Origin of the sequence: Pseudoxanthomonas koreensis, from assembly GCF_010093225.1 — a bacterium.
GTDB lineage: Bacteria > Pseudomonadota > Gammaproteobacteria > Xanthomonadales > Xanthomonadaceae > Pseudoxanthomonas > Pseudoxanthomonas koreensis.
This window is the reverse complement of record NZ_PDWM01000015.1, coordinates 1-57,224: the sequence shown is the minus strand read 5'-3', so window position 1 is coordinate 57,224 and position 57,224 is coordinate 1. Positions and strand designations below refer to the sequence as shown.

The 57,224-nt window shown below is 70.5% G+C and carries 47 protein-coding genes and 2 tRNA genes (1 of these 49 running past the window's edge); 20 read left to right on the top strand and 29 right to left on the bottom strand.

Annotated features, from left to right (window positions below):
• The 4 genes from yajC to CSC64_RS06550 all read right to left on the bottom strand — a co-directional run.
• Positions 1 to 233, bottom strand: the 5' portion of a protein-coding gene (gene yajC / locus CSC64_RS06565; RefSeq protein WP_162434524.1) for a preprotein translocase subunit YajC. It extends 100 nt beyond the left edge of the window; only the first 233 of its 333 coding nucleotides appear in the window; its start codon is at positions 231 to 233; its stop codon lies beyond the left edge, outside the window.
• Positions 234 to 1,051: 818 nt separating this feature from the next.
• On the bottom strand, positions 1,052 to 2,167 hold the full coding sequence (gene tgt / locus CSC64_RS06560; RefSeq protein WP_162434523.1) for a tRNA guanosine(34) transglycosylase Tgt: 1,116 nt from the start codon (positions 2,165 to 2,167) through the stop codon (positions 1,052 to 1,054).
• A 66-nt stretch (positions 2,168 to 2,233) separates the two neighbouring features.
• On the bottom strand, positions 2,234 to 3,283 hold the full coding sequence (queA, locus tag CSC64_RS06555) for a tRNA preQ1(34) S-adenosylmethionine ribosyltransferase-isomerase QueA (RefSeq protein WP_162434522.1): 1,050 nt from the start codon (positions 3,281 to 3,283) through the stop codon (positions 2,234 to 2,236).
• 54 nt (positions 3,284 to 3,337) lie between these two features.
• Positions 3,338 to 3,769 (bottom strand): Lrp/AsnC family transcriptional regulator, encoded by a 432-nt coding sequence (locus CSC64_RS06550; protein ID WP_162434521.1) that lies wholly within the window; start codon positions 3,767 to 3,769, stop codon positions 3,338 to 3,340.
• 132 nt (positions 3,770 to 3,901) lie between these two features.
• On the opposite strand from CSC64_RS06550, the gene CSC64_RS06545 reads away from it, so the two are divergent.
• Positions 3,902 to 5,398, top strand: a complete 1,497-nt coding sequence (locus CSC64_RS06545) for an aminotransferase class III-fold pyridoxal phosphate-dependent enzyme (protein ID WP_162434520.1) — start codon at positions 3,902 to 3,904, stop codon at positions 5,396 to 5,398.
• A gap of 285 nt (positions 5,399 to 5,683) precedes the next feature.
• Positions 5,684 to 7,672 carry an alpha/beta hydrolase family protein gene (locus CSC64_RS06540; RefSeq protein WP_162434519.1) on the top strand — a complete coding sequence of 663 codons (1,989 nt, stop codon included), beginning with the start codon at positions 5,684 to 5,686 and terminating at the stop codon, positions 7,670 to 7,672.
• A gap of 152 nt (positions 7,673 to 7,824) precedes the next feature.
• Here the strand turns inward: CSC64_RS06540 and CSC64_RS06535 are convergent, their stop codons facing one another.
• From CSC64_RS06535 to CSC64_RS06520, 4 genes are all read right to left on the bottom strand, one after another.
• A complete protein-coding gene (locus CSC64_RS06535; RefSeq protein WP_238389791.1) occupies positions 7,825 to 9,237 on the bottom strand; it encodes a purple acid phosphatase family protein in 1,413 nt (470 codons plus the stop codon).
• A gap of 134 nt (positions 9,238 to 9,371) precedes the next feature.
• A complete protein-coding gene (locus CSC64_RS06530) occupies positions 9,372 to 9,989 on the bottom strand; it encodes an inorganic diphosphatase (protein ID WP_162434535.1) in 618 nt (205 codons plus the stop codon).
• A gap of 26 nt (positions 9,990 to 10,015) precedes the next feature.
• Positions 10,016 to 11,155: an NHL repeat-containing protein gene (locus CSC64_RS06525; RefSeq protein WP_162434518.1), complete on the bottom strand. Its 1,140-nt coding sequence runs from the start codon at positions 11,153 to 11,155 to the stop codon at positions 10,016 to 10,018.
• 62 nt (positions 11,156 to 11,217) lie between these two features.
• Complete coding sequence (locus CSC64_RS06520; RefSeq protein WP_162434517.1) at positions 11,218 to 13,785, bottom strand: TonB-dependent receptor; 2,568 nt, start codon at positions 13,783 to 13,785, stop codon at positions 11,218 to 11,220.
• A 178-nt stretch (positions 13,786 to 13,963) separates the two neighbouring features.
• Between CSC64_RS06520 and upp the strand changes: the two genes are divergently transcribed.
• Complete coding sequence (upp, locus tag CSC64_RS06515; protein ID WP_162434516.1) at positions 13,964 to 14,593, top strand: uracil phosphoribosyltransferase; 630 nt, start codon at positions 13,964 to 13,966, stop codon at positions 14,591 to 14,593.
• A gap of 159 nt (positions 14,594 to 14,752) precedes the next feature.
• Here the strand turns inward: upp and CSC64_RS06510 are convergent, their stop codons facing one another.
• The 7 genes from CSC64_RS06510 to rsmD form a co-directional block, all read right to left on the bottom strand.
• Positions 14,753 to 15,160 (bottom strand): MAPEG family protein, encoded by a 408-nt coding sequence (locus CSC64_RS06510; protein WP_162434515.1) that lies wholly within the window; start codon positions 15,158 to 15,160, stop codon positions 14,753 to 14,755.
• A 58-nt stretch (positions 15,161 to 15,218) separates the two neighbouring features.
• Positions 15,219 to 16,109, bottom strand: a complete 891-nt coding sequence (locus tag CSC64_RS06505) for an MBL fold metallo-hydrolase (RefSeq protein ID WP_162434514.1) — start codon at positions 16,107 to 16,109, stop codon at positions 15,219 to 15,221.
• Positions 16,110 to 16,152: 43 nt separating this feature from the next.
• Positions 16,153 to 17,934, bottom strand: a complete 1,782-nt coding sequence (ggt, locus tag CSC64_RS06500; RefSeq protein WP_425501684.1) for a gamma-glutamyltransferase — start codon at positions 17,932 to 17,934, stop codon at positions 16,153 to 16,155.
• On the bottom strand, positions 17,931 to 18,209 hold the full coding sequence (locus CSC64_RS06495) for a YfhL family 4Fe-4S dicluster ferredoxin (protein ID WP_162434513.1): 279 nt from the start codon (positions 18,207 to 18,209) through the stop codon (positions 17,931 to 17,933). Before CSC64_RS06495 ends, ggt begins: the two co-directional genes overlap by 4 nt.
• 79 nt (positions 18,210 to 18,288) lie before the next feature.
• Positions 18,289 to 18,789: a hypothetical protein gene (locus CSC64_RS06490; protein ID WP_162434512.1), complete on the bottom strand. Its 501-nt coding sequence runs from the start codon at positions 18,787 to 18,789 to the stop codon at positions 18,289 to 18,291.
• Between the two features lie 61 nt (positions 18,790 to 18,850).
• Positions 18,851 to 19,351 (bottom strand): pantetheine-phosphate adenylyltransferase, encoded by a 501-nt coding sequence (gene coaD / locus CSC64_RS06485; RefSeq protein WP_162434511.1) that lies wholly within the window; start codon positions 19,349 to 19,351, stop codon positions 18,851 to 18,853.
• 12 nt (positions 19,352 to 19,363) lie between these two features.
• Entirely contained in the window at positions 19,364 to 20,014 is a 651-nt protein-coding gene (gene rsmD / locus CSC64_RS06480; protein WP_162434510.1) for a 16S rRNA (guanine(966)-N(2))-methyltransferase RsmD, read from the bottom strand.
• 57 nt (positions 20,015 to 20,071) lie between these two features.
• Between rsmD and ftsY the strand changes: the two genes are divergently transcribed.
• From ftsY to CSC64_RS06465, 3 genes are read left to right on the top strand one after another with little or no spacing between them, the layout of a single operon-like run.
• Positions 20,072 to 21,328, top strand: coding sequence for a signal recognition particle-docking protein FtsY (gene ftsY, locus CSC64_RS06475; RefSeq protein ID WP_162434509.1), 1,257 nt, complete (start codon positions 20,072 to 20,074; stop codon positions 21,326 to 21,328).
• Between the two features lie 37 nt (positions 21,329 to 21,365).
• Positions 21,366 to 22,421 (top strand): A/G-specific adenine glycosylase, encoded by a 1,056-nt coding sequence (gene mutY, locus CSC64_RS06470; RefSeq protein WP_162434508.1) that lies wholly within the window; start codon positions 21,366 to 21,368, stop codon positions 22,419 to 22,421.
• 13 nt (positions 22,422 to 22,434) lie between these two features.
• Positions 22,435 to 22,707, top strand: coding sequence for an oxidative damage protection protein (locus CSC64_RS06465; RefSeq protein ID WP_162434507.1), 273 nt, complete (start codon positions 22,435 to 22,437; stop codon positions 22,705 to 22,707).
• A gap of 66 nt (positions 22,708 to 22,773) precedes the next feature.
• Here CSC64_RS06465 and CSC64_RS06460 read toward each other — a convergent pair whose 3' ends face one another.
• The gene (locus CSC64_RS06460) at positions 22,774 to 23,256 is read right to left on the bottom strand and encodes a DUF6491 family protein (RefSeq protein WP_162434506.1); all 483 of its coding nucleotides are present in this window, start codon (positions 23,254 to 23,256) and stop codon (positions 22,774 to 22,776) included.
• Positions 23,257 to 23,417: 161 nt separating this feature from the next.
• On the opposite strand from CSC64_RS06460, the gene CSC64_RS06455 reads away from it, so the two are divergent.
• The 5 genes from CSC64_RS06455 to dxs all read left to right on the top strand — a co-directional run bounded on the left by CSC64_RS06455 (position 23,418) and on the right by dxs (position 27,460).
• Positions 23,418 to 23,493, top strand: a tRNA-Phe gene (locus CSC64_RS06455).
• A gap of 140 nt (positions 23,494 to 23,633) precedes the next feature.
• Complete coding sequence (locus CSC64_RS06450) at positions 23,634 to 24,185, top strand: lipocalin family protein (protein WP_162434505.1); 552 nt, start codon at positions 23,634 to 23,636, stop codon at positions 24,183 to 24,185.
• A 50-nt stretch (positions 24,186 to 24,235) separates the two neighbouring features.
• A complete protein-coding gene (locus CSC64_RS06445; RefSeq protein ID WP_162434504.1) occupies positions 24,236 to 24,709 on the top strand; it encodes an LEA/WHy family protein in 474 nt (157 codons plus the stop codon).
• A gap of 93 nt (positions 24,710 to 24,802) precedes the next feature.
• Positions 24,803 to 25,450: an HNH endonuclease gene (locus CSC64_RS06440; protein ID WP_162434503.1), complete on the top strand. Its 648-nt coding sequence runs from the start codon at positions 24,803 to 24,805 to the stop codon at positions 25,448 to 25,450.
• Between the two features lie 75 nt (positions 25,451 to 25,525).
• Entirely contained in the window at positions 25,526 to 27,460 is a 1,935-nt protein-coding gene (gene dxs, locus CSC64_RS06435) for a 1-deoxy-D-xylulose-5-phosphate synthase (protein ID WP_162434502.1), read from the top strand.
• Between the two features lie 150 nt (positions 27,461 to 27,610).
• On the opposite strand, the gene CSC64_RS06430 is transcribed toward dxs, so the two are convergent.
• The 10 genes from CSC64_RS06430 to thrS form a co-directional block, all read right to left on the bottom strand.
• A complete protein-coding gene (locus tag CSC64_RS06430; RefSeq protein ID WP_238389790.1) occupies positions 27,611 to 28,777 on the bottom strand; it encodes a TraB/GumN family protein in 1,167 nt (388 codons plus the stop codon).
• 170 nt (positions 28,778 to 28,947) lie between these two features.
• A tRNA-Pro gene (locus CSC64_RS06425) sits at positions 28,948 to 29,024 on the bottom strand.
• A 76-nt stretch (positions 29,025 to 29,100) separates the two neighbouring features.
• Complete coding sequence (locus CSC64_RS06420; protein WP_162434501.1) at positions 29,101 to 29,457, bottom strand: MerR family transcriptional regulator; 357 nt, start codon at positions 29,455 to 29,457, stop codon at positions 29,101 to 29,103.
• Positions 29,450 to 29,755, bottom strand: a complete 306-nt coding sequence (locus CSC64_RS06415) for an integration host factor subunit alpha (protein WP_162434500.1) — start codon at positions 29,753 to 29,755, stop codon at positions 29,450 to 29,452. Before CSC64_RS06415 ends, CSC64_RS06420 begins: the two co-directional genes overlap by 8 nt.
• 16 nt (positions 29,756 to 29,771) lie before the next feature.
• Positions 29,772 to 32,186 (bottom strand): phenylalanine--tRNA ligase subunit beta, encoded by a 2,415-nt coding sequence (pheT, locus tag CSC64_RS06410; protein WP_162434499.1) that lies wholly within the window; start codon positions 32,184 to 32,186, stop codon positions 29,772 to 29,774.
• Positions 32,187 to 32,249: 63 nt separating this feature from the next.
• On the bottom strand, positions 32,250 to 33,275 hold the full coding sequence (pheS, locus tag CSC64_RS06405; RefSeq protein WP_162434498.1) for a phenylalanine--tRNA ligase subunit alpha: 1,026 nt from the start codon (positions 33,273 to 33,275) through the stop codon (positions 32,250 to 32,252).
• 138 nt (positions 33,276 to 33,413) lie between these two features.
• A complete protein-coding gene (gene rplT, locus CSC64_RS06400) occupies positions 33,414 to 33,773 on the bottom strand; it encodes a 50S ribosomal protein L20 (protein ID WP_162434497.1) in 360 nt (119 codons plus the stop codon).
• Positions 33,774 to 33,786: 13 nt separating this feature from the next.
• Positions 33,787 to 33,984 carry a 50S ribosomal protein L35 gene (gene rpmI, locus CSC64_RS06395; RefSeq protein ID WP_010342861.1) on the bottom strand — a complete coding sequence of 66 codons (198 nt, stop codon included), beginning with the start codon at positions 33,982 to 33,984 and terminating at the stop codon, positions 33,787 to 33,789.
• A 289-nt stretch (positions 33,985 to 34,273) separates the two neighbouring features.
• On the bottom strand, positions 34,274 to 34,795 hold the full coding sequence (gene infC, locus CSC64_RS06390; protein ID WP_162434532.1) for a translation initiation factor IF-3: 522 nt from the start codon (positions 34,793 to 34,795) through the stop codon (positions 34,274 to 34,276).
• A gap of 60 nt (positions 34,796 to 34,855) precedes the next feature.
• Positions 34,856 to 36,760, bottom strand: coding sequence for a threonine--tRNA ligase (gene thrS, locus CSC64_RS06385; RefSeq protein WP_162434496.1), 1,905 nt, complete (start codon positions 36,758 to 36,760; stop codon positions 34,856 to 34,858).
• Positions 36,761 to 37,116: 356 nt separating this feature from the next.
• Between thrS and CSC64_RS06380 the strand changes: the two genes are divergently transcribed.
• From CSC64_RS06380 to CSC64_RS06365, 4 genes are all read left to right on the top strand, one after another.
• Positions 37,117 to 38,151: a LacI family DNA-binding transcriptional regulator gene (locus CSC64_RS06380; protein WP_162434495.1), complete on the top strand. Its 1,035-nt coding sequence runs from the start codon at positions 37,117 to 37,119 to the stop codon at positions 38,149 to 38,151.
• A 265-nt stretch (positions 38,152 to 38,416) separates the two neighbouring features.
• The gene (locus CSC64_RS06375; protein WP_162434494.1) at positions 38,417 to 38,719 is read left to right on the top strand and encodes a hypothetical protein; all 303 of its coding nucleotides are present in this window, start codon (positions 38,417 to 38,419) and stop codon (positions 38,717 to 38,719) included.
• Entirely contained in the window at positions 38,719 to 38,982 is a 264-nt protein-coding gene (locus tag CSC64_RS06370) for a hypothetical protein (RefSeq protein WP_162434493.1), read from the top strand. Before CSC64_RS06375 ends, CSC64_RS06370 begins: the two co-directional genes overlap by 1 nt.
• A gap of 13 nt (positions 38,983 to 38,995) precedes the next feature.
• Positions 38,996 to 40,579, top strand: coding sequence for a PepSY-associated TM helix domain-containing protein (locus tag CSC64_RS06365; protein WP_162434492.1), 1,584 nt, complete (start codon positions 38,996 to 38,998; stop codon positions 40,577 to 40,579).
• On the opposite strand, the gene CSC64_RS06360 is transcribed toward CSC64_RS06365, so the two are convergent.
• Complete coding sequence (locus CSC64_RS06360; RefSeq protein WP_162434491.1) at positions 40,522 to 42,255, bottom strand: alpha-amylase family glycosyl hydrolase; 1,734 nt, start codon at positions 42,253 to 42,255, stop codon at positions 40,522 to 40,524. The two genes, CSC64_RS06365 and CSC64_RS06360, sit on opposite strands and share 58 nt — an antisense overlap.
• Positions 42,252 to 43,739: an MFS transporter gene (locus CSC64_RS06355; protein WP_162434490.1), complete on the bottom strand. Its 1,488-nt coding sequence runs from the start codon at positions 43,737 to 43,739 to the stop codon at positions 42,252 to 42,254. Before CSC64_RS06355 ends, CSC64_RS06360 begins: the two co-directional genes overlap by 4 nt.
• A gap of 150 nt (positions 43,740 to 43,889) precedes the next feature.
• On the opposite strand from CSC64_RS06355, the gene CSC64_RS06350 reads away from it, so the two are divergent.
• Together CSC64_RS06350 and CSC64_RS06345 are read left to right on the top strand one after the other, a co-directional pair.
• Positions 43,890 to 46,718 carry an alpha-1,6-glucosidase domain-containing protein gene (locus CSC64_RS06350; RefSeq protein WP_238389789.1) on the top strand — a complete coding sequence of 943 codons (2,829 nt, stop codon included), beginning with the start codon at positions 43,890 to 43,892 and terminating at the stop codon, positions 46,716 to 46,718.
• Between the two features lie 10 nt (positions 46,719 to 46,728).
• Positions 46,729 to 48,840 carry a glycoside hydrolase family 97 protein gene (locus CSC64_RS06345; protein WP_162434489.1) on the top strand — a complete coding sequence of 704 codons (2,112 nt, stop codon included), beginning with the start codon at positions 46,729 to 46,731 and terminating at the stop codon, positions 48,838 to 48,840.
• A 52-nt stretch (positions 48,841 to 48,892) separates the two neighbouring features.
• Here CSC64_RS06345 and CSC64_RS06340 read toward each other — a convergent pair whose 3' ends face one another.
• Positions 48,893 to 51,466 carry an alpha-amylase family glycosyl hydrolase gene (locus CSC64_RS06340; RefSeq protein WP_238389788.1) on the bottom strand — a complete coding sequence of 858 codons (2,574 nt, stop codon included), beginning with the start codon at positions 51,464 to 51,466 and terminating at the stop codon, positions 48,893 to 48,895.
• Positions 51,467 to 51,760: 294 nt separating this feature from the next.
• Between CSC64_RS06340 and CSC64_RS06335 the strand changes: the two genes are divergently transcribed.
• From CSC64_RS06335 to CSC64_RS06325, 3 genes are all read left to right on the top strand, one after another.
• Entirely contained in the window at positions 51,761 to 54,493 is a 2,733-nt protein-coding gene (locus CSC64_RS06335) for a TonB-dependent receptor (RefSeq protein ID WP_162434487.1), read from the top strand.
• Positions 54,494 to 54,627: 134 nt separating this feature from the next.
• Positions 54,628 to 56,238 (top strand): alpha-glucosidase family protein, encoded by a 1,611-nt coding sequence (locus tag CSC64_RS06330; protein WP_162434486.1) that lies wholly within the window; start codon positions 54,628 to 54,630, stop codon positions 56,236 to 56,238.
• Between the two features lie 326 nt (positions 56,239 to 56,564).
• On the top strand, positions 56,565 to 56,969 hold the full coding sequence (locus CSC64_RS06325; protein WP_162434485.1) for an HU family DNA-binding protein: 405 nt from the start codon (positions 56,565 to 56,567) through the stop codon (positions 56,967 to 56,969).
• The last annotated feature ends 255 nt before the right edge of the window (positions 56,970 to 57,224 follow it).

Genomic DNA, 57,224 nt, shown 5'->3' with positions numbered 1-57,224 from the left:
TCGCCGATGTCGGTGACGGTGCCGGCCACGCCGCCGGAAGTGATGACTTCGTCGCCGCGGGAGAGCTTGTCCAGCATCGCCTTGTGCTCCTTCTGCCGCTTCATCTGCGGGCGGATCATCAGGAAGTACATGATCGCGATCAGGATGATCGGGAACAGCAGCATGCCGAAGCCGCCCTGCGGGGCGGGAGCGGCAGCGATGACGGCCGGGACGGCGGTGGCGACAAGGCTCATGGGTCTTCCTGGTTCAGCTGAAAATAGCCGGGGATTATGCCATAGGGGCGGCCCCGGCCCATTGCAAGCCCGGACTGTGACCGATTTCCGGGGGCGGCGGTTCCCGGGAGGAGCCGAGGGACGCCAATTCTGGCTTCCGGCGGGTTGGGGCTGACTCCGGGTGGACTTGGCCACTCTCTGGCTTCGGGCGTCACAAGGTCAAAAGCGCCGGCTTCGGACCGAGTCCGCCGTTGCAGCGGGGTATGGCCCACCCTTCGGGACGACATCCTGTCTTTACGAAGGGCCGTGGCACATCCATGTGCCACTTGGGCCATACCCCGCTGCAACGACGGCCTTCGGGAGCTTTTGGGTCTGCGCCGTGCGGTTCAAATGGAGAGCAAACCGAACAATCGTCCCATCCGGCGTTTGTTTTTTGTAGGAGCTCCCTTCAGGGGCGACCCGAGGACGTTGGAAGGCGCAGTTTCATACCAAGCATGGTCTCCGGAGCGGGTGCGTTGAACGCAGCTGCGTTCCGGCGTCCTCGGGTCGCCCCTGAAGGGAGCTCCTACAGAAGAGCAGGCCCCTGTCGGAAAGGCGACCTGGATGGTCCCAGAGCCGCAGGCGCGAACCCCAACGTGCCCGAAGGCCGTCGGCGCATGGGGGCATGGACCAAGTGGCACATGGATGTGCCACGGCCCTGAGTAAAGACAGGATGTCGTCCCGAGGGGTGGGCCATGCCCCCATGCGACGGCGGACTCCGTCCGGAGCCGACGAAACCCACAGCCCTTGCCCTTGCCCTGCGGTTGCGGTTGCGGTTGCGGTCCGCCCGCCAGCCCCGACTATCCGCCCCGGGCCGCGTAGAACGCCCGGCGGAAGGCCTCGAAACGGCCCTCGGCGATGGCCGCGCGCATGCCGGCCATCAGCTTCTGGTAGTACCAGAGGTTGTGCAGGGTGCCCAGGATCGGCCCGAGCATCTCGTTGCAGCGGTCCAGGTGGCGCAGGTAGGCGCGGGTGTAGCCGCCGGCGCAGGCCACGCAGCCGCAGCCCGGCTCGATCGGGTCCAGGTCGCGCTCGTACTTCGCATTGCGGATGCGGACCGTGCCGAACGAGGTGAAGTAGTGGCCGTTGCGCGCGTTGCGGGTCGGCATCACGCAGTCGAACATGTCCACGCCGCGGGCCACGCCCTCGACCAGGTCCTCCGGCCGGCCCACGCCCATCAGGTAGCGCGGCCGGTCGGCCGGCAGCAGCGGGTGCAGGTGCTCGAGCATGGCGTTGCGCTCGTGCTCCGGCTCGCCCACCGCCAGGCCGCCGATCGCATATCCGTCGAAGCCGATGGCCTGCAGCCCGTCCAGCGAACGGCTGCGCAGGTCGTGGTAGACGCTGCCCTGGACGATGCCGAACAGCGCCGCGTCGTTGCCGAGCTCGTCGTGCGCGTTGCGCGAGCGCCGCGCCCAGCGCAGGCTCAGCTCCATCGAGCGCCGCGCCACGTCCTCGGTGGCCGGGTACGGCGTGCACTCGTCGAAGATCATCACCACGTCCGAATCCAGCACCTGCTGGATCCTCATGCTCTCTTCGGGACCGAGGAACACCTTCGCCCCGTCGGTCGGCGAGGCAAAGGTCACGCCCTGCTCGGTGATCTTGCGCCGGTGCGCCAGCGAGAACACCTGGAAACCGCCGGAGTCGGTCAGGATCGGCCCGTTCCAGCGGGCGAAGCCGTGCAGGCCGCCGTGCGCGCCGATCACGTCCAGTCCGGGTCGCAGGTACAGGTGGAAGGTGTTGCCGAGGATGATCTCCGCGCCGAGGTCGCGGACCTGGTCCGGGAGCACGCCCTTGACCGAGCCATAGGTACCGACCGGCATGAACGCCGGGGTCTGCACCGTGCCGCGCGGAAACGCCAGGCTGCCGCGCCGGGCGGCGCCATCGCTGGCGTGGAGCTTGAACTGCAATCGGGACATGGCCGGCACGGGCGAAAACGGCCGGCATTGTCGCACGGCGCCGCTGCGGCCCCCCACAGCCCGGACTTACGGCGACTGCCCCCACAGCAGCATTGCATCACCGTAGGAGAAGAAGCGGTATCGCTGCTCCACCGCATGCCGGTAGGCCTCGAACCCCCGCTCCCTGCCGGCGAACGCCGACACCAGCATCAGCAGCGTGCTTTCCGGCAGGTGGAAGTTGGTCAGCAGCGCATCGACGCTGCGGATCCGGTAGCCGGGAAAGATGAAGATCCGGGTCTCGCCCGCGAACGGCTGCAGTTCGCCGTCGGGCATGGCCTCGCTTTTACGCCAGGCACTCTCCAGCGCGCGCACGACCGTGGTGCCCACCGCCACCACCCGGCCCCCGGCCTGACGCGTGCGCCGCACCTGCGCCACCAGTTCGGCGCCGACGTTGAGCCACTCGCTGTGCATGGTGTGCTCGCGCACGTCCTCCACCCGCACCGGCTGGAACGTGCCCGCGCCCACGTGCAGGGTGACGTGGCCGAAGCCCACGCCGCGCTCGCGCAGCGCCGCCAGCAGCGGCTCGTCGAAATGCAGGCCCGCGGTCGGCGCGGCGACCGCACCGACCTGCTTCGCGAATACCGTCTGGTAGCGCTCGGCGTCGTCCTGGCCCGGCTCGCGGCGGATGTAGGGCGGCAACGGCAGCCGGCCGACCTTCAGCAGCCAGTGCTCCAGGCCGCCTTCCACCTCGAAGCGCAGCAGGAAGAACTCGCCTTCGCGGCCCAGCACCTCGGCCTGGCCACCGCCGTCGAGCGCGATCCGGCTCCCCGGCTTCGGCGACTTGCTGGCCCGCACCTGCGCCCGCGCCTGCTCCTGCGGCAGCAGCCGCTCGATCAGGATCTCCACGCGCCCGCCGCTGTCCTTCTGCCCGAACAGCCGCGCCGGGATCACCCGGGTGTCGTTGAACACCAGCAGGTCGCCGGGCTGCAACAGCCCGGGCAGGTCGCGCACCTGCAGATCGGAGAACGCGCCCGCGCCCGGCGGCACGACCAGCAGCCGGCTGGCCGAGCGCTCGGCCAGCGGCGCCTGCGCGATCAGTTCCTCGGGCAGTTCGTAATGGAAGTCGGACTTCTTCAAGGGCCGGGCCGGCGCGCGGGAGCCGGCCATTGTACCGGCCCGCCGCCGCCCGGCTCAGCGCTCGAACTTGGTCGACAGCACGATCGCCGAGGAGGTACGTTCGACGCCGTCGACCGCACCGATGCGGTCGGTCAGTTCGTCCATCCGCCGCACGTCGGCGACCACGCCCAGCGCGACCAGGTCGTACGGCCCGCTCACCGAATGCAGGCTGCGCACCTCGGGGATGGCATGCAGTTCCTTCACCACCGCGGCCATCTTCTTCGGGAACACGGTGATCATGATGTGGGCGCGGATCCGCGCCTGCTCGACCGCCTCGTCCACCCGCACCGTGTAGCCGCGGATCACCCCGGCGCGTTCGAGCCGGTCGATCCGGCTCTGCACCGTGGTCCGCGACAGGTCCAGCCGGCGCGCGATCTGGGCGGTGGAGGCGCGCGCGTCCTCGCGCAGCAGGGAGAGGAGCTGCTCGTCGGCCTCGGTGATCTTCATTCCGCCCATCCGCTTTCGTCGATTTGACGAAAATCCCCCGATTCCCGCCCGGATCACAGCTGCCAATCGACGATCCCATCCCGATAATAGGACAAAGCGCCCTCCGGGCACCCGCCGACCGGGAGAACCGTCATGTCCGTCCTCACCCCCCTCGCCCCCCTGCGCGCCCATGCCGGGCAGCGCCTGACCACCGGCCTGGACGACGCCAGCGTCCCCGGCCTGGCCGCCTCGCACCCGGAACTGGTGCAGGCCATCGACGCGGCCGCCGCCGAGTACCGGCGCGTGCAGGCCGGCGCCGCCGACCTGCTCGACCTGGACGAAGCCGCGCAGATCGCCACGCTGCAGGCCGGCTACGTCAACTTCTACGCAGACGACGCGGTGACCCCCTACGTCGCCCTCGCCGCGCGCGGCCCCTGGGTGGTCACGCTCAAGGGCGCGGTGCTGTACGACGCCGGCGGCTACGGCATGCTCGGCTTCGGCCACGCCCCGGCGGCGGTGCTCGAGGCACTGGCGCGGCCGCAGGTGATGGCCAACGTGATGACCCCGAACCTGTCCCAGCGCGTTTTCACCGAGGCCCTGCGCGCGGAGATCGGCCACACCCGCGGCGGCTGCCCGTTCGCGCGCTTCATGTGCCTCAACTCCGGCTCCGAAGCGGTCGGACTGGCGACGCGCATCGTCGACGTCAACGCCAAGCTGCAGACCGACCCGGGCGCGCGCCACGCCGGCGCCACGATCAAGCGCGTGGTGGTCAAGGGCAGCTTCCACGGCCGCACCGACCGGCCCGGCCTGTATTCGGACTCCAGCCGCCGCACCTACATGCAGCACCTGGCCAGCTACCGCGGCGAGGACTCGGTGGTGGCGATCGCGCCGTACGACGTCGCCGCGCTGCGCGCGGTGTTCGCCGAAGCCGAGGCGAACAACAGGTTCATCGAAGCGGTGTTCCTTGAGCCGGTGATGGGCGAAGGCGACCCGGGTCGCGCCCTGCCGGTGGAGTTCTACGCCGCCGCGCGCGAACTGACCCGCGCGCATGGCAGCCTGCTGCTGGTCGATTCGATCCAGGCCGGCCTGCGCGCGCACGGCGTGCTCTCGCTGGTCGACTATCCCGGCTTCCAGGGCGTGGAGCCGCCGGACATGGAAACCTATTCCAAGGCGCTCAACGCCGCGCAGTTCCCGCTGTCGGTGCTGGCCGTCACCGCGCACGCGGCAGGCCTGTACCGCAAGGGCGTGTACGGCAACACCATGACCACCAACCCGCGCGCGCTGGACGTGGCCTGCGCCACGCTCGGCCTGCTCACCCCGCAGGTCCGCGCCAACATCCGCGAGCGCGGCGAACAGGCGATGCGCAAGTTCGAGCAGCTCCGGGTTTCGCTCGGCGGGCTGATCACCAAGGTACAGGGCACCGGCCTGCTGTTCTCGTGCGAGCTGGCGCCGCAGTTCAAGTGCTATGGCTCCGGTTCCACCGAGGAGTGGCTGCGCATGCACGGGGTCAACGTGATCCACGGCGGCGAGAACTCGCTGCGCTTCACCCCGCACTTCCTGATGGACGAGGCCGAACTGGACCTGCTGGTGGCCATGGTCGGGCGCGCGCTGCGCGAAGGGCCGCGGCGGGAGCAGGCCTCGGCGGCCTGATCCGACAGGATCGGCAAGCCGGGACGACGCAACGCGCCTGCCTGTCAGCGGCACCTTCGCATCGATCGATCGCACGGAGAACGGCATGGGATGGTCTCGGCGCAGCTTCCTCGTGGCGACCACGGCACGATCCGAGCCGGCGCGATGCAAGGCCACCGTGACGGACGTCACGCCCGGCGCATCGACTCCGGCAACGACCCGGCCCATCGCGACGACGTCGTTATAGGATCGGCCACAGCGCGGGGCGAGGGGCCCTGTCGCACAGGGGAGCGACGGGAAACCACCATGGGGAAGAAGTTCGTGCGGCGTGGAGCCATGCTGGCTGCCGCGTTTCTGGCCATGCAGGCCATCGTGGCGCATGCCACCGCGGCCACCGCTGCGTCGCCGGGAATGTTCGGGGTCCGCGAGACGGTCGAGCAGGTGGACCTGTCGCCGGACGGCAAGCATGTCGTCTACGTCACCCCCGGCAAGGGGCGCAACAGCTACGCCATGGTGGCCGAGCTGGGCTCTAATGCAGCCCCGCGTACCGTGCTGCACTCCAGCGGCGACCCGGAACGCATTTCATGGTGCCGCTTCGCCGGCAATACCCGACTGGTCTGCAAGATCGGCTGGGTCACCGAACAGGACGGGCTGCTGATCCCGTTCACCCGCCTGCTCACCCTCGGCATCGATGGCAGCGCGCCGGCCAGCCTGGGGCAGAAGCAGAGTACGTACGACGCCCGCCTGCGCCAGTTCGACGGCGCCATCCTCGACTGGCTGCCCGGCGAAGACGGGATGGTGCTGATGGCGCGCAACTACGTTCCCGAGGCCGGCAATATCGGGACCAACATCGTCCGCAACGCCGACGGCCTCGGCATCGACCGCATCGACCTGCACACGCTGCGCACGAAGCGGATCGAGCAGGCGGACGCCCGCGCCGACTTCTTCATCACCGACGGGCGTGGCGAAGTGCGGATCAAGGGCTACCAGACCAGCGACAACGGCCAGCTCACCGGCCGTTGGATCCATCATTTCCGCATGCCCGGCTCGCGCGAGTGGCGGCCTTTCTCGATATGGAACCGCGAAAGCGAAGGCATGTGGCCGCTGGACGTGGACACGGCCAGCAACTCGGCTTACGTGCTCAGGAAACTCGACGGCCGCCTTGCACTCTACCGGGTGAAGCTGGACAACACCCTCGCCACCGAACTGGTCTACAGCAACCCGAGAGTGGACGTCGACGGCGTCGTGCGCGCGGGCCACGGCTCCGGCGTCATCGGCGTGACCTACGCCGAAGAGAAGCGCCACGTGGCGTATTTCGATTCCAGCTACCAGGCGCTGGCCACCAGCCTGGGCCAGGCCCTCCCGGACCTGCCGATGATCGATTTCGTGGCCGCGGACGCGGACGCGGGGAAGCTGCTGATCCATGCCGGCAGCGATGCGGACCCGGGGCGTTACTACGTCTTCGACCGCAACCGGCGCAAGCTCGACGAGATCCTGCTGGCGCGGCCGGCGCTGGAACACGCGCCGCTGGCCGCGGTGCGCCCGGTCGCCTATCCGGCACGGGACGGCACCAGGGTGCCCGGATACCTGACCCTGCCGCCGGGCAAGCAAGACGCACGCGGACTGCCAGGCATCGTCCTGCCGCACGGCGGGCCGTCGGCGCGCGACGAATGGGGCTTCGACTGGCTCGCCCAGTTCCTCGCGCACCGGGGCTATGCCGTGCTGCAGCCGAACTACCGCGGCTCGGCCGGCTTCGGCGACGATTGGCAGCAGGAGAACGGCTTCCGCGGCTGGCGCACTTCGGTGGGCGACATCAACGATGGCGGGCGCTGGCTGCGGGACCAGGGCGTTGCACCCGATCGCCTGGCGATCCTGGGCTGGTCGTACGGCGGCTATGCCGCGCTGCAGTCCGGCAGCATCGAGCCTGGCCTGTTCAAGGCGATCGTGGCGATCGCGCCTGTGACCGACCTGGCGCTGCTCAAGCGCGACGCGTCCGGCTATACCAGCCAGCAACTGGTCGCCAGCATGGTCGGCAGCGGTGCGCACGTCGTCGAGGGATCGCCGTTGCGCAATGCGGGCCGGATCGAGGCACCGGTGCTGCTGTTCCACGGCACCCGCGACCTCAACGTCAGCGTGCAGCATTCCCACAGGATGGACAGGGAACTGCGCGCGGCCGGCAAGTCCAGCGAGCTGGTCGTGTTCGAGGGTCTGGAGCACTCGCTCGCCGACTCCGAAGCACGGACCCGGATGCTCGAACGCATCGACGCGTTCCTGGGCGCCCACACCGGCTCATGAAAACCGCGGGGCGCCCAGGGGCGCCCCGAAGCGGCGCGGCGATTCACCGGCCAGCGCCCTCGCCTCCGCGCATCGGCCCTTCCAGTGGACATGCCGACGATGCTCTCGTCGTGCCCCCTGGGCGATCGGCGGCGGCCATGCTGCCACCACGCCTATTCCCAGCAACGGTCGGCACGGCCCTTGAGGGTCCGCTCGCGGCCGCAGTTGCGCTCCTCGATGCGTCCTTCGGCGAGCTCGACCAGCCGCGTCGCATCGCCCTCGCGGACGAGTTCGAAGGCGTCGTACAGCCGGCCGGTCGCGGTGCGCGCCTCGTAGCGCAGCACCGGCCCATCGATGCGCAGCACCTGGAACAGCTGGGTGTCCTCCGCCACCGGGCGCATGGTCACGCGGGCCGCGTCCGAGAACCGGTACTGCTTGGCGCCGGCGACGGAAACCACGAACACCGGCGTCGCCGCCCCGTCCGCCTGGCGCCGGCCGTAGACGTGGTCGTGCCCCTGCAGCACGAGGTCGACCCGGTGCCTGCCGATCACCGGCAGCAGGTGTCTGCGCAGCAGCGTGTTGTCGCGCCCTTCGCGCGGCGAATGGAACGGCTGGTGGACCAGCACGATGTTCCAGCGCGCCTGGCTGGCGGCGAGCACGCCGTCCAGCCAGCGCGCCTGCGCCCGGGCCGTGCCCAGGTCCAGCGCCGAGGTGCCGTCGAGCACCGCCACGCGCAGGTCCTGGTAGTCGAACCAGTAGCTGGTGGCCGGCGCCGCGGCGATGCCATTGCCCGGCAGCGCGAACTGCAGCGACCAGTGCGCGCCCAGCACGCGCCGTTCCTGCGGGGTGTCCTCGAACTCCTCGAAGTACTCGTGGTTGCCCGCCGCCGGCGCCACCACCATCGAGGTCGGCAGCGGTCCGTTGGCCTCGAACCACTCGCCCCACTCGGTGTCGTCCTCGCCGTCGCCACCGCTGACCAGGTCGCCGGCGAACAGCGCCAGCCGCGCATCGGGCGCGTGCCGCATCGCCTCGCGCAGCACCCGGGTGCCCAGGCTGACGTTCTTGTTCTGGGTGTCGCCGAAATACAGCAGGGTCAAAGGTGTACCCGCCGCCGCCGCGGTGCGGGTGTGGTGCCAGGCGCTCCAGGTGCCGCCGCCCTGCACGCGCCAGGCGTACAGGGTGTCGGGCTGCAGCCCGTCGATGTCGGCGCGGTGGTGGAGGGCCAGGCCATTCTCCGTGCGTAGTTCGCGGGAGACCGCCTCGATCCGCTTCGGCGTGCCCATGTCGGGCGAATCGCCGGCGGGCACGACTTCCAGCACCGGTGCGGCGATGCCCGCAGCCGTGCGCCAGGCCACCGAGAAGCCGGTGGCCGCATCCTGCGCCGGCGAGGCGACGATGCGGTCGGGGAACACGGTTGGCGCATAGCGGACGACGCCGGCGGGCACGCGGGTGTTCGGCTCCGGTCGCGGGCCTTCTTCGCGCGCCGACGCGGACAGGCAGGCGAACGAGAGCAGGATCGCCAGCAGCGCACGCGCGGGCGTCGCGGCTGCGGCCGGTGCGTGCATGTGGCGGGAATGGAATCGCATGCGGGTAGTCCTGGTGGTGCGGATGGCGTTGGTGATGCGGGCCGTGGAGCGTGGCTGGCGCGGAGTCGCGCGCACGAAACGGGACGGGTGCGCGGCGGCTGCGGGGTTCGAGGGGTCGCCCCTGGAGGGGCCTCCTACAGGGAGGGGGCGTCGCGGAAGCGGGCCAACGACTGCCGCACCAGCGTTTTCGCTTCGGTGGCGTCGCCCCAGCCGGACAGTTCGACCGGGTTGCGGCCGGCGGGCAGGTCCTTGTAGACGCGGAAGAACGCCTCGATCCGCTCGCACTCGATCGGCGGCAGGTCGGCCAGGTCGCGGATCGCGGCATAGGTCGGATCGACCTTGTCGGTGGGCACGCCGATGATCTTCTCGTCGCGCTCGCCCTTGTCGGTCATGCGCAGCACGCCGATCGGGCGGAAGCGGAGCAGCACGCCTGGGTGCAGCGGTTCGCGGGTCAGCACCAGCGCGTCCAGCGGGTCGCCGTCCCCGGCCAGGGTGCGCGGCAGCGAGCCGTAATTGGCCGGATACACCACCGGCATCGACTGGAAGCGGTCGACGTAGACCAGCCCTTCCTCGTTGATCTCGTACTTGGTGAAGCTGCCGGCGGGGATCTCCACCGCCAGCAGCACCTCCTCCGGCGCGTCCTTCGGCTGCCCGGCATGGAGCGGATGGACCACGCCCGGCGTGGCCGCTGTCGCGGCGCCTGCCCAGGCAAGGCACGCCAGCAAGGCCACGCACGGGAAGCGCACGCCCACCGCCTGCCCTGCCCGCCCAGCCCGGCTCAGGAACGCGGGCACGCGGGCAGCTCCAAGGCCCCGGCAACAGCGCTCCAGTCCAGCGCGACCACGCCCTGGTCGTCGTGCACCGCGTACAGCACGCCCTCGGGGAAGCGCGCCGAAGCCACGTCGTGCATCCAGATGCCGTCGGTGTTGGCCACCTTCGCGCCGGCCACGGCACCCACGTGCGCCAGGCTGCGGCGGTCGAACAGGTGGAACACGGTGCGGCCCTTGCCCTGCTCGGTGGTGATCCACCAGCCGCTGCCGTCGGCGCAGGCCTTGAGCATGATGCCCTCGGCCTGGGCCTGGAACACGTCGCGGCCGACGGTGGTGCCGGTGAAGCGTCCGGCCAGGTCGTAGACCTTGAGTTCGTTGGCGTAGGTCTCGTCCTCTTCGGCGACCAGCAGGCGGTCGTTGGCCGCATCGCCCCACAGCGACTCCACCACGCGCAGCGCACCCTCGGGCGTGGTGTCGCCGAACGGTCCCAGCGGCCGCGCCTGCCATGTTCCGTCGCGCTGCTCCAGCGCATAGCGGTGGATGCGGCGGTCCAGCTCGGCGAGCGGCGGCAGGATGTCGTTGCCCTGCGCGTCCTCGCCCTTGTCGTAGGAATCGGTCACGTACAGCTCGTAGCCCTCGCCGGCCCGCTTCACCCACAGGCCATAAGGCTTCACCAGGTCCTCGCCGGCGAAGGTCACCACGTGGCCGAAGTCCGGCAGGCGCAGCACCTGCACGCGGCGGTTGTCGCGCTCGACCACGAACAGCAGGTCGTCGATGACGGCGATGCCGTTGGGGCGGTCGAACTGCCCCGGACCGGTGCCCAGGGTGCCGAACGTGCGCAGCGTTTCCCCGGTTGCGCCGTCGTACACGACCAGCTTGTCGGTCGCCTTGGCGGTGGCGATCAGCCAGGTGCTGCCGTCGGGCGCGGTCCAGGCGGCCGGGGAATCGATGTTGTCTTCCGGAGTCATCGCAGTGATGAAAGCCTCTTCCACCACCGGCAGCGCGCGCGCGTCGGCGGCGGGCGCATCGGCGCCGGTGGCCGCCGGCGGCGACGCATCGGCGGCAGCAGGCGCATCGGTGCCGCGGCAGCCGGCGAGCGCCAGGCCGAGCGCGAGGACGAGGACATGGGATCGATGGATGTGCGACATGGGTGCTCCGGGCGGGGCGCCGCCCCCGGCGGCGCCCGCGTGCATGAAGGTGGCGTGGCGGATCAGAAGTTGAGCTTCACCCCGACCGCAAAGGTGCGGCCGTAGAGCTCGTTCTGCAGGGTATTGGCCGGCGAGCCCTGGTACAGCTCCAGCGGCTCGTCCAGCAGGTTCGACGCCTCCAGGTAGAAGCCCCAGTGGTCGGCCACCTTGTAGTCCAGGCTGAAGTCGAGCTGGGTATTCTCGGCGACCCAGATGTCGAAGTCGGGCGTGTCGCCGATCTCGTCCAGGTACTCGCTGCGGTACACCGCCGCCAGGCGCGTGCTCAGCCGGCCCTTCTCGTAGCCGACGTGGGCGCTGTACAGGTTCTCGGACGAGCGCGGCAGCGGGAAGACCTCGCCGGCGCGGTCCTCGATCAGCGCGTCGGCCGGCAGGCGGAACTCGGTGTCCAGCCAGGTAGCGCTCAGGCCCAGCAGCAGGCCGCTGGCGAAGTGCTGCTGCCAGTTCAGCTCGACGCCGGTGACCCGCGCCTCGTCGCCGTTCACCGGCATCGACACGTCGAAGTCCGGCCAGTCCGGATGGTCCTGCGTCCACACCTGGGCGATGTAGCCGTCGATGCGCTTGTCGAACACGGCCAGCGAAAGCAGGCAGCTGTCGCCGAAGTAGCGCTCGACCGACAGGTCCAGGTTGCGCGAACGGTACGGGTCGAGTTCCGGGTTGCCCATGTCGACCTCCTCGTCCTCGCGGTTGATGCGGATCCGGGGCGAGATGTCGCCGAACGAAGGCCGCGCCAGGGTCTCGGTCCAGGCGCCGCGCAGGACCCAGTCCTGGCCCAGGTCGTAGCGCAGGTGCAGACCCGGCAGCACGTCGCTGTAGCTCTCCGAAACGCTGCGCGGCGCCCAGCTGAGGTTGCCGTCTTCGTCGATGTCGACCAGGTTGCCGGTGGCGTCGAAATCGGTGCTCTCCAGACGCACGCCGCCGATCACCCGCAGCGCGCCGAAGTCGACCGTACCCATCAGGTAGCCGGCCAGCACGTCCTCGCTGGCGGTGTAGTCCTCGACCAGCGAGGTCTCCAGGTTGCCGGCCACGTCCTGTGGGCGCTCGCTGTACAGGCCCAGGTTCCCGGCCAGGTAGCGGCGCATCGCCCAGGAGCTGATGCCGTCGCCCATGTCGCCATGGGTGTAGCGCGGCGGGTCCAGGGTCCACTCGCCCAGGTTGATCCCCGGGCCGCGGCGCAGTTCCTTCTCGTCCACGTCCACCGCGCGCTCGCGCCAGCGGCCCAGGGCGCCGGCCTTGACGCTCCAGGTGCCGCCTTCGAAGCGGAGGTTCATCGCCGCGCTGTTTTCCTCGTCCTCGACCCACTTCGGCCCGAGCACGAAGCGGTTGAAGTCGTAGTTCGAGTTGCGCAGCCAGCCGCCGGCCGGGGAATCGCTGATCGTGTAGCGCGGGATCGATCCGCTCTGGTCGAGCAGGATGGAAACGTCGTCGTCGCCCTCGTAGCTGAAGCGCGCCTCGACCTCGTCGGCCACGTCCTCGCGGGTGCGGGTGTGGCCCACCCTGTAATCCAGCACCGCATGGCCGAAGCGGTTCTCGCCGCCGGCGCTGGCGGTGAAGGTGTCTTCCTGCTTGGTGCGCCAGCGCAGGCGCCGGCTGAAGTCACCCGGGTCGATGCCTTCGATCTGGAACACCCTGCCGTCCACCGAGGCGATGTCGCCCTCGCCCAGCGGGATGATGCTGTTCTGGCGGGTCTCCGCGTCGGTGAAGTCGGTGTACAGGGTACGCAGGTAGTAGCGGTTGTCGCCGTCCGGGCGCCAGTCCAGGTTGAGGTTCAGGCCCGTGCGCTCACGATTGATGGAGTACTTGCGCTGCTGCACCTCCACCGCCATCAGGTCGGTGGAATCGTCGTCGTAGTAGTCGTACTCGGCCTCGATGTTGTCCGACTCGAAGCTGCGCTGCTGGTAACTGGCGCCGAAGCCGACGGCGAAGGTGTCGTTGTAGATGTCGCTGAAATTGAGCGAAGCCTTCGGGCTGACCTCGCCGCTCAGGCTCTGCCGCCCCAGCTCGCCCTTGATCCGCAGGCTGCGGCCGTCGCGGTCGAAACCGGACGCCGATTCGACCTGGATGGCGCCGCCGATCGAGTCGCCCGGCATGTCCGGGGTCGGCGCCTTGACCACGGTCAGGCGCTCGGTCGCATCGGTCGGAATCACGTCGAGCGGCGCGGCGCGGCTGGAATCCTCGGGCGTGCCCAGGGCGATGCCGTCCACGGTGACGCTGTTGAGCGCCGCGTCCAGGCCGCGGACGACGACGTAGCGGCCCTCGCCCTGGTCGCGGGTAACGCTGATGCCCGGCAGGCGCGACAGCGATTCGCCGACGTTCTTGTCCGGGTACTGGCCCATGGAGTCCGAGGAGATGCCGTCCTGGATCGCATCGGAGGCGCGCTTGAGGTCGATCGCGCGGACCTGCGCTTCGAACTGGGCGCGCACTTCCAGCGTGTCCAGGGTGACCGCATCGGCGACGACGGCGGCGGTGGCGGGCGTGGCGGCGGTGGCGGACTGGGCGCGCAGCGCCGGGCTGGTGGCCACGGCGAGGAGCGCCAGGCCGATGGCGGCGACAAGGGGGCGTTGCGAGGGCACGGGGATTTCCGTCTGGATGAAGGACGGGAGCAAAAGCTATTGCAGCTCTCTTGCATGACGGTGACAGGACGGCTGCGCGACGATGACGGCGCGTGCCGGCCGTCGCACGCCGGTCACACACTCGCCTGCCGGCGGCCACTCGGGCAGACTTCCATCGCCGCAGCAAAGGAGCCCCCCGATGAAAACCGTCGAAGTCCGCCACCCGCTGGTCCAGCACAAGATCGGCCTGCTGCGCGACGCCGGGCTGAGCACCAAGGGCTTCCGCGAACTGGTCACCGAGCTGGGCACCCTGCTCGCCTACGAGGCCACCGCCGACCTGGAGACCGAGGTGGCGACCATGCCCGGCTGGGCCGGCGAGGTGCAGGTACGGCGCATCGCCGGGGCCAAGGTCACGGTGGTGCCGATCCTGCGCGCGGGGCTGGGCATGCTGCCCGGCGTGCTGGCGCTGATCCCGGCCGCCAAGGTCAGCGTGGTGGGCCTGCAGCGCGACGAGGAGACACTGCAGCCAGTGCCCTACTTCGAACGCCTCACCGGCCGCCTGGACGAGCGCGACGCGCTGATCCTGGACCCGATGCTGGCCACCGGCGGCACCCTCATCGCCACCATCGACATGCTCAAGCGCGCCGGCGCGCGGCGGATCAAGGGCATCTTCCTGGTCGCCGCGCCGGAAGGCCTGGCGAACCTGGAGGCCGCGCACCCGGACGTGGAGGTCTATACCGCGGCGATCGACCAGCGCCTCAACGAAAAGGGCTACATCCTGCCCGGCCTGGGCGACGCCGGCGACCGCATCTTCGGCACGCGCCTGTAACCGCGCCGAACACTGCCGCGTCGCCCCCCTTGTAGGAGCCCACTTCAGGGGGCGACCCGAGGCGGCTGGACGCAGCCGCGTTCAAGGCGGCCGATCCGGACATTGCGCGTTGGACGCGGCGCCTTCCGGCGGAATCGGGTCGCCCCCTGAAGTGGGCTCCTACAAGGGGGCCTGGGCCAGGAAGCGCCACAGGCCGAGCAGCGCCATCGCCAGCAGCACCGCGAAGGTCAGCATCGCCCCGCCGAAACGGCCCACCGAGTACCCCGCCGACCGTCCCAGCCCGAGCGCATGCGCCAGCCGCGCCGCCAGCAGCAGCAGGCCGCAGGTCCACAGCACGCCTGCGCCGGCCCCGGACAGTTCCAGCAACGCCAGCATCAGCAGCGCCAGCGGCACGTACTCGGCGAAGTTGGCGTGGACCCGCACCTTGCGGGTCATGGCCTCGTCGCCGCCGGTGCCCACGCCGATCCGGTGCGCCTTGCGGTGCAGGGCCACCCGCACCGACAGCAACAGGTAGAACAGCACGTGCAGCGAAGCGACCAGCAGGGTGATGCGCGGCATCGGCGCCATGTGCAGCTCCTGGAAGGGATGCCCCGCAAGGGAGGCCAGTGTGGCAACTGTGCCAGCCTCAGGCGGCCAGCGGGCGCGCCCTCAGTTCGGCCACCTCGTGCGTGGTGCCGAAGCGGCCCCTGTCGTCGCGCACCACCTGCGCCAGGGCGCAGCCCGGGTCGTGGGTGAAGAACAGGTGCACGTTGCGCGCCAGCTTGTCCTCGAGGAAGGCGCGCTTCTCGTCGATCAGCAGCTCGGCGTTGCGGTCGTAACCCATGGTGATCGGCAGGTGCACCCAGGAGCGGCCCGGGATCAGGTCGGCGCAGAACACCACCCCACCGTGCCGCTGCCCGTCCACCGTTTCCGGGCCGGCGATCTCGGCCAGCATCAGCCCCGGCGTATGCCCGTCGCTGAAGGAGAACCGCACCGACTCGCCAAGCGCGCGCGAATGCGCGCCCTCGACGATCTCCAGCCGGCCGCTGGCCTCGAGCAGGCCCGGCAGTTCCGGGATGAAACTGGCGCGGTCGCGCGGATGCGGATGCCTGGCCCGCTCCCAGTGCGCGGCGCCGACCACGTAGGTGGCATTGGGGAACAGCAGCTCCGGCGCGCGCCCTTCGGCCCACGGCGCCAGCAGGCCGCCGGCATGGTCGAAGTGCAGGTGGCTGAGCACCACCACGTCGATGTCCTCGTGCTCGAAGCCGGCCGCGCGCAGCGAATCGACCAGCACGTGGCGGTCTTCCTGCACGCCGTAGCGCTCGCGCAGCTTCGGCTCGAAGAACGCGCCGATGCCGGTCTCGAACAGCACCGTGCGGCCGTTGAGCGGACTGGCCAGCAGCGCGCGGCAGGCCAGGTCGATGCGGTTCTGCGCGTCGGGCGGCGCCCACTTCTCCCACATCGCCTTCGGCGCGTTGCCGAACATGGAGCCGCCGTCGAGCTTCTGTGTGTTGCCGCGGATGGACCAGAGTTTCATGCGTGAATGCTAGCCAGCGCCCGGTTAAGAATCCGGAACCCGTTCAGGGCGCGGTCGCCGCCGCGCGCACCTGCGCGCTGCCCACGTCGTTGCGCGGGTCGGTCCCGCCCTCGAGCACGTTGCCGCGGCGATCCCACACCACCGTCTGCATGTTGCCCCAGGTGTGGCTGGAGGCGCGCCCGCTGACGCTGTCTTCGGGCAGCCGCAACGTGTGGCCCTTGGCCCGCAGCTTCGCCGCCAGGTCCGCGTCGAAGGCGCCGCTTTCGGCCGAGACCACGTCCGGCATCCACTGCTGGTGGTAACGCGGCAGCGCGGCCACCGCCTGCGCGTCCAGGCCATCGGCCACGCCCAGCGCACCGAGCAGGACCATGGTGATGATGCGGCTGCCGCCCGGCGTGCCCAGCACCGCAATCCGGTCCGGCGAAACCATGAAGGTCGGGGTCATCGAACTGAGCGGGCGCTTGCCCGGCTCCGGCGCATTGGCCTCGAAGCCCATCACCCCGAACGCGTTGGGCTGGCCCGGCTGCAGCGCGAAGTCGTCCATCTCGTTGTTGAGCAGCACCCCGGTGCCCGGCGGCACCAGGCCCGAACCGAACAGCAGGTTCACCGTCTGGGTGACCGCGGCGCGGTTGCCGTCGGCGTCGATGATCGAGAAATGGGTGGTCTCCTCGTCCTCCAGCGGCGTCGGCAGGCCGGGCAGCATGTCGCTGGGCGTCGCCTTCTCCGGGTTGATCGTGGCGCGCAGGCCGGCGGCGTAGTACGGGCTGGTCAGCACCTCGACCGGCACGTGCACGAAATCCGGGTCGCCGAGGTAGAAGGTGCGGTCGCGGAAGGCGCGGCGCATCGATTCGATGGTCAGGTGCGTGCGCAGCGCCGGGTCGAGCTTCGCAAGGTCCCAGCCGGCGAGGATCTGCAGCATCTGCGCCAGGGCCACGCCACCGGAGGACGGCGGCGGCGCGGTGACCACTTCCCAGCCGCGGTAGTCGAAGCGCAGCGGCTCGCGTTCGCGCACGCGGTAGCCGGCCAGGTCGTCGGTGGTCCAGCGGCCGCCTTCGGCGCGCACGCCGGCGATGAGCTTCTTCGCCAGCGGGCCGCGGTAGAAACCGTCGAAGCCGTCCTTCGCCAGCAGTTCCAGGGTGCGGGCCAGGTCCGGCTGGCGGAACAGCTGCCCCTGCTTCGGCGGCTGGCCACCGGCAAGGAACACCGCGCGCGTGCCGGGGAAGCGTTCCATCACTTCGCGGCGCGCGGCATAGCCGCGTTCCAGCCGCGCGTACACCGGGAAGCCGTCGCGGGCCAGGCGGATCGCCGGCGCCAGGCTCTCGGCCAGCGGCAGGCGGCCGTAGTTCTCCGCCACGTGGACCAGCGCCGCGGGCAGGCCCGGGATCGCCGCCGCCCACGGGCCATCCTCGGCCAGCGCCGAGTCGAGCTTGCCGTCGGCGGTGCGGTAGCGGTCGGCATTGGCCGCCGCAGGCGCGGTCTCGCGCGCGTCGACGAACACGTCGCGGCCGCTGTCCTGCTGGTGCAGCAGGAAGAAACCGCCGCCGCCCAGCCCCGAACTGATCGGCTCGACCACCGACAGCGCGGCGGATACCGCGACCGCCGCATCGAAGGCATTGCCGCCGCGTTCCAGCACCTCGAAGCCGGCGTCGGTGGCCAGGCGGTGGGCGCGGGCGATGGCGGCCTGCCCCGGGCGCTGCGCCGGCGCTTCCCTGCCGGTGCCGCCATCGGCGGCGGGCACGGCAAAGGCCGGCATCGCGAAGGCCGGCAGCAGCAGGAGCGGCAGCAACAGCCGCGCGAACGCGGACCGGGGCAGCAGGCGGGTCATCGGGCCTCCGGCAGGAAGATTTCGGGGGGTTCGCGCGCGAGCCGGCGCAGCTTGGCCAGCAGCGCCTCGTGGCTTTCGGGGAATTCGGGGTCCGGGTCGATGCACTCGACCGGGCAGACGACCACGCACTGCGGCTCGTCGAAATGGCCGACGCATTCGGTGCAGCGCGCCGGGTCGATCACGTAGATCGTCTCGCCCATGGCGATGGCCTGGTTCGGGCAGGCCGGCTCGCAGACGTCGCAGTTGACGCAGAGTTCGTTGATCTTGAGGGACATCGCTACGACTCAGGCGACGGCGCCCGCCGTCGCTCGCGCGAAGGCACGGCCGCCCGTCGGGCGGCCGTGCTCGCGAAGGTCACTTCGCTTCGACGAAGACGTACTCGGCACCGGTCGGCTCCAGCGCGACCTTGACCCGCGGGTTGTCGGCCGCGTCGCCGATGAACAGGATGCGCACGCCCTTCATCGTGTCCGCCGGCACGTCCTTGAACGCCACTTCGATCAGGTCGGCCATCTTCGCCGAGGCCGGCGAACCGAAGGCCAGCAGGTTGCCCTTCTGCACGCCACGGGCCATCGCGGTGGTGGCCGATTCGACCTGGCGCTCGTACTTGGCGGCGAATTCCGGGTCCGTTTCCGGCGGCAGGTAGTACAGGAACGGGTTGTTGGTGACCGTGCCCATGTTCTCCTGCACCACGGCCGGCAGGTACGCCTTCCAGCCTGCGTCGTCGTCCTTGGCCGGCGCGGTCAGCACCTTGGCCGCGGCCGCCTCGTTGGACACCGGCGCCTCCTTCTTGCAGCCGGCCAGCGCCAGCGGAGCCACCAGCAGGGCCAGCAGCAGGGCGCGCATCGTCTTGTTCATCAGGAACCTCCCGTCGTTCTTGGATTGTCGCTTGGTCTGGATACCGCCAGTGCGGATGCCGCTAGGAAACCTCGCCAGCCCGCCGCGCCTCGCGCAGTGCGTCGGCCACCGCCGGCGTCACGAAGCCCGAAACGTCGCCTCCCAGCCGCGCGATCTCGCGCACCAGCGAGGAGGAGATGAAGCTGTACTGCTCGGCCGGGGTCAGGAACAGCGTTTCGACCTCCGGGATCAGGTGGCGGTTCATGCTCGCCATCTGGAATTCGTACTCGAAGTCCGAGACCGCGCGCAGGCCGCGCAGCAGGACCCCGGCGCCGACGTCGCGGACGAAATGGGCCAGCAGCGAGTCGAAGCCCATCACCTCGACGTTGGCGTGCCCGGCCAGCGCCTCGTTGGACAGGCGTACGCGCAGCTCCAGCGGCAGGGTCGGGCCCTTGGCCTGGCTCGACGCCACGCCCACGATCACCTTCTCGAACAGCGGTGCGGCCCGCGCAACCAGGTCGATGTGGCCGTTGGTGATCGGATCGAAGGTGCCGGGGTAGACGGCGATGCGGCGATGGGCCACGGTTTCGGTCGTTCAAGGCGCCGGATTGGCGGGGGCCAGTGTATCAGCGCGCCCTCGCCCGGGGCCACGATGCAGGGCCGCGCGCGCCTGCGCGGTGCGCAGTTCGCGGTGCAGGACCCACTCCGGCGGCGGCGCGGGCAGCTGCTGCGGCGGCGATTCCAGGTAGAGCCAGGCATCGGCCGCCAGCCGCGGCAGCAGAGCCTGCAGCGCCGGTTGCCACAGGCCGGCGGCGAAAGGCGGATCGAGGAAGGCGATGTCGAACGGCCCGGCCGCCGCGCCCGGACCGGCCAGCCAGCGCAGGGCGTCGTCCTCCACCACCTGGACCTGTCCGGCCGCATCCAGCCGCTGCACTGCCGCGCGCAGGTTCGCCGCCTGCACCGGATCGCGTTCCACCAGCACCGCGCGCGCCGCGCCGCGCGAGACCGCCTCCAGCCCCAGCGCGCCGCTGCCGGCGAACAGGTCCAGCACCACCGCGCCGGGCAGCGCCGGCTGCAGCCAGTTGAACAGGGTTTCGCGGACCCGGTCGGAGGTCGGGCGCAGGCCGTCCAGGTCCGGCACCGGCAGTTTCGTGCCGCGCCAGCGGCCACCGACGATGCGCACGCTGCCGGCCACCGCGCGGGCGGGCGCGGGCGCCGGGCGCCGCCGAGGAGGCCGTCCGTTCATCGGGTACGCAGGGGGGGCGGTGCTAGCATTGCCCGCATTCTCCGACATCCGCAGGCAATGGTCAGTTTCTTCCGCCGCAAGAAGCCGCAGGACACCGCGTCCGCCCCGGCCAGCAGCCGTTTCAGCGCCGAGGAACTGGCCGCCGCGTTCCCGCAGGCTCCCTCCGGTGCGGGCATGGAGACGGAAGACGCGACCGCCACCGCGGCGGTCGATCCGGCCGCAGGCGCGATCCTGGTCGAACCAGCCGTCATCGAGCCGGCCGTGATCGACCAGGCCGTGGCCGGACAGGCAATCGCCGGACAGGCACAGGGCAGCGATGGCGCCGCGGAAGTGGTCGCACCCGATGCCGGCAGCGTCGCCGATGCCGGCGCGGCGATCGTCCCCGCCGCCGCGCCCGGCAAGCCCGGCTGGCGCGAGCGCCTGCGCAACAGCGGCTTCGCCCGCAGCGTCGGCGGCCTGTTCTCGCGCAATCCCAAGCTCGACGACGACCTGCTCGACGGGATCGAGACCGCCCTGCTCACCGCCGACGTCGGCGTGGCCGCCACCACCGCGCTGGTCGAATCCCTGCGCAAGCGGATGAAGGCGCGCGAATTCGCCGACGCCCGCGCGCTGCTGGCCGCGCTGCGCGCCGAACTGGTGGCGATACTGGCGCCGGTAGCGAAGCCGCTGGTGATCGACCGCGACGCCAGGCCCTTCTTGCTGCTGACCGTGGGCGTCAACGGCGTCGGCAAGACCACCACCATCGGCAAGCTGGCCCGCCGCTTCAGGGACGAAGGCCGCAGCCTGGTGCTCGCCGCCGGCGACACCTTCCGCGCCGCCGCGGTGGCGCAGCTGCAGGCCTGGGGCGAGCGCAACGGCGTGACCGTGATCGCCCAGGGCCAGAACGCCGACGCCGCGTCGGTCGCGTTCGACGCGCTGCAGGCGGCGAAGGCGCGCGGCATCGAAGTGCTGATCGCCGACACCGCCGGCCGCCTGCACACCCAGGTCGGGCTGATGAACGAACTGGGCAAGATCAAGCGCGTGCTGCAGAAACTCGACCCAGCCGCGCCGCACGAAGTGCTGATGGTGATCGACGGCACCACCGGGCAGAACGCTCTGAGCCAGCTGCGCCAGTTCCATGCCGCGGTCGGCGTCACCGGCCTGGTGGTGACCAAGCTGGACGGTACCGCCAAGGGCGGCGTGGTGTTCGCGCTGGCGCGCGAGTTCGGCATCCCGATCCGCTTCGCCGGCATCGGCGAACAGCCGGAGGACCTGCGCGTGTTCGACGCCGAAGCCTTCGTCGACGCGCTGCTGCCCGAAGCCCTCGGCGCCTGACTGCCTTCTCCTCCCCGGGAGAGGGGCAAGCGCCAGCATGAGCCAGCCCGACACCTTCGCCACCCGCCTGCTCGCCTGGTTCGACCGCCACGGTCGCCACGACCTGCCCTGGCAGCATCCGCGCACGCCGTACCGGGTGTGGCTGTCGGAAGTGATGCTGCAGCAGACCCAGGTCGCCACCGTCATTCCCTACTTCCAGCGGTTCGTCGACCGCTTCCCCACCCTGCCCGACCTTGCAGCCGCCGCCACCGACGACGTCATGGCGCACTGGGCCGGCCTGGGCTACTACGCCCGCGCCCGCAACCTGCACGCGGCGGCGAAACGCTGCGTGGAGCTGCCCGGCGGCGAACTGCCGCGCGACTTCGATGCGCTGCTCGCGCTGCCCGGGATCGGCCGCAGCACCGCCGGCGCGATCCTGGCGCAGGCCTGGGGCGACCGCTTCCCGATCCTGGACGGCAACGTCAGGCGCGTGCTCGCGCGCTGGCACGGCATCCATGGCTGGCCAGGCACGCCGGCGGTGGAGAAGCGGCTGTGGGCGCTGGCCGAAACGCACGTGGCGCAGGTTCAATCGGCGCGCCTGGCCGACTACACCCAGGCGCAGATGGATTTCGGCGCGACCCTGTGTTCGCGCTCGTCGCCGGCCTGCCTCGCATGCCCGGTGCAGGATGGCTGCGTGGCGCTGCGCGAGGGCCTGGTCGACGCGCTGCCGACGCCACGCCCGGGCAAGGTCCTGCCCGAACGCGAGGCACTGGCGCTGCTGCTGGAAAACGCCAGCGGCGAACTGCTGCTGCAGCGCCGCCCGCCGACGGGAATCTGGGCCTCGCTGTGGACCCTGCCGCAGGCGGAAACCGAAGCGCAGCTGCGCGAATGGTTCGCCGGCGAAGTGCACGGCGACTACGACGCCGCCGAACCGCTGCCGCTGATCGTCCATACCTTCAGCCACTACCGCCTGCACCTGCAGCCGCTGCGGCTGCGCAAGGTCGCGCCGCGGCCGGGGGTGCGCGACAATGCCGACCTGCGCTGGGTCGCGCGCGCCGGGCTGGCTTCGCTGGGCCTGCCGGCGCCGATCCGGCGGCTGCTCGACTCCCTCTGAACCGGCGCCCGCCATGTCCCGCACCGTCTTCTGCCAGTACGAACAACGCGAGGCCGAAGGCCTGGATTTCGCCCCGTGGCCGGGCGAACTGGGCCAGCGCATCCTCGCCGGCATCGGCAAGCCCGCCTGGGCCGCCTGGCTGGCGCACCAGACCATGCTGATCAACGAGAACCGGCTGTCGCCGCGCGACCCGAAGCACCGCGCCTTCCTCGCCGCCGAGCTGGAGAAGTTCCTGTTCGGCGGCGGCGCGGAAAAGCCGGCGGGCTATATCCCTCCGGACGCCTGAGTCCCGGCGACCATCCCGGGGCCGGCACGGTCGGGACCGTGCCGGCGCTGCAGGAACCTGGCTGCCTCAGTTGGCCGTCGGCTCGGCCGGCGGCGCATCGCTGCGCTCCTCCGCCTCGCCTTCGTAGCGCTCGTCACTGGTCTGGTTCGACGCGGTGGTGTCGAGCGGACGGATCTGCATGATCCGGCACGGCATCTGCCCGGTGCGACCGGTGCCCGGTCCACGCGGGGTGACGGTGTCGAACCGCGCGGTCACCGTGTTGGAGAAGTGCGAGATCGAGATCGAGGTGGCGAACTGCAGGTCCGGGCATGTGTTCAGGTCGAGCAGCCAGGCCTCGCTGGGCCGCGTCCACACCACCAGCGTGCTGTTGTTCACCCGCGTCCAGCTGTTGATCCGGCCGAACAGGCGGAAACTGCGCACCGGCTCGCCGGCATGCGCCTCGTAGAACGCCAGCCGTTCGGCATCGGTCATCCTCGGCGTGCTGCTGCAGGCACCGAGCACGAGGGTGAGTGCCATCGACAGCAGCATTGCGGAAATCAGCTTCTTCATGGGTATTCCTCCCTGGCAGGTCGAAACGTGCATGGCTGGCCGGCCCGATGATGCGCCAGCCGCCGGCCGGCCGCCAACAACGCCAGCCAGGGCGCATCCGGCTTGTCGGATCCGGAACGTCCCGGTATGATTCCGCCCCTTGCCGCGGTCATGCCGCGCATGGCCGGGTAGCTCAGTTGGTAGAGCAGGGGATTGAAAATCCCCGTGTCGGGGGTTCGATTCCCTCCCCGGCCACCAATACATCAGGTGGTTACGCGAGAAGGGCCCACAAGGCCCTTTTTTCATGGCCGGCGCCAGCATAGCAGGGCCCGGCGGATCCGCCATCCATGGGGCAAATGGCAGGTGCTAGGATCGGCACGCCGTTCCCTGGAGGCTCCATGCGCGCCCTTCCGACGCTGCTCCTGGCCTGCTGGGCCACGCTGTTGCTGTTGACCGCCCGGCCCGCATCCGCCGCCACGCCGGTATCTTCCGTGCCCGAACTGGAACTGTCGCGCTACGCCGGCCAGTGGTACGAGATCGCGCACCTGCCGATGTCCTTCCAGCGCCAGTGCGCCGGCGACATCACCGCTTCCTATGCGCTGCGCGCCGACGGCAGCATCGAGGTGCGCAACGCGTGCCGCACCCGCGATGGCCGGCGCGCCGAGGCCGATGGCGTGGCGCGCACGGTGGAGGGACACCCGGGTCGCCTGCAGGTGAGCTTCGTGCCGCGCTGGCTGTCGTGGGTGCCGCTGGTGTGGGCCGACTACTGGGTGATCGCGCTGGACCCGGACTACCAGTGGGCGATGATCGGCGATCCCGACCGCGAGTACCTGTGGATCCTCTCGCGCGAACCTTCCATGGACGCGGAACTGTTCGAACGCCTCAAGGCCCGCGCCGGGGAGATGGGCTACGACCTGGCGCCACTGGTGGTTGCCGCGCCGCTGCGCTGAGCGCGGCCGCCGGCGTACCATCGCCTGCAATCAAGTTTCCCGGAGCCCGCATGAAGCCCGTCCACAAGCTGTCCCTCGCCGTGCTTGCGCTGGCCCTGCTCGTTTCCTGCGGCACCTCGCCGCGCGTGTCACCGCCTGCCGCCGCGATCCAGCAGTTGACCGTACAGGCCAACGGCGACTGGAAGGTGGACCTGCGCCTGCACAACTACAGCAGCGTGTCGATGCGCTTCGAAACGGTGCGGCTGGAACTGAGCGTGGACGAGCACGTCGCCGGCACGCTGCAGGCCACACCGGCGATCATGATCGGCCCGACCTCGGCCGACGTGGTCCAGGTCGCGCTCAAGCCCGACGGCATGGCCCGGATCGCGGTGGCCGATGCGCTCGCCGGCCGCCGCTCGCTGTCCTACCGGCTGCAGGGCACGGTCAACGCCACGCCCGACCAGACCACCAAGTCGCGCGAGTTCAACGTCGACGACCGCAGTTCGCTCAACCCCGCGCCCGGGCTGGACGGCGTGCTGCGCTGATCCGCGCCGCGCCGCGCCGCGCCAGGCCACCGACGCACCGGGGCCCGGCCGCGTACACAAAGCGTCACCATTCGGGTATAAGCTGTTTTCCCGATGGAGACGGACACAGCAACATCAGGTCTGGTCTGTACCGGTGCCCAGGCCCCGGTCGCCTCCCCGCCCCCGCGCGAACACGCGCCGGCGGTCAGGGTTCTTTCGCTCGATGCCCATGGCCGGGCGATGGACTGGATCGGCTGGCAGGACGCCACCTGCCTCTACGCCCGCGACGCGATCGCCTGGACCCTCGGCGATCCCTGCCTGAGCGTGCGCGGCGGCATCTGCCGGATGACCGGCACCCGCAGCCTGATCGAACTGCATCCGATCGTCGCCACCCGCGGCCACGCCCACGCGCGGGCGCTGGACCCGACCCCGTGCCTGTCCAACACCGCCCTGTTCGCCCGCGACGCGCACCTGTGCCTGTATTGCGGCCAGCAGTTCGCCCGCCCGCACCTGACCCGCGACCACGTGATGCCGCTGTCCCGGGGCGGCCGCGACGTCTGGGAGAACGTGGTCAGCGCCTGCTTCCACTGCAATTCGCGCAAGGGCAACCGCACCCCGCAGCAGGCGCACATGCCGCTGCTGGCCGTGCCCTACCGGCCCAGCTGGATCGAGCACCTGATCCTGTCCAACCGCAACATCCTGGCCGACCAGATGGCCTTCCTGAAGGCCCAGCTGCCGAAGCGCTCGAAACTGGTGGCCTGATCGCCCCTGAACGGCCTTGCTTGCCCCGTCACGTCCCGGGGGAGGAAAATAGGCGGCCGTATGGTGCCTGACTGAATGAGTATCGACGCCTCCCGCTCCCCGCGCCTGTCGCGGATCGATTCGCCCGCCGACCTGCGCGGCTTCGACGAAGCCGAGCTGCCGGCCGTGGCCGACGAGCTGCGGGCCTATCTGATCGAGTCGGTCGGCCGCAGCGGCGGCCACTTCGGCGCCGGCCTTGGCGTGGTCGAACTGACCGTGGCCCTGCACTGGCTGTACCAGACCCCGGTCGACCAGCTGGTCTGGGACGTGGGCCACCAGGCCTACCCGCACAAGATCCTTACCGGCCGCCGCGACCGCATCCACACGGTCAAGCAGAAGGACGGCGTGGCGCCGTTCCCCAAGCGCGAGGAAAGCGAGTACGACACCTTCGGCGTCGGCCACTCCTCGACTTCGATCTCCGCGGCGCTGGGCATGGCTGTCGCCCTTCAGCAGCAGGCCGGCGACCCGCGCAGGGCGGACGTTCCCAAGGTCGTCGCCGTGATCGGCGACGGCGCGATGACCGCCGGCATGGCCTACGAAGCACTCAACCATGCCGGTGGCATGGACGAGGAACCGGACCTGCTGGTGATCCTCAACGACAACCGCATGTCGATCTCCGAGGCGGTCGGCGGGGTCACCCGGATGCTCGGCCGGATGACCGGCAGCGCCACCCTCAACAAGCTGCGCGAAGGCGGCAAGAAGCTGCTCGGCGACAAGAACCGGCCGCCGGCGCGCTTCGTGCGCCGCTGGGAAGAACACTGGAAGGGCATGTTCGTGCCGTCCACCCTGTTCGAGGAAATGGGTTTCCACTACACCGGCCCGATCGACGGTCACGACCTGCCGGCCGTGCTCGGTGCGCTGAAGACGCTCAAGACCCTCAAGGGTCCGCAGCTGCTGCACGTGATCACCACCAAGGGCAAGGGCTACGAACTGGCCGAGGGCGACCAGATCGGCTACCACGCGGTCGGCCCGTTCGATCCGGCCAAGGGCCTGGTCGCCAAGGCCGGCGCGAAGAAGCCGACCTACACCGACGTGTTCGGCGACTGGCTGTGCGACGCGGCCGCGGCCGAGCCGCGGCTGCTGGCGATCACCCCGGCGATGCGCGAGGGCTCGGGCCTGGTGCGCTTCTCGAAGGAGTATCCGCAGCGCTATTTCGACGTGGCCATCGCCGAGCAGCACGCGGTGACCCTGGCCGCGGGCATGGCCACCCAGGGCGCCAAGCCCGTGGTGGCGATCTATTCGACCTTCCTGCAGCGCGGCTACGACCAGCTGGTGCACGACGTGGCCACGCAGAAGCTCGACGTGCTGTTCGCGATCGACCGCGGCGGCGTGGTCGGCCCGGATGGCGCGACCCACGCCGGCAACCTCGACCTGAGCTACCTGCGCTGCGTGCCGAACATGGTGCTGATGGCGCCGGCCGACGAGAACGAATGCCGGCAGATGCTCAGCACCGGCCTGCACTACGAAGGCCCGGCCGCGGTGCGCTACCCGCGCGGCAGCGGCCCCGGCGTGGCGGTGGAGGCCACGCTCGACACGCTGCCGATCGGCAAGGCGCAGCTGCGCCGCCACGGTTCGCGCATCGCCCTGCTCGCCTTCGGCGCGACCGTGCCGGCGGCCGAACAGGCCGGCGCCGAACTCGGCCTGACCGTGGTCAACATGCGCTTCGTCAAGCCGCTGGACCGCACCCTGCTGCTGGAACTGGCGAAGACCCACGACGGCTTCGTCACCATCGAGGACAACGTGGTCGCCGGCGGCGCCGGCTCCGGCGTGGCCGAACTGCTCAATGCCGAAGGCGTGCCGATGCCGTTGCTGCAGCTGGGCCTGCCCGATGCGTTCCAGCACCACGCCAGCCGCGAGGACCTGCTGGCCGAAGCGGGCATCGACGCCGCCGGCATCCGCGCCGCGGTGCTCGCGCGCTGGCCGGCACTGGCCAACGCCGAGGGCGGGCTGTCGCTGGCCGCGGGCGCCTGACGCGCCGACGGCGGCCAATGCCGCCAGTGGCGAACACCTGATCCCCCGCACACGCCTGACGCTTCCGTAGAGCCGGGCCTGCGCGGCTACCCGGGTCAGCCGCAAACGACGACGCCCGTTACGGGACGGAGCAGCGGGGCAAGCCCCGCTCTACGGGAGCGGAGTCGTAGCCGCGGGTGCGGGTGCAATGTCGCCTGGCGGCAGTGCATCGCCAGCGGCTGCATCCACCGCTTCTTCCCCGTACTCGTCCGGCGCCTGGATCCGGTAACCGCGCGCGGTCAGCCCGGCGACATAGCCGTCGCGGTCGTACAGCAGGTTGTCGATGGGCATCGTGGCGAACGACATCGGATGCTCGGACAGCGCCTTGTCCACCGCTTGCAGCCAGCTGTCGCGGACCCGCGCATCGATGTCGACCAGGCCGCGCTTGCGCGCCGTCTCGGTCTCGGTCCAGGCCGACAGGCAGGCCTCCACCTGGCTCCGGTTCTGCGGGATCGCCCGCAGCGCGTCGAGGTCGCCCACCGCCCAGGCATTGGCGCGCGCGGCGATCCGCGGCAGGTCGGACTCGATCACGTCCAGGGTGTCGCCGAAGCACTCCAGGTCCTGCGGTTTCAGTCCTTCCTTGCGGAAATCCGCCAGCGCTTCGCGCGGGTCCTCGATCTTGAGCTCCAGCGCAGTGCTCGTGCCCTTCATGCCACGCTCCTTCAGCGACCGGGTGATCACCGGCCCGACGATGCCGCCCTGGCGCAGGCGGCTGTCGTCCAGCGCTTCCTTGTAGAGCTCGTAGACGGCGATCAGCGGCCGCTTCTTCTCCACCCCGCGATCGCGGCCCATGTAGCGCTGCTTGAGTCCGCTCCAGCGTGCGTACAGGCCGGGCGGCAGCAGCTCGTCCAGGGTTTCGCCACCCGGATTCTTCATCGCCTTGAGCGCCGAGGGCGCCAGCGTGAGCCCGCGGAAGAAGCCCACGTCCGCGCCGATCGACACGCCCGGCGGGCCGAGCACCGCGCCGGCCTCGGCCAGCACCTCGCGCACCTCGCGCGCATCCCAGGTCATGTCGCGCGGCAGCGGCGACTGCGTGCCGAGGATGTACAGCACATGGTCGTCCTTGCGCACCCGCCACAGGCCCGGACCGGGCTGCACGCCGCTGACCACGACCGCATCCATGTCGACGACGGCCGGCCCCTCTTCCCCCAACGCACCGGTGGCCGGCACGGACGCGGCCGGCGGCTGCGCCTGCGCGACCGCACCCTCGGCTGCGGGCGACAGCACAGCCCCCAGCGCCAATACGAACACCAGCAACGCCACCATCCTTGCCGACATGCCTGTCCCCGCGAGCATCTGTGGATCGCCGGAGCATACGCAGCGGGTCGCCGGCTGCGACGTGCTCCGGCGCGCCCCGGCGGCGTTCCGTTCAGCCTTCACGGCGCCGCGGAGCAAGTGTCGGCCCACGAAAAAGCCCGCGCGATGGCGGGCTCTCTCGTGACACGAATTGGTCGGGGTAGCCGGATTCGAACCGACGACCACTTGTCCCCCAGACAAGTGCGCTACCAGGCTGCGCTATACCCCGAAGCAGCTTTCCCGCCTGAGGCGGGCTGGCGATTATACCGGTTCGGACGCCGCCGGCGCGAGGCCGGCGCGCGCGCTCAGCGCCGCAGCAGGTGCAGCACTTCCTCCAGCTCCATGCGCACCTGGCGCACGATCTGGCTGCTCAGCGCCGATTCCTGCTTCGCGCCCTCGCCTTCCAGGCGCAGGCGGGCGCCGCCGATGGTGTAGCCCTGCTCGTACAGCAGGCCGCGGATCTGGCGGACCATCAGCACGTCGTGGCGCTGGTAGTAGCGGCGGTTGCCGCGGCGCTTGACCGGGCTCAGGCTGGGGAACTCGGTCTCCCAGTAGCGCAGCACGTGCGGCTTCACGTCGCACAGCTCGCTGACCTCGCCGATGGTGAAGTAGCGCTTGGCCGGGATCGGCGGCAGTTCGCGGTTGCTGCCGGGGTCAAGCATCCGGCGCCGCCCCCGCGTAGGCTTCCACGCGCTCCTTGAGCTTCTGGCCGGGGCGGAAGGTGACCACGGTGCGGGCGGAGATCGGGATCTCCTCGCCGGTCTTCGGGTTGCGCCCCGGGCGCTGGTTCTTGCGCCGCAGGTCGAAGTTGCCGAAGCCCGACAGCTTCACCTGGCGCCCGCCCTGCAGCGCCCCGCGCAGCACCTCGAAGAACGCGTCGACGAATTCCTTCGCCTCGCGCTTGTTCAGGCCCACCTCGTCGAACAGACGTTCGGCCATCTCGGCCTTGGTCAGTGCCATTCCCTGCTCCCCTGTGTCAGCCGCGGATCCGGGCGCCGTGGTCGCGGCCCAGTCCGGCCACCACCCGCTGCACGACCGCATCCGCGTCCTGGTCCGTGAGAGTGCGCGTGTTGTCCTGCAAAATCAAGCCCATAGCCAGACTCTTGCATCCCGATTCCACGCCCGCGCCCTGGTAGCGGTCGAACAGCTGCAGGTCGCGCAGGACCGGGCCGGCGGCGGCACGGACGCTGTCGGCCAGCGCCGCCCAGGCGACGTCTTCGGCGACCAAGAAAGCCAGGTCGCGGCGCACGGCCGGATAGCGCGACAACTCGGCGGCGCGCGGCAGGGCGCGCTGCTCCAGCAGGTCCAGGTCCAGTTCGAAGCCGGCCACGTCCACGTCCAGGTCCAGCGCGCGCGCCAGGCGCGGATGCAGCTGGCCGATCCAGCCCAGCCGGACCTCGCCGCCGTCCAGGTCGGTGCGGTACACGTCCGCGCTGCGGCCCGGGTGGCCGAAGGCCTCGGACGAGGGGCGGAAGGCAAGCTGCGCGCCGGCGGTGGCGGCCAGCGATTCGAGGTCGCCCTTGAGGTCGTGGAAGTCGACCCTGCGCGCGGCCACGCCCCACTGCTCGGCCGCGGCGTCGCCGCAGGCCACTGCGGCGATCCTGCGGGTCTCCAGCGGCGCGGGCAGCGTCCCGCCCGGCGCGCGCTGCGCCTCGCCGGCGGCGGCGAACACCCGGCCCAGTTCGAACAGGCGCACGCGCCCGGCCTGGCGCGAGGCGTTGTGCGCCAGCGCAGCGACCAGGCCCGGCAGCAGCCGCGGCCGCATCACCGCCAGCTCGGCCGACAGCGGGTTGGCCAGCGGCACGGTGCCGGCGTCGCAACCCCAGCGCTGCAGCAGCGCGGCCTCGACGAAGGCGAAGCTGACCGCCTCCAGGTAGTCGCGCGCGACCAGTTGCCGGCGCAGGTCGGTCTCCGGCACCCGGGTCTCGCTCGGCGCGGCGATGCGCGCCGGGCCGCCGGGGACGGTGGTCGGGATGCGGTCGTAGCCGTGGATGCGCGCCAGTTCCTCGATCAGGTCTTCCTCGATGGCGATGTCGAAGCGGCGGCTGGGCGGGGTGACCTGCCAGCCGTCCGCGGCGGCGGCGACCTGCATGCCCAGCGCGCGCAGGATCCGCTCCACTTCCGCGTCGGCGATGTCGATGCCGAGCCCGCGGGCGATGCGCGCGCGGCGCAGCGCGATGGCGGCCGGCTGCGGCAGGTGCTGTGGCAGCACCGCCTCGGTCACCGGGCCCGGGGTGCCGCCGGCCAGTTCCAGCACCAGCTTCGTCGCCAGCTCGATCGCGGTGCGCGGCAGCTCCGGATCCACGCCGCGCTCGAAGCGGTGGCCGGCGTCGGTGTGCAGGCCCAGGCGGCGGCCGCGGCCCATGATCGCGGCCGGGGCGAAGTGCGCCGCTTCCAGGAACACGCTGGCGGTGGCGTCGGTGACACGGGTGTCCATGCCGCCCATCACCCCGGCCAGGCCGACCGGGCGGTCGGCGTCGGTGATCGCCAGGAAATAGTCGTCCAGTTCGACCTCGCGGCCGTCGAGCAGGGCCAGGCGCTCGCCCTTGCGCGCGTGGCGCACGCCGACCGGGCCCTGCAGCGTGCCCAGGTCGTAGGCGTGCATCGGCTGGCCCAGTTCCAGCATCACGTACTGGGTGATGTCGACCAGCAGCGACACCGGGCGCACGCCGGCGCGGCGCAGGCGTTCGGCCATCCACACCGGCGTGCGCGCGGACGCATCCACGCCTTCGATGACGCGGCCGCAGTAGCGCGGCGCATCGGCGCCGGCATGCAGTTGCACCGCAAGCTCGCGGGTGCTGGCCGGCGCGGTCGCCGCCACGTCCAGCGCGACCACTTCGCTGGCCAGCGCGGCGGCCACGTCCCAGGCGATGCCGCGCACGCTGAAGCAGTCGGCACGGTTGGGGGTGAGCTTGATCTCGATGCTGGCGTCGGGCAGGCCCAGATAGTCGGCCAGTGCCGCGCCGATGGGCGCGTCGTCCGGCAGTTCCAGCAGGCCGGAGGCGTCGGCGTCCAGGCCCAGTTCCTTGGCCGAGCAGAGCATGCCGTTGGAATCCACGCCACGCAGCTTGGCTGCCCGGATTGCGATGCCGCCCACGCTCGAACCGACCGTGGCCAGCGGCGCGACCAGCCCGGCGCGTGCGTTCGGCGCGCCGCAGACGATCTGCAGCGGCTCGCCGCCGCCGATATCGACCTTGCACACCTGCAGGCGATCGGCCTCCGGGTGCTTCGACGCCTCGACGATCCGCGCCACCACCACCCCGGCCAGGCCGTCGCCCAGCGCGGTGACCTCTTCGACCTCCAGGCCGATGGCGGTCAGCGTGACCGCCAGCGCATCGCGGTTGACGGACGTGGGCACGTGGCTGCGCAGCCAGTTCTCGGAGAATTTCATCGTTGCTCGTGGTCCATGGCGCGGGCCGCAGCCCGCGGTGAATGACGGAAGTTGCCGCTGGCGTTACGCGAACTGGCGCAGGAAGCGCACGTCGTTCTCGAAGAACGCGCGCAGGTCGTTGACCCCGTAGCGCAGCATCGCGAAGCGCTCCACGCCCAGGCCGAAGGCGAAGCCGGTGTAGCGCTCCGGGTCGATCCCGCAGTTGCGCAGCACGTTCGGGTGGACCATGCCGCAGCCCAGCACTTCCAGCCAGCGCACGCTGCCGTCGGGCTGCTGCCAGGCGATGTCGACCTCGGCGCCCGGCTCCACGAACGGGAAGTAGCTGGGGCGGAAGCGCATCTGGAAGTCGCGCTCGAAGAACGCGCGCACGAACTCGGCCAGGGTGCCCTTGAGGTCGGCGAAGGTGGAATGCTCGTCGACCAGCAGGCCTTCGACCTGGTGGAACATCGGCGAGTGGGTCTGGTCCGAATCGCTGCGGTAGACCTTGCCGGCCGCGATCATGCGCAGTGGCGGACCGCTGCCGTCGGCCACGGCCCGATCCATGTAGCGCACCTGCACGCCCGAGGTGTGCGTGCGCAGCAGCCGCGCCACGCCTTCCGCATCCGGCGGGAAGTAGAAGGTGTCGTGCATCGCCCGCGCCGGGTGGTGCGGCGGGAAATTCAGCGCCTCGAAGTTGTGCCAGTCGTCCTCAATCTCCGGGCCGTCGGCCAGTTCGTAGCCGAGCCGGCCGAAGATCTCCGCGATCCGCTCCAGCGTGCGCGAGACCGGGTGGATGCCGCCGCGCTGCGCATCGCGGCCCGGCAGGGTCACGTCGATCGCCTCGCCGGCCAGGCGCGCATCGAGCGCGGCCTCGTCCAGCACCGCCTTGCGCGCGGCCAGCGCCTCGCCGACCGCATCGCGGACGCGGTTGATCGCCTCGCCCGCGGCCTTGCGCTCGTCGGCCGGCAGCGCGCCGAGCTGCTTGAGCTGGGCGGTGATGCTGCCCTGCTTGCCGAGCAGGCCCACGCGCAGCGCCTCGAGCGCCTCGGGGCTCTGCGCGGCCTCGATGTCGGCCAGCGCGCGCGACGACAGGGTTTCGATTTCGCTCATGGATTCGGGCTCGGGAAAGCAGGGTTCGGAAAAAGAAATGGGGAAGGACTTGCGCCCTTCCCCATGCTCAGTAATGGCGTGTCTGCCTCGGCGGGAAACCCGCACACGGATGCGCGGGCACCTGCGAGGGACTCGCACTTATGCCGCCAGGGCGCCCTTCGCCTTCTCGGTCAGCGCGGTAAACCCGGCCGCGTCGTGCACGGCGATGTCCGCCAGCACCTTGCGGTCCAGGGTGATGCCGGCCTTGAGCAGGCCGTTCATGAAACGGCTGTAGCTCATGCCATTGCTGCGGGCGGCCGCGTTGATGCGGGTGATCCACAGCGAGCGGAAATTGCGCTTCTTCTGCTTGCGGCCGATGTAGGCGTACTGCTGCGCCTTGATGACCGCCTGCTTGGCGACGCGGAAGACCTTGCGGCGGGCGTTGTAGTAGCCCTTGGCCAGGTCGAGGACCTTCTTGTGACGGCGGCGCGCCTGGACGCCACGCTTGACTCGTGCCATGTCTTAATCCTCCTCAGAGATACGGCAGCATGCGGTCCAGACGGCCCGCATCCTCGGCACGAACGTGGTTCGTCTGCCGCAGGTTGCGCTTCCGCTTGGTCGCCTTCTTGGTGAGGATGTGGCTACGGTTGGCGTGGCCGGCCTTGTACTTGCCGGAGGCGGTCTTGCGGAAACGCTTGGCCGCCGCCCGGTTGGTCTTGATCTTGGGCATTGCTGGAGTCCTTGTGGGATCTGTCACTGGTACGGGCGGTGGGGTGCCTGAGGCACTGGCCACGCTTTCCATCCTGCCCATACCGGTCGGTAAGCCTTTGATTCCACGGGGGAAACCAAGGCGGGTTCCTGCTGCCTTGCGGCAGCCCCGGCGAACCGGAGCCGCGCATTATGGCAGGCGCAGGTTTCCGTTGCAAATCAGCGGGTTCCCGGGATCCGGAAACGCAGAAGGCGCCCGGAGGCGCCCCCTGCTGGCCACCGGCCCGGCCCGCGGGCCGGGCCGATGCCGGCTACTTCTTCTTCGGCGCGATCATCATCACCATCTGCCGGCCTTCCAGGCGCGGGCGCGATTCGATGACGATGTCCTCGCCCAGGTCGGCCTCGATCCGGGCGGCCATCTGCCGGCCCAGTTCCTGGTGGCTCATCTCGCGGCCACGGAAGCGGATGTTGACCTTGACCTTGTCGCCCTCTTCCAGGAAGCGGCGCATGTTGCGCAGCTTGATCTGGTAGTCGCCCTCGTCCGTGACCGGACGGAACTTGAGCTCCTTGATCTCGACCTGCTTGGTCTTCTTCTTGGCCTCGTTGGCCTTCTTCTGCAGTTCGAACTTGAACTTGCCGAAGTCCATGATCTTGCACACCGGCGGATCGGCGTTGGGCTGGATCTCGACCAGGTCGAGCTCCTCCTCCTCGGCCATGCGCAGCGCTTCATCGCGCGACAGCACGCCGACCATCTCGCCGTCGGATCCGATCACGCGCACGCGCGGCACACGGATCTCCTGGTTCTTCCTGTTTTGTTTCTCGGGGGTACTGATTGTTGCAGTCTCCGGGGGTGGACTGGGCGGCGCGCCGGCAGCGGCCGGCACGCCTGTTGGTTACGACAACTGCTGCGAACGCAGCGCCTCGGCGAAGGCGGACACCGACATTGTGCCCAAATCTTCCCCCGAACGCGTACGCACGGCCACGGCGCCGTTCTCCTTCTCGCGGTCCCCGACCACCAGAAGGTACGGCACCCGCTGCAGCGTGTGCTCGCGGATCTTAAAGCCGATTTTTTCGTTGCGCAAATCCGCTTCGACCCTGAACCCTTGATTCGAAAGGGTTTTTTGCACTTCGGCCACGTATTCAGCCTGGGCGTCGGTGATGTTGGCCACCACCGCCTGGACCGGGGCCAGCCAGGCCGGGAAGGAGCCGGCGTGGTGCTCGATCAGGATCCCGATGAAGCGCTCCATCGAGCCGACGATGGCCCGGTGCAGCATCACCGGGTGCCGGCGCTGGCTGTTCTCGTCCACGTACTCGGCGCCCAGCCGGCCGGGCATCATGAAATCGACCTGCATCGTGCCCAGCTGCCAGGTCCGGCCGATGGCGTCCTTGAGGTGGTACTCGATCTTGGGGCCGTAGAAGGCGCCCTCGCCCGGCAGCTCCTGCCACTCCACGCCCGAGGCGCGCAGGGCCGAGCGCAGGGCGGCCTCGGCCTTGTCCCAGGTGGCGTCGTCGCCCAGGCGCGAATCCGGGCGCAGGGCGATCTTGATCTGGATGTCTTCAAAGCCGAAGTCGGCGTAGACCTTCAGTGCCTGCTCGTGGAAGGCGCGGACCTCGGCCTCGACCTGGTCCTCGGTGCAGAAGACGTGGCCGTCGTCCTGGGTGAAGCCACGCACGCGCAGGATGCCGTGCAGCGCGCCGGACGGCTCGTTGCGGTGGCAGGCGCCGAACTCGCCGTAGCGGATCGGCAGGTCGCGGTAGCTGTGCAGGCCCTGGTTGAACACCTGGACGTGGCCCGGGCAGTTCATCGGCTTGATCGCGTAGGTGCGCTTCTCCGACTCGGTGAAGAACATGTTGTCCTTGTAGTTGTCCCAGTGGCCGGACTTCTGCCACAGCGACACGTCCAGGATCTGCGGGCAGCGCACCTCGCCGTAGCCGGTATCGCGGTAGACGCGGCGCATGTACTGCTCCACGACCTGCCACACCGACCAGCCCTTCGGGTGCCAGAACACCAGGCCCGGCGCTTCTTCCTGCAGGTGGAACAGGTTCTGCTGCTTGCCGATCCGGCGGTGGTCGCGCTTCTCGGCTTCCTCGATCCGCTGGATGTAGGCCTTGAGCTGCTTCTCGTCGGCCCAGGCGGTGCCGTAGATGCGCTGCAGCTGCTCGTTCTTGGCATCGCCGCGCCAGTAGGCGCCGGAGATGCGGGTCAGCTTGAACGCCTTGAGGAAGCGCGTGTTGGGCACGTGCGGGCCGCGGCACATGTCCACGTATTCCTGGTGGTAGTACAGGCCCATCGCCTTGACGTCGTCGGGCATGTCGTCGATCAGGCGCAGCTTGTAGGCCTCGTCGCGGGCGCTGAAGACTTCGATCACCTCGGCGCGCGGGGTCATCTTCTTGATGACGTCGTAGTCCTGCGCGACCAGCTCGCGCATGCGCGCCTCGATCGCGACCAGGTCGTCGGGGGTGAACGGGCGCTCGCTGTGGATGTCGTAGTAGAAGCCCTCGGCGATCACCGGGCCGATCACCATCTTCGCGTCCGGGTACAGCTGCTTGACCGCGTGGCCGACCAGGTGGGCGCAGGAGTGGCGGATGATCTCCACGCCCTCCTCGTCCTTGGGCGTGATGATGCGCAGGGTCGCGTCGTGGTCGATGACGTCGCTGGCGTCGACCAGGCGGCCGTCGACCTGGCCGGCGACGGTCGCTTTGGCCAGGCCGGCGCCGATCGACTGCGCGACCTGCAGGACGGAAACGGGGGCTTCGTACTCGCGGCGGCTGCCGTCGGGGAGGGTGATCGTGATCATGGGTGCGGCTTCAGGTATCAGGGGCACCAGCCGAAGCCGACGCCTTTGCATTGGACAGTCCGCACATGGATGTGCGGGCTCGTCGCCCTAGGACGGGCGAAAAAAAACGCCACGAGGGCGCCTGCTTGTGTCGCGGGGCCTCGGCGGCGTTCAGCGGTGGGCGGTGGTAGTGCTCATGTCGCACGCTCGGCCGGCGTTGCCGCGGGCCACCCTGTGGTTCCGGCGCGCCGGCACGATGCCGGCGGCGATGCGGGGATTCTAGCCCACGCCGGGGCCGCCGGCATAAACCCCCCGGCACCGCCATGGCATCATGCCGGCACGCATCGCGTCATCCGGCCCGGAGGGGGGCCGGCCGCATGACCATCAAGGGCAAGGCCACCTCGCTCGATATCGCCCACCTGGCCGGGGTTTCCCAGCCGACGGTGTCGCGTGCGCTGCGCGGCAGCCCCTCGGTCAACCCGGAGACGCGCGAGCGGATCCTGGCCATCGCCCGCGAGCTGAACTACAAGGTCGACAAGAACGCCTCGAACCTGCGTGCCCAGCAGTCCGGCACCCTGGCCCTGCTGTTCTTCGAGGACCCGACCCCGGACGACTCGCTGATCAACCCGTTCTTCCATTCGATGCTGGGCTCGATCACCCGCGCCTGCGCGCTGCGCGGCTACGACCTGCTGGTCTCGTTCCAGCAACTGTCGAACAACTGGCACGCCGATTTCGAGGACAGCCACAAGGCCGACGGCATCATCCTGCTCGGCTACGGCGACTACCTGGAAGCCGAATCCAAGCTGCAGCGGCTGGTCGCCCAGGGCACCCATTTCGTGCGCTGGGGCGCGGCCCTGCCGGGCGAGCCGGGGGTGTCGATCGGCTGCGACAACTTCCAGGGCGGGCACGACATCACCGCCCACCTGCTGCAGCGGGGGCGGCGGCGGATCGCCTTCCTCGGCCACGCTTCGGACCACTATCCGGAATTCTTCGAGCGCTGGCGTGGCTATGCCGCCGCGCTGCAGGAGGCCGGGCTCGCCGCGGATCCGGCGCTGCAGCTCGATGCGATCACCACCGAGCAGTCCGGCTGTGCGGCCGCCGAGGCGCTGCTGGCGTCCGGCGCACGCTTCGACGCGGTGTTCGCCGCCAGCGACCTGATCGCGCTGGGCGCGATGAAGGCCCTGCGCGAACACGGCCTGCGCGTGCCGGAGGACGTGGCGGTGGCCGGCTTCGACGACATCGCCATGGCCAGCTTCGTGCAGCCGGGCCTGTCGACGGTGCAGCAGGACACCAAGCAGGCCGGCGAGGTGCTGGTGGACAGCCTGATCCGGCTGATCCAGGGCGAGACGGTGGAAAGCCGGACGCTGCCGGTGAAACTGGTGCTTCGCGGTTCCAGCGGCGAACAGCCCTGACCCGGCCCGCGTGGGCGCCGGCGGCGTGACGGCGCGGACCGGTTGCGGCAGAATGCGGCGCTTCGAACAGGCGCGGCCGCTGCGGGCTGCCGCGCCTGCGGGTAGCCGGTTCCGCTAGCGCCGCGTGCGCAGGACAGCCATCCCTCGCCACGCCACAGCGCATGAGGATGCCGATGCCCTGCCCGTCCCGTTCCGTTCTTCGCCCGTGCCTGCGCGCCGGCGCCGTGCCACCGCGACGGCATCGCCGATGCCGGATGGCCGCGCGATGAGCCTGCTTGCCGGTCCATTGGCGGCGATCCTGGCAACGCTGGCTTCCCTGCTTTCCGCCGCGGCGCTGTACGCCGGCTCTCCGCACTGCCGCTGGATCTCGTGGCGGCGCCAGCGAGCCGCCGGCACCGCCCTTGGCCTGCTGCTGGCGGTGCTGGCGCTGGTGCTGTGGATCGCCGCGCTCGGTGTCGGTGCGGGGCTGTGCGTGATGCTGGCGGCGTGGATGTCCGCCGCAATCGCCCTGCCGTACCTCGCCGCTCGGACCGGCACGGCGGCCGGCAACGGGGGAGACGGACACTGATGTGGGGACGCGCTTTGGCCGGGATCTTCCCGGGATTCTTCCTTGCCGCAGGGCTCACCGGACTGCTGTGCTGGCTGCCGCCGGGGCCGTGGCAGGCCACGATCGTGCCAGGGATCATCGCCTTCATCCCGCTGTGGAGCGGGGTGGCCGCCGCCGCGTTCGCCTTCTCCAGCGCCCGCCGCGCCTGGGCCTGGCTGGGCGGGCTGGCCGTGGCCGCGCTGGGCGCGCTGTGGGCGCTGCAGTGGCTGGGTTGGGTGCAATGAGGACGACGACGGCATGAAACTCAAGGCTGCAACGCTGCGCACTTTCACCACGGTGCACACCTGGGTCGGGCTGGTCGCCGGCTTTGCCCTGTTCGTGGCGTTCTACGCCGGTGCGCTCCCCGTGTTCCACCACGACCTGCCGCGCTGGCAGTCGCCGCAGGCCGCCGCGCGCCCGGCCGATACGCTCGACCATGCGCAGCAACTGCTCGATGCCGTGCTGGAACGGCACCCGGCCGCGCGCACGCAGCTGGGCATGGTGTTCCCGGGCGAGGAGTTCCCGCAGGCGCTGGCCTACTGGCAGGACAGCGACGGCACCTGGCTGTTCGCCTCGGCCGAGCACCTGGAAGGCAGCCCGAAACCGCCGCAGGCCGGCCTGGCCGAGCTGGTCAACGAGCTGCACTACACGCTCGGCCTGCCGCTGGCCGGTTCCTACCTGATGGGCATCATCAGCCTGCTGTATGGCCTGGCGCTGGTGTCGGGCGTGGTGATCCACCTGCCGAAGCTGGTCGGCGACCTGTTCGCGCTGCGGCCGGGCCGCAACCTCAAGCGGCTGTGGCAGGACGCACACAACGTGCTCGGCGTGCTGGGCCTGCCGATGCACATCATGTTCGCCATCACCGGCGCGCTGCTGTGCCTGGTGTTCGTGCTGATGGCCGCGCTCAATCCGCTGGTCTACCGCGGCGGGCTGCTGGAGGCGCTGCCGGCGGCGCTGGAACCCGCGCCGGTGCGCGCCGCCGCCGGGCAACCCGGCACGCCGCTGCCGCTGCCCACGCTGCATGCGCGCGCGGTCGAAGCCGCACTGGCGCAGGGACTGGAATCGTTCGAGCCATCCTTCCTCAAGCTGGCGCATGCCGGTGACGCCAACGCCGCCATCGAGATCACCGGCACCTCGCCGCGGGCGCTCGGCCCGCTGGGCGCGGTGGCGCTGGACGCGAACACCGGCCAGGTGCTGGCGACCCAGCTGCCCGGCCAGCGCGACGGCAACCACGCCACCCTGGCGGCGGCCTATGCACTGCACTTCGGCGAGTACGGCAATGCGCTGGTGCCATGGCTGTACTTCCTGCTCGGGACCAGCGGCGCGTTCCTGTTCTACTCGGGCAACCTGCTGTGGATCGAGTCGCGGCGCAAGCGGCGGCAGGTGGCGCAGGGCCGGGCGCAGGTGAACATGGCACGGGCCACGGTCGGGGGCTGCATCGGGCTGTGCGTGGCGGGGTCGGTGGCGTTCGTGGCGGCGCAGGCGGCGGAGCGGTTCGCGCCGGAGGCGGTCGATGCGGGGATCCGCCGCGCCTGTTTCGCCACGTGGGGCCTGTGCGCGCTGTGGGCGGCGCTGCGGCCGCCGGCGCGCGCGGCGCGTGAGCTGCTGTCGGCGGCCGCGGTCGCCACCGCGCTGGGGCCGGTCGCGCACGGGGCGTTCAACGGCGGCTGGCCGTGGCGCAGCATCGCCGACGGGCACTGGGCGCCGTTCTGGGTCGACGTCGTCGCGCTGCTCATGGCCGCCGGTTTCGCCGCGCTGGCACAGGCAAGCGCAAAGCGCGCGCGCTACGGAGATCCGAACAGCGTGTGGGCCGATCCGGTGGCGGGCGCGGCGAGGGCTTGAGCCGCCTCATCCCGCCGATCGGACTCCGGCCAGGAGTCGCGCATCATCCCGGCCAGGCGCTCACGCAGGTCGGTACGGGTCAGCGGCGAGTCGAAGAAGAACACGCGCACGCCATGCGCCGGCACTTCCGCGCGCAGGCTGCCACGCACCTTCAGGGTCGTGCCGCTGAAGCCGTCGCGCCAGCGGCCGGGCTGCAGGAACCCGGATACGGCCATCCGCGCCGGCGCATCGCCCTTGTTGAGCAGCACCAGCGCGGTCTGGGCCACGCCGTCGTGCTCGTAGACGCGGTAGAACGCGGCCTGGTCGCCTGACAGCTCCAGGTTCAGTTGCAGGCCGCGCTGCAGCGCCGGCGACTCGCGGCGCAGGGTCGCGATCCGCTTCAGTTCGCGGTGGATGGCGCTGGACGGAGCCGCGTCGATCCGTTCCTGGCCGAAATAGGCGCGGTTGCCGCCGTGTTCGGCCTGGCCGCGCATGAAACCGGTCTCCGAGCCGTAGTAGACCACCGGGATGCCGCGCACGGTGAACAGCCAGTTGTGCGCGTCGATGAAGCCGGCGTCGCCAGCGTCGAGCCGGCGCATGTCGTGGTTGTCGTAGAAGGTGGCGAGGTCGTAGACGTTGGCGTAGGGCGCGTCCTCCAGGTACAGGCTGGCGGCCAGCCGTTCGTAGCCGGCCTGCTCCCTGCCGAACACCGCGACCATCGCGTCCTTCATCGGGAAATCGAGCACGGAGATGCCGCCGTTTTCCGGAAGGGTGAACGGGGCGATGTTGGCCGCTTCGGTGTCGAAGGCCTCGCCGAACATGTACATGCCCGGGTGACGGGCGCGGATCCGGTCGGAGAACGTCTTCCAGAACGGCAGCGGCTGGTGGCGGATGGTGTCGATCCGCAGTGCGTCCACGCCCTGCCCGATCCAGTGCAGGTAGGCCCCGACCAGATAGTCCGTCACCGCCGGGTTGTCGGCAGCCAGGTCCGACAACTGGGCCAGGTCCGGTTTCGTGTTGTAGAAGCGGTGCAGCGGGTTGCGCGCCGGGTCGAGCTTTTCCGGCGGCAGGTTCTGGTGGTCGGCCACCAGGGTGCCGGACGCGTCGAACATCTGGCCGAACTGCGGCTGCGCCACCGGCATCGTCCACGCCGGCGAGCCGTGGTTGCCGACCACGTCCAGCACCGTCTTCAGGCCGTGCCCGCGCAGGCCTGCGGTCAGCCCGGCGAAGTCCAGGCCCGGGCTCGGCAGGTGTTCGTCGAGGCGGTAGAAATTGACGCCCCAGTAGCCGTGGAACCCGGTCTTGCCGCGGTCGGTGAGGAAGCCGTCGCAGGTGATCTCGTCGCCGCCGGTGAAGGCCTGGTCGGGGTTGTCGACGATGGGCGTTAGCCAGACCGCGGTGAAGCCCAGGTCGGCGATGTAGCCGGCGTTGTCGAGCAGGCCGCGGAAGTCGCCGCCCAGGTAGCCGACGTTGCCGACCTCGCCGTCGCACGGCGCCAGCGGCAGGTCGAAGGTGGGATGCGCCCCGCCCTGCCCGCGCTGGTCGTTGCCCGGATCGCCGTTGACGAAGCGGTCGGTGAGCACGAAATAGATCGACTCGGCGGCGAACGGCTCCAGCGTGCCGTAGTAGTCCGATGCCGCAGCAGGGCCGGCCAGCGCGCATGCGGCGGCGAATGCGAGCGCGGAGCGGCGGATCATGCCTTCGCCTCCGCCGCGGCGATCCGCGGCACCGCCAGCACGCACAGGCCGGCCAGCAGCAGGCTGGCGCCGCCGATGGCCAGCGCCCACAGCGGCAGGTTGCCGAACAGCGACTTCAGCAGGAAGCCCAGCAGGCTGGCCGCCACCAGCTGCGGGATCACGATGAAGAAATTGAAGATGCCCATGTAGATGCCCATCTTCGCCGCCGGCACGCTGTCGGAGAGCATCGCGTACGGCAGCGACAGGATCGAGGCCCAGGCGAAACCGACGCCGGCCATCGACAGCAGCAGCCACTGCGGGTCGCGGATGACCAGGAACGAGAGCAGCCCCGCCGCGCCCAGCCACAGGTTGACCAGGTGGGTGGCGCGCAGGCCCAGCGTGCGCGCCATCCACGGGATCGCGATCGCGGCGAGGGCGGCAAACCCGTTGTAGGCGGCGAACAGCACGCCGACCCAGTTGGCGCCCTCGTTGTAGGCGGCCGAAGTCGGGTCGTCGCTGCCGAAATGCACGCCGGCCACCGCGGCCGTGGTGTAGATCCACATCGCGAACAGCGCGAACCAGGAGAAGAACTGGACCACCGCCAGCCGGCGCATGGTCAGCGGCATCGCGCGCAGGTCGCGGACGATGGTCGGCAGCATGCCGTCGGGCCGCATCGCCCGCGCGACCAGCAGCAGCAGGCCGAAGGCGGCGAGCATGCCGGCCAGCACGTACAGCATCCGGTCCCAGCCGCGCACCGCGATCAGCGCGGCCAGGGCCGCGCCCGCGACCAGCCAGCCCAGCGCGGCCACCGGCGAAGCGTCCGCGGCGGCGGCGGCCCGCAGCGGTTGCGCCGGCTGCGCGTCCTCGAACGCGGCCAGCGCTTCGGGCGGGTATTCGCGGGTGCGCAGCACGGTCCAGCCGATCGCGCCGAACAAGACCACGCCACCGAAATAGAAGGCGTAACGCACCGTGTCGGGCACTTCGCCGGGCGCGGCGGTATTCGCCACGCCGGCCTTGGCCAGCAGCCACGGCAGCAGGCTGGCGACGATCGCGCCGGTGCCGATGAAGAAGCTCTGCATCGCATAGCCGCTGGCGCGCTGCGACGGCGGCAACTGGTCACCGACGAAGGCGCGGAACGGTTCCATCGAGATGTTGATCGACGCGTCCAGGATCCACAGCGTGCCGGCGGCGACCCACAGCGTCGGCGAGTTCGGCATCACGAACAGCGCCAGCGTGGCCAGCACCGCGCCGGCGAGGAAGTACGGCCGGCGCCGGCCCAGGCCGGTCCAGGTGCGGTCCGACAGGTAGCCCACCACCGGCTGCACCAGCAGTCCGGTCAGCGGAGCGGCGATCCACAGCCCCGGGACCTGGTCCATGTCCGCGCCCAGGGTCTGGAAGATGCGGCTGACGTTGGCGTTCTGCAGGGCGAATCCGAACTGGATGCCGAGGAAGCCGAAGCACATGTTCCAGATCTGCCAGAACGACAGGCGCGGTTTGCGTTCCATCAAGCGGTTCCCCCCTCCGGGAATCGTGGATGCGGCGTGCGCGCGGCGGCGCACCGGGCCATGGTAGGGGCGCGGCGAAGGAACCGGGTGCCCGGTGCATACGTATTCATCGGACCATACCGGGACGGACAGCGTGGGCAGCATGGAATAGTGGGGCAGCGCGACATCGACGAGGCCTGGGAGGGCGCGATGCGGGACAGGACACGCGGCGGCGAAAGCAGCCGCGGTACAGGCGTCACCCGGCGCGCGGTGCACTGCTGGCCGGGTTTCCTCCTGCTGCCGGTTTTTTCCATGGCCGCCGCGCAGGCCTCCCCGCTTCCTGCAGAAGCCTGCGACGCGGGTTTCGAAACCGTGCTGGTCGCCGATCGCGGCGCGCCGGCCGAAGCGCGCGCCCTGTGGCTGGACCGGCGCACGATCCGCTGGCCCGGCGCCGATGCGGGTGCGCGCTACCGGCTGTACCACGCCGCACGCGGCGGCATCCGCGCGGTGGCCGGCGAACACGTCACCGGCGCCGATGGCGCCATCGCGCTGCAGCCGGACTCCACGCCGCTGGCGGCCGCGGTCACCGCGCGCTTCCCGCACGTGGGCCAGGGCGCGACGCTGGTGCACGACCTCGACGATGCCCGCCTGCGCGACCTGTTCACACAGGCGCTGGTGCTGGTGCGCGAGGACGCGGGCGGACACGTGCTCGAAGCCACCGCGCTGCAGCACCCGGGCGCGCTGGACGACCTGTATGCGTCCGCCGCCGATGCGCCGGAGCTGGGTGCGCATCCGGCACCGTCGGGCACCCGTTTCGGCGTATGGGCGCCGACCGCGCGCACGGTGTCTGTATGCGTCTATCCGGGCGATGCACGGCCAGCGCTCCGGCGCGAGCCGCTTCGCTTCGATGCGGCCACCGGCATCTGGTCGGCGACGCTTCCCGGCGACCTGCGCGGGCGCTACTACGACTACCTGGTCGAGGTGCACGCGCCGGGCACCGGCCTGGTCCGCAACCGGGTCACCGATCCGTACTCGGTCGGGCTGGGCGCCGACTCGCGGCGCAGTTTCATCGCCGACCTGGACGACCCTGCGCTCAAGCCCGCGGGCTGGGACGCCGCGCCACGCCCGGCACCACTGCGCGCGCAGGCGGACATGTCGATCTACGAACTGCACGTGCGCGATTTCTCGATCGGCGATGCCACGGTCGCCGCGGCGCACCGGGGGAAGTACCTGGCCTTCACCAATGGCGGCAGCGCCGGCATGGCCCACCTGCGCGCGCTGGCCCGCGCCGGGCTCACCGACCTGCACCTGCTGCCGGTGTACGACTTCGCCAGCGTGCCCGAATCCGGCTGCGCCACCCCGCAGGTCCCCGATGCCGCCGCCGACAGCCCCGCGCAGCAGGCCGCGGTGATGGCCGTGGCCGACCGCGACTGCTTCAACTGGGGCTACGACCCGTTCCATTTCAATGCGCCCGAAGGCAGCTACGCCAGCGACCCGTCCGACGGCGACGCGCGGATCCGCGAGTTCCGCGCGATGGTGATGGCGCTGCATGGGCTGGGCCTGCGCGTGGGCATGGACGTGGTCTACAACCACACCTTCGCCGCCGGCCAGGACGAGCGCTCGGTGCTGGACCGGATCGTGCCCGGCTACTACCACCGCCTCGATGCCGCCGGCCGGATCGAACGCAGTACCTGCTGCGAGAACACCGCCACCGAACACCTGATGATGGCGCGGCTGATGCTCGATTCGGCCGCGCTGTGGGTGCGCCACTACCGGATCGATTCGTTCCGCTTCGACCTGATGGGCCACCAGCCGCGCGCGGCGATGGAAGCGCTGCAGCGCCGGGTCGACGCCGTCGCCGGGCGCCCGGTGCAGCTGATCGGCGAAGGCTGGAACTTCGGCGAGGTCGCCGACGGCCGGCGCTTCGTCCAGGCCTCGCAGCTGGCACTGGGCGGCAGCGGCATCGGCACCTTCAGCGACCGCGCGCGCGACGCGCTGCGCGGCGGCGGGCCGGGCGACAGCGGCGCGGACAAGGTTGCCCGCCAGGGCTGGCTCAACGGACTGGTGTTCGCGCCCAACGACGAGGCCGATCCGGCGCTGGGTCGTGCGGACCTGCTGCGCGCCGCCGACCTGGCCAGGGTCGGCCTGGCCGGCACCCTGCGCGACTACGTGCTTGAGACCGCCGACGGCACCCACCAGCCACTGCATGCGATCGACTACAACGGCCAGCCCGCCGGCTACGCGAGCGCGCCAGGCGAGGTGGTCAACTACGTCGAGAACCACGACAACGAGACCCTGTTCGACCTCAACGCGTTCCGCCTGCCGCGTGGCACTTCCGCGCACGACCGCGCGCGGGTGCAGGTGCTGGGCATGGCGGCCACCGCCTTCAGCCAGGGCGTGGCCTACTTCCATGCCGGCATCGACACGCTGCGCTCCAAGTCGATGGACCGCAACAGCTACGACTCCGGCGACTGGTTCAACCGGCTGGACTGGAGCTATCGCGACAACTTCTTCGGCACCGGGCTGCCGCCGGCCAGCGGCAACGAGGGCAACTGGCCGTGGATCGCGCCGCGGCTGGCCGATGCCTCGATCCGGCCGGCGCCGGAGGACATCGCCTTCGCCCGCGACGCGTTGCGCGACCTGCTGCGGATCCGCGCCAGCTCGCCGCTGTTCCGCCTGCGCACGGCGGACGAGGTCGGCGCACGCCTGCACTTCCCCAATACCGGGCCAGCGCAGAACCCGCTGGTGATCGCCGGCCGCCTTGACGGCGACGGCCTGGAAGGCGCGCGCTTCGCCTCGGTGCTGTACCTGCTCAACACCTCGCCGCAGGCGCAGGTGCTGGAGCTCCCCGGCGAGCGCGGCAAGCGCTACGTGCTGCACCCGGTGCACCTGGAAGCCGGCGCGGCCGATCCGCGCCCGCGCACGCAGGCCCGCTTCGATCCCACCCGCGGCCGCTTCACCGTGCCGCCGCGCACCGCCCTGGTCTATGTCCTGGAATGAGAGGAACGCCATGAATCCGTCCGCCACCGCCCTGCCCGCTCCGCATCCGCGCTCGTGCCTGCGTCCGGGCCCGCGCCCGCATCCGTGGCTGCCGGCCGCCGCGCTGGCGTTGCTGGCCACGCTGGTGCTGCCCGCGCGCGCCGCGGACCTGGCGCGCGTCGCCTCGCCCGACGGCTCGATCGTGGTGATCCTGGAATCGCAGCACGAAGGCCGCCTGGCCTACCGGGTCGAACGCAACGGCGAGGCGACGATCGCGGCCTCGCGCCTGGGCTTCCTGCTCGGCGACGGCCGCCTGGAGCGCAACCTGGAACTGGCCGGCCAGTCCAGCCGCAGCTTCGACCAGACCTGGGAGCAGCCCTGGGGCGAGCGCCGCTTCATCCGCAACCACTACAACGAGCTGCGCGCCAGCTTCGCCGAGAAGCCAACCGGCGGCAGGAAGGACGGCCGCCGCTTCGACGTGGTGTTCCGCGTCTACGACGACGGCGTCGGCTTCCGCTACGAGTTCCCGCGCCAGCCGGCCATGGACGAGGTCCGGATCCGCCAGGAGCTGACCGAATTCGCGGTCGCGCGCCCGGCCACGGCCTGGTGGATCCCGGCGTTCGAATGGAACCGCGAGGAATACCTGTACTCGCGCACGCCGCTGTCCGAAGTGGGTACCGCGCAGACCCCGATCACGCTGCGCACCGACCGTGGCCTGCACATCGCCATCCACGAGGCCGCGCTGGTCGACTACGCCGGCATGAACCTGGCCAAGGGCGACGGCGGCGTGCTGCGCGCCGCGCTCACCCCCGGCGACGACCGCGGTACCGCGGTGGTGCGCGCCGTCCCGTTCGCCACGCCCTGGCGCACGATCCAGGTCGGCGAACGTGCCGGCGACCTGGCCGGATCCAACCTCATCCTCAACCTCAACGAACCCAACCGCATCGGCGACGTCAGCTGGTTCAAGCCGGCCAAGTACGTCGGCGTGTGGTGGTCGCTGCACCTGGAGCTGGAGACCTGGGGCACCGGGCCGAAGCACGGCGCCACCACCGCCAACACGAAGAAGTACATCGACTTCGCCGCGGAGAACGGCTTCCGCGGCGTGCTTGTGGAAGGCTGGAACCCGGGCTGGGACGGCGACTGGTTCGCCAACGGCTGGGGCTTCGACTTCACCCGGCCCACCGCCGACTTCGACCTGGAAGGCCTGGCCGCCTACGGCGCGGCGAAAGGCGTGCACCTGATCGGCCACCACGAGACCGCCTGCGCGGTGAGCCACTACGAGCGCCAGCTGCCGGCCGCACTGGACCTGTACGCACGCAACGGCGTGGACGTGGTCAAGACCGGCTACGTCTGCGACGCCGGCGACATCCAGCGCCAGGACCATGCCGGTGGCCCGGTGGTGCGCGAATGGCACGAGGGCCAGTGGATGAGCCGCCACCACCTGCGCGTGGTCGAGGAAGCGGCGAAGCGCCGCATCGCGATCAACGCGCACGAGCCGATCAAGGACACCGGCCTGCGCCGCACCTACCCGAACTGGGTCTCGCGCGAAGGCGCGCGTGGCATGGAGTTCAACGCCTGGGCCCAGCCGCCGAACCCGCCGGGCCACGAGGCCACTCTGGTGTTCACCCGCATGCTCGGCGGGCCGATGGATTTCACCCCCGGCATCGTCAGCCTCAAGGGCCGCGGCGGCCAACGGATCGAGAGCACCCTGGCCAAGCAGCTGGCGCTGTACGTGGTGATCTACAGCCCGATCCAGATGGTCGCCGACCTGCCCGAGCACTATGCGCAACATCGGGATGCGTTCCAGTTCATCCGCGACGTGGCGGTGGACTGGGAGGAAAGCCTCGTGCTGGACGGCGAGGTCGGCGACTACGTCACCTTCGCCCGCAAGGCGCGCGGCGGCGGAGAATGGTTCCTGGGCAGCGTCACCAACGAAGAGGCGCGCGAGCTGCAGGTGCCGCTGTCGTTCCTCGACCCGGGCCGCCGCTACCGTGCCGAGATCTACCGCGACGGCGACGGCGCCGACTGGAAGACCGCACCGTTCGACTTCGTCCGCGAGACCCGCGAGGTGCGCAGCGACGACACCCTGCGCCTGCACCTGGCGGCCGGCGGCGGCCAGGCGATCCGCTTCGTGCCGCTGTAACGCACCTCCGGAATGGCGGCGTGCGTGGAGCCAGCCCTGGTCGGCTCTACGGTCAGGGCAGGACGATGCGCAGCTCGTCCATCACCTTCGGGCCGCGCACGTCGCCGCCGCCGAAGATGTGCCCGCCCGGCTGCGGCGCCAGCGCGCGGTAGCCGCCGTCGTAGTCCCAGGTCGTGACATGCAGCACGACACCGGACAGCGATGCCGGACGACCGATCGCTGCGGCGGGCAGCACGAAGGACAGGGTGCCACGTTCGCGATCCACGTCCACCCGCGCCGCCAGCTGCGATGGCGTGCCCTCCCCTTGCGCCGAGGCGCCCTCGCTGGAGAACAGCGCGTTGCTCCAGCCGCCGGCGCGCAGGCGGTAGTGCCAGCGCATGCCGCCGGGCAGTGATGCGTCCTGCAGCGGCATCACCGTGGCGCCACCGGCGCGGCCGGGCAGCTGCAGGTAGGCGGTGACGGCGAGGTGGTCGAAGCCGTTGGGCGGGTTCCAGTCGGCGACCAGGTCGCGCAGGCGCAGGTCGATCTTCAGCGAACCGCCGGAAGCGGAGACCGTCGCGCCCAGCAGGTCCAGCGTATGCCGCCCGCGCCAGCTGGCGTCGACCGGATAAACGTACCGGCCGCCGGGCCCATGGTCGTCGCCGGCCGGATCTTCCACGCGTGCCAGCTCGCGCCAATGCCGCTGCACGCGGAACCGCTGCGACGGCGAGGCCAGCGCCTGCTCCGGCGACCAGGCCACCAGGACATGCTCCGCCTGCGGGTCGACCAGGCCCGCCGTATCCAGCGTGGCCTGCCAGCGGCCGTCGCTGCCGGCCACGATCGTGGTCGCCGCTTCAAGATCGCCATCGAGCACCAGCCGCACCTGCCCGGGCCCGGGCGCACGGCCGGCCACGCGCAGGTCGCCCTCGACCGTGGCCGGCAATGGATCGATCGTACTTTCCACGCCGCCCGCGACAACGGCTTCACGGCCGCCGGCCTTCCATACCCAGCCGGCGCGCGGCGGCAGCACGGCGTCCACGCGCCCGCGTGCATCGACCACCAGCCGCGGCGCCTGCCCGTCGATGGCGAACAGCGGCTCGAGCACCGTACCGGCAGGCAGGCCGGTTTCCAGTCCCGCGAGCAGCGTGGGGCCGTCGGCGGAATTGAACGCGACCAGTGCGCTGCGCCCCTCGTGGTCCATGCGCCAGGCCAGCGCACCGGGTGCGGCGGGAGTCTCGGCCAGGACCACCGGCGCGCCGCGCGAGAACAGCAGGTCGCCGCGACGCAGCGCGATCGCCCGCTGCAGGTAGCGGTACAGCGGCGCGCCGGTGTCGAAGCGGTCGCGTCCGCCGCTGCCGTGGCCGCCGGCGAACATCGCCTCGCGCTGCCCGGTGAAGCCCTGCTCGGTGCCGTAGTAGACGGTGGGGATGCCGGGCAGGGTCATGATCGCCAGCAGCGCCTGCTTCAGCCCTGCCTCGCTACCTCCGGCCAGGAACCTGTCCACGTCGTGGTTGTCGACGAAGGTCGGCATCAGCTGCGGGCGCGCGTGCACCTGCATCATGTTGCCGATCCGCCAGGCCAGCTCGGCGGTGGGCCGGCCGCGCGCGAAGACGTCGCCGAGCGTGCCGTACAGCGGGAAGTTGATCATTCCCGGCAGCAGCGGGCGCCCCTGCGCATCGGTGGCGTAGCGCTCGACCTTGCGCGCACCGGCGTCGTCGTAGGCGCGATCGATGGCGAAGCCCTCGCCGAACACATGGAAGCGCGGCCGCCCCGCGCGCCTCGCCGCCTCCATGATCCCGGGCGCCTGGGCGTCGTCGGCGTAGAGGAAGTCACGGAAATATTCCTCGGGCACGTAGAACGCGGTGTCGATGCGGAACGCGTCCACGCCGACGCGCGCGATCCAGTCGCCGTACACGCGGCGCAGGGCGCGGCGCACCTGCGGGTTCTCCGTGTCCAGGTCGTCCAGCCCGGACAGCTGGAAATCGGTTTCCTGGCGCCGGTCGCCGAAATCGGCGATATCCGGCGTCCAGTGGTAGATCGACGCGGCGCGGTCGCCGCCATCGTGCGCGTCGTTGCGGTCGAACGGCGCCTGGCGGGGTGTCAGGCGCCCACGTCCATCCGGGTGGCGCACGAAGCCGCGCGCCGGGTCGTCCGCGCTCCATGCTCCGTCCGCGTACCCGAAATAGTCGCCGGTGTGGTTCACCACCACGTCCTGGACCAGGGCCATGCCGCAGGCGTGCAGCGCGTCGGCCAGGGCGCGGTAGTCGGCGAGGTCGCCGTAGTGCGCGTCCACCGCGGAGAAATGCTCGGCCCAGTAGCCGGGGTAGCCGCCGTAGCGCGCCCGCGGGTTCCACCACTGCTGCGCCACCGGCGGGGTGATCCACAGCGCGGTGGCACCCAGCCCGTGGATGTAGTCCAGGCGACGCCGCAGCCCATGCAGGTCGCCACCGCTCCAGCGCGCGTTGTCGGCCGGGTCGTATTCGCCCGTGCCCTGGTCGTTGTTCCGCGGATCGCCGTCGTCGAAGCGGTCGATCATCGCGAAGTAGACCACCTGGTCGCGCCAGTCCGGCAGTTCCGCACCGTTCGCGCCGGCATCGGCGCACGCCGGCGGCGCCGCCGCCCGCGCCACCACGGCCACACACCACATTGCAATGCAACATGCGACGCGTGCGCGCCGTGCGGTTCCGCGCATCCGTTCCCTCCATCCGCCGCCCTGCCAGGGCCCGCGATCCCGGCACGAGTATTCCATCGCGCCTGCACGCCCGGTCGCGCGCACGGCGGCAATCGCAATGAATACGTATGCAGGAATCTTCCGGACGCGCGGCGCGCATCTACCATGGCTTCGCACCGTAACGCCGCCGCAAGCGCGCCATCGCGAACCACAAACGGCACGGCAGCACACCACAACCCGAGAATTTCCGACATTGCCTGGGAGGGGAAAATGTTGAACATGCAGCGCAACCTGCTGAGTACGGCGCTCGCGTCGGCGATCCTGCTGACCGCCACCGCCGCGCAGGCCCAGACCGCCGAGGCCGGCCAGGAAGACCCGGCCACCACCGAACTCGACACCATCGTCGTCACCGGCATCCGCGCCGGCATCGAGGGCGCGATCTCGACCAAGCGCGATTCCACTTCGATCGTCGAGGCGATCTCGGCCGAGGACCTGGGCAAGCTGCCCGACATCAGCATCGCCGAATCGATCGCTCGCCTGCCCGGCCTGGCCGCCCAGCGCGTGGCCGGCCGTGCCCAGGTGATCAGCGTCCGCGGCCTGTCGCCCGACTTCTCCACCACGCTGCTCAACGGCCGCGAGATGGTCAGCACCGGCGACAACCGCAGCGTCGAGTTCGACCAGTACCCGTCCGAGCTGGTCAATGGCGTGACCGTGTACAAGACCCCCGACGCGGCGCTGGTCGGCCAGGGCCTGTCGGGCACGATCGACATGCAGACCATCCGCCCGCTGTCGTATGACGGCAACGCGGTCATGCTCGGTGCGCGCTACCAGCGCAACTCGCTCGGCGACGCGGCCAACTCCGACGCCGACGGCCACCGCATCAACGCCACCTGGATAGGCAAGTTCGCCGACGACACCTTCGGCGTGGCGATCGGCTTCTCCAGCTCCAACAGCGCCATCCAGGAAAACCAGGTCGGCCTGTACGAGCCGTGGCAGGCGATCGGCGACAACTGGCGCCCCGGCGTGCCCGCCGGCACCTACTACTCCGACGGCATCAAGGCGCTGCGCCGCACCGGCGAAGTCGATCGCAACGCGGTCATGGCTACCCTGCAATTCCGCCCGTCCAACGCCTGGACCAGCACCCTGGACCTGTTCTATTCCCGGGCCGAGCAGGAAGACACCGCCAACCAGTTCGAAGTGCACATCGGCGACTACAACGGCGGCTTCGGCCGGCTCGAGGTCACCGACCCGGTCATCAACGACAACAACACCTTCACCGGCGGCGTGGCCAACAACGTCTACCCCCTGGTCCGCGGCATGTACAACAAGCGCGAGGACAAGATCGACGCGTTCGGCTGGGCCAACGAGTTCAACGCCGGCAGCGTCGACGTGCTGTTCGACGTCGGCTATTCCCGGGCCGAGCGCGACGAGCTGAACCTGGAGAACAACCTGCAGCTGTACCCGATGCCGCAGCTGGACTCGATCGCCCTGGACTTCCGCAGCAACGGCTTCTCCCAACTGGTCCCGGGCCGCGACTACTCCGACGCCAGCCAGCTCTACCTCAACAACACCATCTACGGCTCCGGCTACGGCAAGACCCCGCGGGTGGAAGACGAGCTGACCACCGTGCGGCTGCAGGCCACCTTCCCCGGCGCCGGCTGGTTCTCCGACTTCGACGTCGGCCTGAACTACGCCGACCGGCAGAAGGACAAGCGCCAGCCGGAAGGCAACATCAACCTCGGCGCGCAGGGCCCGACCGCGATCGCCAGCGACCTGCAGTACGACCGGGTCAACCTCGGCTTCGCCGGCGTCGGCTACATCCCTTCCTGGAACGTGCCCGGGGCGGTCGACCGCTACATGACCTTCGACCCGGTCGAGGACCAGCCCTGGCTGATTCCCAAGGCGTGGACGGTCGACGAGGAGATCACCACCGCCTTCGTGCGCGCCAACCTGGACACCGAATGGGGCGGCGTGCCGGTGACCGGCAACATCGGCGTGCAGATCCAGCGCGTGGACCAGAGCTCGAACGCCAACATCTGGGACAGCACGCGCCCGGCCGGCGAGGAAGTGCGCCCGGTCGAGGGTGGCAAGACCTACACCGACGTGCTGCCGAACATGAACCTGGCCTTCGCCTTCGACCACGAGCAGATGCTGCGCGTGGGCCTGGGCAAGCAGGTCGCGCGGCCGCGCGTGGACCAGCTGCGCACCTCGCTGGAATGGGGCGTCAGCGACACCACCGGCCGGCCCTGGGCCAACGGCGGCAATCCGGAGCTCGAGCCGTGGCGCGCCAACGCCTTCGACCTGTCCTACGAGAAGTACTTCGGCACCAAGGCCTACGTGGCCGCCGCCTACTTCTACAAGGACCTGGAGAGCTACCTCTACACCCAGACCAACAACAACTACGACTTCTCGGACCTGCTGGCCGACTACGTGCCGAGCAACCCGAGCGCGCCGCCGCCGCAGCAGTACGGCGACTTCACCCAGCCGATGAACGGCGAAGGTGGCTCGCTGCAGGGCCTGGAACTGACCGCGTCGCTGCCGTTCGACCTGTTCAGCGAAGCGCTGACCGGCTTCGGCGTCGTCGCCAGCGCCAGCTTCTTCGACAGCAGCATCACCATCCGCGACCCGGAGAGCGCCAGCAGCGTGGGCAGCGACCCGATCAGCCTGCCGGGCCTGTCCGACCGGGTGTACAACTGGACGCTGTACTACGAGCGCAACGGCTTCGAGGCCCGCGTCAACCAGCGCCGCCGCTCGGACTTCATCGGCGAGATCGGCAACTTCGCCGGCAACCGCACCCTGCGCTACGTGGTCGGCGAGAACATCACCGACGCGCAGGTGAGCTACACCTTCGGCAGCGGCAGCCTGGCCGGGATGACCCTGCTCCTGCAGGGCCAGAACCTGACCAACGAGTCGTACCGGACCTACGCCGGCACCAAGGACCGCCCGCTCGAGAACATCGAGTGGGGCCGCACGATCCTGCTCGGCGTGAACTACCGCTTCTGAGCCACACCCTCCGCCCCGCCGCTCCCACGGCGGGGCCCCCCGCCGCGCCGGACCCTGCTCCGGCGCGACGGTCCTCTCCGCCTCGTGGGAGGCCGCCTGCAGCGCGACCCCAGGCCACACCGGAACGGAACCCAATGAACCACTCCCCCTGGTGGCGCGGCGCCGTCATCTACCAGATCTACCCGCGCAGCTTCCTGGACACCGACGGCGACGGCGTGGGCGACCTGCCCGGCATCGTCGACCGGCTCGACTACGTGGCCTCGCTGGGCGTGGACGCGATCTGGATCTCGCCGTTCTTCAAGTCGCCGATGGCCGATTTCGGCTACGACATCGCCGACCAGCGCGCGGTTGATCCGCTGTTCGGCACCCTGGACGACTTCGACCGGCTGCTGGCGAAGGCGCATTCGCTGGGCCTGAAGGTGATGATCGACCAGGTCTTCAGCCATACCTCCGACGAGCACGCGTGGTTCCGCGAGAGCCGCCAGGACCGCACCAATCCCAGGGCCGACTGGTACGTGTGGGCCGACGCGCGCGAGGACGGCACCCCGCCCAACAACTGGCTGTCGATCTTCGGTGGCGTGGCGTGGCGCTGGGAGCCGCGGCGCTGCCAGTACTACCTGCACAACTTCCTGTCCTCGCAGCCCCAGCTGAACTTCCACAACCCCGAAGTGCGGCAGGCCACCCTGGACTACATCGGTTTCTGGCTGGACCGCGGCGTGGACGGCTTCCGCCTGGATTCGATCAACTTCTGCTTCCACGACGCGCAGCTGCGCGACAACCCGCCCAAGCCTGCCGAGCAGCGCGTCGGCCGCGGCTTCAGCGCGGACAACCCCTACGCCTTCCAGTACCACTGGTACAACAACACGCAGCCGGAAAACCTGCCGTTCCTGGAACAGGTGCGCGCCCTGCTCGACCGCTACCCGGGCGCGACCAGCCTGGGCGAGATCTCCTCGGAGGACTCGCTGGCGACCACCGCCGAATACACCTCCGGCAAGCGCCTGCATATGGGCTACAGCTTCGAGCTGCTGGTCGACGATTTCAGCGCCGGCTACATCCGCGGCACCGTCTCGCGCCTGGAAGCGGCGATGGCCGAGGGCTGGCCGTGCTGGGCGGTGTCCAACCACGACGTGCGCCGCGCGGTGACCCGCTGGGGCGGCGAAAACCCTTCCCCGCAACTGGCGAAGATGCTGGTGGCGATGGTCTGCTCGCTGCGCGGTTCGGTATGCATCTACCAGGGCGAGGAACTGGGGTTGCCGGAGGCCGACGTGCCGTTCGAGGCGCTGCAGGATCCCTACGGCATCACCTTCTGGCCGAACTTCAAGGGTCGCGACGGCTGCCGCACGCCGATGCCGTGGACCGGCGCCGACGATGCCGGCTTCAGCACCGGCGCGCCGTGGCTGCCGGTGCCGGCCGGGCACCGGGCGCTGTCGGTCGCCGCGCAGGACGGCGATCCGGATTCGGTGCTCAATGCGTTCCGCGCCTTCATGCGCTGGCGCCGGGAACAGCCGGCGCTGGTGCATGGCTCGATCGCCTTCGTCGATGCCGGCGAGCCGGTGCTGGCCTTCGTCCGCGAAGCCGGGGGGCAGCGCCTGCTGGCGGCGTTCAACCTGTCCGCCGCGCCGGCGACGCTGCGGTTGCCGCCGGGCTCCTGGATGCCGCTGCAGGGTAACGGCGGCGCCGTACCCGCGATCGAGGGCGCGCAGGTGGCGCTCCCGGCCTGGGGTTTCCTGCACGCCGCCGGCTGAAACCGGCGGCGCCTGCATCGCCGCGGGCCGATCGCGGAAGCTGCACCCCCGGCCCGCGGCCCGCCCCTGGAATCGTGCCGGCGCTCACGAAAACCCCTGGAAAAATGCTGGTCCGGCGCAAGGGCGGCGACCGCGGCGGGATGCCGCGGCGGACGCGGCACCGGGGCGCGACCCGCCACCGCCACGCGCCGGCAGGTCGCCCAGGGCGCGTTTGCTGCGAAATTTCCCGGCTTTCCCCTTGGCGGCGGGCCGCGCATGTCCTACATTCGCGTTGCCGACGCCGTCGGTGAACCAAACCACCCAATTTCGAACGGAACAGGAAAGTTATGGCGAAGACCACCAAGAAGCCGGCCGCCAAGAAGGCCGCGCCGAAAGCGGCGAAGGCCGCTCCGAAGAAGGCGGCTCCGGCTGCCGTCAAGCCGCTGAAGGAAGTGCTGGGCAAGTCCGCCCTGGTCAAGCATCTGGCCGAGACCAGCGGCGTGGCCGCCAAGGACGTCAAGGCCGTGCTCGCCGCGGTCGAAGGCGCGGTCTCCGGCGCGATCAGCAAGAAGGGCGCGGGCAGCTTCACTCTGCCGGGCCTGTTCAAGGTCACTGCGGTCAAGGTTCCGGCCAAGCCGAAGCGCAAGGGCATCAACCCGTTCACCAAGGAAGAGCAGTGGTTCGCCGCCAAGCCGGCTTCGGTGAAGGTCAAGGTGCGTCCGCTGAAGAAGCTCAAGGACGCCGCGGCCTGATCAGGCGCGAAATCCAGGGGTTTCCCGACGGGGCGGCAGCGATGCCGCCCCGTTTTGTTTTGCCCTTCTCGCGGGGGGAAGCGTGGGGCTGCCTGGCTGCCTGGCTGGCGCGCGAGCGATCGAGCAAGAGCGTCGGCTCCGGCGGGGGCCGCCGCACCTTGGGTATATGGCCCACCCTTCGGGACGACATCCTGTCTTTACGAAGGGCCGTGGCACATCCATGTGCCACTTGGGCCATATACCCAAGGTACGGCG

Coding starts and splice junctions, on each gene's coding strand:
- CSC64_RS06550 (WP_162434521.1), bottom strand. CDS start 3,769: ATGAAGATCACCGAGGCCGACGAGCAGCTCCTCTCCCTGCTGCGCGAG.
- CSC64_RS06340 (WP_238389788.1), bottom strand. CDS start 51,466: ATGTGGTGTGTGGCCGTGGTGGCGCGGGCGGCGGCGCCGCCGGCGTGC.
- thrS (WP_162434496.1), bottom strand. CDS start 36,760: ATGATCACGATCACCCTCCCCGACGGCAGCCGCCGCGAGTACGAAGCC.
- rplT (WP_162434497.1), bottom strand. CDS start 33,773: ATGGCACGAGTCAAGCGTGGCGTCCAGGCGCGCCGCCGTCACAAGAAG.
- CSC64_RS06345 (WP_162434489.1), top strand. CDS start 46,729: ATGAATCCGTCCGCCACCGCCCTGCCCGCTCCGCATCCGCGCTCGTGC.
- CSC64_RS06325 (WP_162434485.1), top strand. CDS start 56,565: ATGGCGAAGACCACCAAGAAGCCGGCCGCCAAGAAGGCCGCGCCGAAA.
- CSC64_RS06540 (WP_162434519.1), top strand. CDS start 5,684: ATGGGGAAGAAGTTCGTGCGGCGTGGAGCCATGCTGGCTGCCGCGTTT.
- CSC64_RS06465 (WP_162434507.1), top strand. CDS start 22,435: ATGTCCCGCACCGTCTTCTGCCAGTACGAACAACGCGAGGCCGAAGGC.
- CSC64_RS06510 (WP_162434515.1), bottom strand. CDS start 15,160: ATGGCGCCGATGCCGCGCATCACCCTGCTGGTCGCTTCGCTGCACGTG.
- CSC64_RS06440 (WP_162434503.1), top strand. CDS start 24,803: ATGGAGACGGACACAGCAACATCAGGTCTGGTCTGTACCGGTGCCCAG.
- CSC64_RS06535 (WP_238389791.1), bottom strand. CDS start 9,237: ATGCGATTCCATTCCCGCCACATGCACGCACCGGCCGCAGCCGCGACG.
- CSC64_RS06360 (WP_162434491.1), bottom strand. CDS start 42,255: ATGATCCGCCGCTCCGCGCTCGCATTCGCCGCCGCATGCGCGCTGGCC.
- CSC64_RS06420 (WP_162434501.1), bottom strand. CDS start 29,457: ATGCTTGACCCCGGCAGCAACCGCGAACTGCCGCCGATCCCGGCCAAG.
- mutY (WP_162434508.1), top strand. CDS start 21,366: ATGAGCCAGCCCGACACCTTCGCCACCCGCCTGCTCGCCTGGTTCGAC.
- rsmD (WP_162434510.1), bottom strand. CDS start 20,014: ATGAACGGACGGCCTCCTCGGCGGCGCCCGGCGCCCGCGCCCGCCCGC.
- CSC64_RS06445 (WP_162434504.1), top strand. CDS start 24,236: ATGAAGCCCGTCCACAAGCTGTCCCTCGCCGTGCTTGCGCTGGCCCTG.
- CSC64_RS06355 (WP_162434490.1), bottom strand. CDS start 43,739: ATGGAACGCAAACCGCGCCTGTCGTTCTGGCAGATCTGGAACATGTGC.
- pheT (WP_162434499.1), bottom strand. CDS start 32,186: ATGAAATTCTCCGAGAACTGGCTGCGCAGCCACGTGCCCACGTCCGTC.
- CSC64_RS06505 (WP_162434514.1), bottom strand. CDS start 16,109: ATGAAACTCTGGTCCATCCGCGGCAACACACAGAAGCTCGACGGCGGC.
- CSC64_RS06495 (WP_162434513.1), bottom strand. CDS start 18,209: ATGTCCCTCAAGATCAACGAACTCTGCGTCAACTGCGACGTCTGCGAG.
- CSC64_RS06330 (WP_162434486.1), top strand. CDS start 54,628: ATGAACCACTCCCCCTGGTGGCGCGGCGCCGTCATCTACCAGATCTAC.
- CSC64_RS06365 (WP_162434492.1), top strand. CDS start 38,996: ATGAAACTCAAGGCTGCAACGCTGCGCACTTTCACCACGGTGCACACC.
- CSC64_RS06450 (WP_162434505.1), top strand. CDS start 23,634: ATGCGCGCCCTTCCGACGCTGCTCCTGGCCTGCTGGGCCACGCTGTTG.
- CSC64_RS06380 (WP_162434495.1), top strand. CDS start 37,117: ATGACCATCAAGGGCAAGGCCACCTCGCTCGATATCGCCCACCTGGCC.
- CSC64_RS06430 (WP_238389790.1), bottom strand. CDS start 28,777: ATGTCGGCAAGGATGGTGGCGTTGCTGGTGTTCGTATTGGCGCTGGGG.
- pheS (WP_162434498.1), bottom strand. CDS start 33,275: ATGAGCGAAATCGAAACCCTGTCGTCGCGCGCGCTGGCCGACATCGAG.
- CSC64_RS06375 (WP_162434494.1), top strand. CDS start 38,417: ATGAGCCTGCTTGCCGGTCCATTGGCGGCGATCCTGGCAACGCTGGCT.
- ggt (WP_425501684.1), bottom strand. CDS start 17,934: ATGACCCGCCTGCTGCCCCGGTCCGCGTTCGCGCGGCTGTTGCTGCCG.
- tgt (WP_162434523.1), bottom strand. CDS start 2,167: ATGTCCCGATTGCAGTTCAAGCTCCACGCCAGCGATGGCGCCGCCCGG.
- CSC64_RS06335 (WP_162434487.1), top strand. CDS start 51,761: ATGTTGAACATGCAGCGCAACCTGCTGAGTACGGCGCTCGCGTCGGCG.
- CSC64_RS06525 (WP_162434518.1), bottom strand. CDS start 11,155: ATGTCGCACATCCATCGATCCCATGTCCTCGTCCTCGCGCTCGGCCTG.
- CSC64_RS06545 (WP_162434520.1), top strand. CDS start 3,902: ATGTCCGTCCTCACCCCCCTCGCCCCCCTGCGCGCCCATGCCGGGCAG.
- ftsY (WP_162434509.1), top strand. CDS start 20,072: ATGGTCAGTTTCTTCCGCCGCAAGAAGCCGCAGGACACCGCGTCCGCC.
- dxs (WP_162434502.1), top strand. CDS start 25,526: ATGAGTATCGACGCCTCCCGCTCCCCGCGCCTGTCGCGGATCGATTCG.
- CSC64_RS06415 (WP_162434500.1), bottom strand. CDS start 29,755: ATGGCACTGACCAAGGCCGAGATGGCCGAACGTCTGTTCGACGAGGTG.
- CSC64_RS06490 (WP_162434512.1), bottom strand. CDS start 18,789: ATGAACAAGACGATGCGCGCCCTGCTGCTGGCCCTGCTGGTGGCTCCG.
- CSC64_RS06460 (WP_162434506.1), bottom strand. CDS start 23,256: ATGAAGAAGCTGATTTCCGCAATGCTGCTGTCGATGGCACTCACCCTC.
- CSC64_RS06370 (WP_162434493.1), top strand. CDS start 38,719: ATGTGGGGACGCGCTTTGGCCGGGATCTTCCCGGGATTCTTCCTTGCC.
- upp (WP_162434516.1), top strand. CDS start 13,964: ATGAAAACCGTCGAAGTCCGCCACCCGCTGGTCCAGCACAAGATCGGC.
- rpmI (WP_010342861.1), bottom strand. CDS start 33,984: ATGCCCAAGATCAAGACCAACCGGGCGGCGGCCAAGCGTTTCCGCAAG.